Genomic DNA, 55,810 nt, shown 5'->3' with positions numbered 1-55,810 from the left:
GCACCGTGTGGGGCCGGCAGACCGCGGTGCGGATGCTGGAGGAGGCCGGACTCGTCGACGTCGAGGTCCGCGAGGTCCGGACCGACCCGTTCAACTACTTCTACGTCGCCCACAAGCCGGGCACGCCGCCCGGCTGATCCGAGCGATCCGGCTCACGCGGGTTGCCAGAGCTCGACGCGGTTGCCCTCGGGATCGGTCACCCAGCCGAACCGCCCCACGCCGTCCATCTCCTGCAGGTCGTCGACGACTTCCGCCCCGAGTCGGCGCAGCTGCGCCAGCATCGCGTCGAGGTCGCGCACGCGGAAGTTGATCATCGCCTGCTGGGTGCGGGCACCGAAGTAGTCGGTGTCGTGCGCGAAGGCGGCGAATACCGTCGGCCCGGCGTCGGGGAACCACAGGCCGTGCTCGTCGGCATCGATGCCGAGGGCCTCGCGGTACCAGGCGCCCAACGCCGCAGGGTCCGTCGCGCGCAGGAAGACGCCGCCGATGCCGATCACACGTTCCACGGGCACCATGGGACCACAGGCGACTGGTTCCGGGCCGTAGGCTCGGCACGACCCGTCACCGAAGCTGCCCAGGAGGCGTCGTGGCCCGCAGTACCCGCTCCCGGACGATCCTGGGCGCGATCGCCTCGACACCGGAGCGCGCCCACCAGCTGTTCCGGCGGCGGTTCCCGGTCGTGGCGGTCACCGGCATGACGGGCGTGGGCAAGACCCAGCTCGCCGACCGCCTCACGCGACGCGGCACGGACGGCGGCCCGGCCGAGGTCGGCTCAGCGGTGATGGAGCGACGTACCCGGCGCTCCCGCCGGCTCCACGGCTTCCGCTTCCTCGTCGTCCCGGGCGACAACGCGGCGACGCGGCTCGGGGCGCTCGACGAGGTCTTCCACGACGAGCCGGTCGACGGCGTGATCCACGTGGTCGCCCACGGCCACGCGACGCCTCGCCGGGCCGGCGGTACGTCGGGCGCCGCCTCCGCCACGCGTGAGGAGCAGCTCGCCGCCGAGCTCGAGGACTGGACGATCACGGCCCACCGGATCGCCTCGATGGCGGTGCGCCGCGACCGGCCGGTGTGGCTGGTGATCGCGGTGACCAAGGCCGACCTGTTCGCCGACGACATCGACGAGGCGATCCGCTACTACTCCCCCGGCAGCGGCACCCCGTTCGGCGACAAGGTCGACGAGCTGCGGGCGTTGGCGGGCGGGGCGCGGCTGTCCGTGGACGTGCTGCCCGTGTCGAGCCAGGGCGGCAGCCGCAACGCCGCGCTCAGCGAGAAGCAGGCGAACGCCCTGGTCGACGCGCTCGCGACCCGGCTGGCGCAGCTCAGCGGCCACGTCTGAACCCCTAGACTGGGGGCCACAGCCGGCGACCGGCTGCCGGACGAGGGAGCCGTACCCGGACTGCGACAAGACGGCCACGAAGGACGTGGTGGTCATGGCGTGGTTGGTGCTGGTCGTCTCCGGCGGGCTCGAGGCGATCTGGGCGACGGCCCTCTCCCGCAGCGAGGGCTTCTCGCGGCTCGCGCCGTCGCTGGTGTTCGCGGTCGCGGTCACGGCGAGCATGATCGGGCTCGGCTACGCGATGCGCACCCTGCCGGTCGGCACGGCGTACGCCGTCTGGGTCGGCATCGGGGCAGCGCTCACGGTCGTGATCGCGATGGTGAGCGGCGAGGAGCCGGTCAGTGCGCTGCGGATCCTGCTGATCCTCGGCCTGATCGGCTGCGTCATCGGCCTGAAGCTGGCCCACTGAGGCGATCAACCGTGCCGGTACGGCGCCACTGCGGCCACGAACTCCAGCTCGCCGACCGACGACCGCCGCAGTCGCGCCAGGGACGGGTCGCGCACCGCCCAGTCGGCGAGGCGGGCGGCCGCCAAGAAGGGCGCCGTGGCCAGGGAGGTCCGCAGCTCCGCCAAAGCGCGTCGGGCAGGATAGGCCGTGGGAGGTCGGTCATCGGTCCCGACCGGAGGGACGATGACCCGGTCGATCCACGATGACCAGTAGCACGCGAGGTTGTAGCGGACCCGGTAGGACACCGCTGAGACATCCATCCCGGCCACAAGGTCCCACGACGTCGTCGCAGCAACCGCTACCCGTTCGTCGTCGTCTCTCTGCGCCCACGCCAGCTCCAGCAGAGCTCCTGCCCTGAGCACGTAGGCCGCCGGCACCAGGGACTGGCCGAGGAAGTCGTTCGCCGATCCCTCGAGCGCTTCCAGCTCCGCGCCTGCAACCGCGACCAGCCCGGCATACGTCGCGGCCAGGCGGAGGAGCTCCAGGCGTTCCTCGTCATCGACGCCGCGGAAGTTGCGAGCGGGATCGATCGCGAGGTGCACCCTGGCTGCCGCCAGGGCGTAGTAGAGCCTCAGCCGGTCCACCGTGACCGGATGCTTCAGGGTCAGGGGCGCGTCACTCAAGGCGCATCACCATCTCGTCGAGGATCTGCACTGCCATCGCCGGGTCCGCGGTGACTGCGCGAGCCAGGGCCAGTGCGATTCGCGCCATCTCATCCGTGCCGTCGTTGGCGATCGCCGCCGAATAGCACGCGACTGCCACTCGATGATCACCCCGTTCCTGGGCCGCTGCTCCACCGCGGAGCCATCCGTACGCGGTCGGTGTGGCTCCGCTCGTCGGCTGCTCACGTCGCCGTGCTGCCACGAGCTGACTCCACCCCACCACACAGGGCACGAGGGCCAGCGTGTCCGCCTCGACCGGCTCGTCGCCGGCCGTCGGGACCTCGAAGGTCGTCGCCGCGACATGACGACCGTTGTCTGTGAACGACACCGAACAGGCCATGCGGCCGGGGCCCGGTACGTAGAAGGAACCGGTCAGCATCCAGCGGTCTCGAGGCAGCAGGCTGTCGAGGGCACGTGCGAAAGCCGCTGCCGGTGCCAGTGAGGCGTTGACCTTCTCCAGTTCGTCGATGACCGGCGCGAGTTCCTGGTAGGCGTCCACGATGTAGATGGAGTCCGCGCCGAGCAGGCTCTCCCCGAGGAAGAACAGCTCGCGGACCTGCGACTCGACCGCGGCGGTCACGTCAGGACCGTCCTTCGGTGGCCCGAACGGCTTCACGACCAGCTGGGCCGCGAGCCGTAGTCGGACCCGACGGGCGAAGAACTCGGACCTCAGCATGAGCAGGAACACCAGCAGGGCCAGCAGGAGGATGACACCACCGACGGTGGCGATCACCTTGAGCGGTTTCTCGACCCAGTCCGCCACCCACGTGTCGGCCTGGGCGGGAAGGCTCTCCTCGTCGGCGAGGTCCGCGAGCGACAATCCCGGGCAGTCCTTGCCCTTCTTCAGGTGCTCGGTCAGCACCTCCCGCGCCGCTGCGCGGGCGTCCTGGTCTGCCAGCGTTCGCACGATCTTGCAGGAGTCAGCCGGCGGCGCCGAGGCCAGCGACCGGATACCGCGAAAAGCGCAGACCGCGCCCGGTGTGACCTTGAGGACATCGAGATACGCCTGGACGGCGGCCTCGGTCTGACCCGCGGTGCGCAGCGCATTGGCCACTCGGCAATCGCCGGGAGCAGCCGCCGACGTCGGCGTGTCCGGGCCCAGCAGCACGGGCATCGCGAGGATGGATGCCGCTAGGGCCCGTGCCAACGCACGCCGGAGCATGCTCGGACGTTAGTGCTTCGCCGACCACCGCGTCCCGGCATCTCCGGCAAAATCTTCCGGCCAGCCGAGCGACCACGACGCGAGCACCCGGCAGTCGCCTTCGGCGTACCGGTGCAGCTCGAGGCGGTCGGCGACGGTGCGCACGGGCAGCAGGTCGCCGAGCGAGGCCCGGACCGAGGCGAGGCTCACCTCGGCCGAGAGCTGGTCGAGCGTGAGGTGCGGTACGACGTCCGCGAACGCCCCGGCGTACGGCGGGCAGGACGGGAACGCCTCCCACAAGGCAGCAGTCAGCGCCGCGAACGGCTCGAGCGGGTCCGGCGGCAGGTGCACGACGCCGTCGGGGAAGGCAGTGACCGCCGACAGCTCGTAGGCGAAGGCGTCGGCCGCCGCCGCGATCGACCCGACGACCGCCAGGTCCGCCGCGGTCGGCGAGGGCAGGAAGGGCGCCAGTGCGGTGATGTGGGCATGGGTGAAGGCGGGATCGCGCGAGACCCAGCGCGGCTCGTAGTGCTCCCACCGAGCCCGGACCCACGTCTCCAGCGCGGGCACGGGCACGACCAGCACGGTGTGGGACGCGGCTGGATGTGACACGGCGTGACGGTAGCGTTCGGGCCCATGAACGCCATCGCCGCACCCGGTCCCGCCGTCCGTTCCGCCGCCGCCGAGCGCCTCGCCGGGCTCGCGACGCCGGCCGGCGCGCTGGGTCGCCTCGGCGAGCTCGGCGTCTGGGTCGCGGCCGCGCAGGGCCAGTGCCCGCCCGCGCCCCTCGACAACGTGCGGCTGGTCATCTTCGCGGGCGACCACGGCGTGGCCCAGCACGGCGTCTCCGCCTATCCCCCGGCGATCACGCCCGCGATGGTGCGCACCTTCGTGCTCGGCAAGGCCGGCGTCTCGGCCCTCGCGGCGGCCCACGGGGTCCACGTCCGGGTGCTCGACATCGGCGTCGACGACGACCTCGAGGGTGTGCCCGACGACGTCCGGTCGCACAAGGTACGACGCGGCAGCGGCGCGCTCCACGTGGAGGACGCGCTGAGCGCCGAGGAGACCACCAGTGCCCTCGAGGCCGGCCGCGCGGTCGCCCGCGAGGAGATCGCCGCCGGCGCACAGCTGCTGCTGTCCGGCGACATGGGCATCGGCAACACCACCCCGGCCTCGGCGATGGTCGCCGCCGCGCTGGGCCTGCCCGCCGCCGAGGTCACGGGTCGCGGCACCGGCGTCGACGACGCCTCGCTCCTGCACAAGCAGGACGTCGTCCAGCAGGCCCTCGACCGCGCGGGTGACCGGCTCGCCGACCCGGTCCAGACCCTGCAGGCCGTCGGCAGTGCGGACCTCGCGGCGACCGTGGGCTACCTGCTCGAGGCCGCCGAGTCCGGCGTACCCGTGCTGCTGGACGGACTGATGTCCGTCGCCTGCGCGCTGACCGCGGAGCGGATCGCACCCGGCGCCGCCGCGTGGTTCGCGGCCGGCCACCGCTCGACCGAGCCCGCACAGTCGCTCGCGCTGGAGAAGCTCGGCCTGGAGCCGGTCCTCGACCTCGGCCTGCGCCTCGGCGAGGGCTCGGGCGCCGTCGCGGCCGTCCCGGTGCTCCGCTCGGCGGTCGCCCTGCTGCGCGACGTCGCGCTGCTCGCCGACCTGATGCCTCCCGCGTGAACGTCGCCTCGGTGGGCCGCAGCCTGCGGCTCTCGATCGGGATGCTGACCGCGCTGCGCGTCCCGCCGGTGCTGCAGGTCTCCCCCGGCCTGGCCACCGGTGCCCTGCTCCTCGCACCCCTCGCCGTGCTCCCGCTCGGCGCCGCGGTCGGCCTCGCCCTGTGGGCCGGCGGCCGCCTCGAGCTGCCCGCCGCAGCGGTCGCCTTCGTCGCCCTCGCGCTCCTCGCGACGGGCAGCCGCGCGCTGCACCTCGACGGGCTGTCCGACGTGGCCGACGGGCTCACGTCGTCGTACGACCGGGAGCGCTCGCTCGCCGTCATGAAGTCCGGTACGGCGGGCCCGGCCGGCGTCGCGGCCGTCGTGCTCGTGCTCGGCGCGCAGGCAGCGGCGCTGACGTGGTTCGTGCCGTGGGCCGGCGAGGTCCGCACCGCCGTCGTCGCGAGCGCCGCGGTGTGCGCCTCGCGCGCGGCACTCTGGATCACCTGCTCGGTGCTGGCTCCCCCGGCGCGCGAGGACGGGCTCGGCGTCACCTTCACCCGCCGGGTCCCGCTCGCGGTCACGGTGATCGGCTGGGGCGCCCTGGCGGCGCTCGCCGCGCTGGTCGACCCCGTGCGCGGACCGGTCACCGTCCTGGTCGCCGGGCTGGTCGTGGCCGGGCTGACCCGGCACGCCGTGCGACGGTTCGGAGGCGTCACCGGCGACGTGTTCGGCGCCTCGATCGAGGTCGCGCTGGCCGTCCTGCTGATCGGCCTCGCCGGAGCCTGAGGGCTAGAGCCTCAGCACCCGTCCGGCCACGACGAGGTGCACCTCGTCGCACGCCTCGGCCACCCGCTGGTTGACGGTGCCGAGCAGGTCGCGGAACAGGCGTCCCGACCGCTCCACCGGTACGACGCCGAGGCCGACCTCGTTCGTCACCAGCACCACCGGCACCTCCGCGGTCGCCACGGCCGCGACCGTCGCGTCCAGCTCGGCCAGGACGGCCGACTCCACCTGGTCGACCGGCGCCTCCCACAGCCCGGCCGCGTCGATCACCGCGGTGAGCCAGGTGCCGAGGCAGTCGACCAGCACCGGTCCGGACGCGGCCGCCAGCACGCGGGCGACGTCCTGCGTCTCCTCGGTCCGCCAGCTCGCCGGGCGGCGCACCCGGTGGGCGGCAATCCGCGCGGCCCAGTCGGCGTCGTCGTACGCGGGACCGGCGGCGACGTAGGTGACATCGGCCGCGGACGCGAGCAGGGACTCGGCGTGGCGGGACTTGCCGGACCGGACGCCGCCGGTGACGAGGACCTTCACGCGACCGTGAAGGCGACCTTGCGGGCCGCCACGTCGGCGGTGGTGAGCCGCGCCTTGACGTCCTCGCCGAGGGGCAGTGGTTGCGACGCCGAGACCGGCGCCTCGACGCCGACCTCGGCGAGGACCACGACGCCCTGCGCGGGGTCGTCCTCGCGGACGCTGGTCACGACACCGTCGAACTCCTCGCCCACCCGGTCGGCGAGCACCGCCGCCTCGACCAGGTCGAGGACCGCGCGACCGTACGCACTGGCGCGGCGGGCCGAGTCCTGCAGGGTCTTCGGCAGCCCGGGCAGCGCCTCTCGCACCCAGTCCGGCACCGGCGTACCGGCACAGATGGCGAGGCAGGTCTCGCCGGCGTACCGGTCTCCGAGGCGGCGCAGCGGCGCGGTGACGTGGGCGTACTCGGCGGCGATCGCGGAGTGCCGCGTCTGCTCGGGGAGCTGGCCGTCGAAGGCGGCGTACCCGCTGCCGCGCAGCAGGCGCGTGCACGCGACGACCATCGCCTGGTGCTGGGAGATCGTCGGGTCGAGCGAGCGGACGAGCTCGGGATACTCCCAGTCCGAGGGCCAGTCGACGCGCAGGCCCTTGGCCACGCGACGCAGACGCGCGACGTCGCGCGGGTCCGGCGGCGGGAGGGTGCGCAGCAGGCCGACCTTCGCGCCGACCATCAACGACGCGGCGCCGATGCCGGTCAGGAGGGAGATCTGGGCGTTCCACTGCTCGACCGGGAGCTGCTGGCGGAAGACCAGCCGGAAGCTCCCGTCGGACTCGTCGATCTCCTGCTCGGGCAGCGGCAGCGAGATCCCGCCGCGGTCGACCTCCTGCTGCTCCCGCAGCCGGCCGACCTCCCGGAGGAGCAGGAGCACCTCGCCCGCGGTGCCGTCGTCGAGCGCGGCCTGCGCGTCGACGTACGACCACCGGGCGGTCGAGCGGACCCGGGCTCGCTCGACGTGGACCTTCCCCAGCGCGCCGGCGGCGTCGACCTCGATGGTCCACAGCAGGGCGGGCCGGACCTGCTCCGGCAGCAACGACGCGGCAGCCTCGGACAGGGCGGGCGGGTGCAGCGGGATGCGGGTGCCGGCGCCGTAGAGCGTCTCGCCGCGGCGGTTGGCCTCGAGGTCGACCGGGTCGCCGGGCCGGACGAAGGCGGCCACGTCGGCGATCGCGTAGTGGACGACGAACCCACTGCCGGCCCGTTCGACGTGGACCGCCTGGTCGAGGTCCATCGAGCCGGCCGGGTCGATGGTGATGAACGGCAGGTCGGTGCGATCGAGCTCGGGGAGCACGACGTCCGCGGCCGCCTGCTCCGCCGCAGCCGTCACGTCGGCCGGGAACTCGCCCGGCAGCTCCAGCTCCTGGGCGATCGCCTGCAGCCCCGCCTGCAACGTCGGGGAGCTCGCGTTGACCCGGACCACGAGGTTGTTGGGCATGACCTCGACCCTATCCTTGCCCGGTGCTGATCCTGCTGCCGCCGAGCGAGGGCAAGTCCGACCCGAAGCGGGGCAAGCCGCTGGACCTCGCCGGGCTGTCGTCGCCCGAGCTGACCGCCGCCCGCACCGAGGTCCTCGACGCACTGGTCACCCTCTGCGCCGACGACGCCGACAAGGCCGCCGCCGTGCTCGGACTCTCCCCCGGCCAGGCCGACCTCGTGCTCCGCAACGCCGGCCTGCGGGGCGCGCCGACCGCCCGGGCCGACCGGATCTACACCGGCGTCCTCTACGACGCGCTCGACCTCGAGACCCTCTCCGCCGGCGCGAAGCGCCGTGCGACCAGCCGGCTCGGTGTGGCGTCCAGCCTCTTCGGGATCGTGCGGATGGGCGACCGGATCCCGTCGTACCGGCTCTCGGGGGACGTCACCCTCCCCGCCCTCGGCCCGGTCGCCGGCGTGTGGCGCGAGGCGCTGCCGTCGGTGATGACCGAGGCGATCGGGCGCGGGCTGTTCGTCGACCTGCGCTCCGGGATGTACGCGAGCTTCTGGCGCCCCGGGCCGGACCTGGCGAAGCGGACCGCGACCGTGCGCGTCCTGCACGAGCACAACGGCACCCGCAAGGTCGTCAGTCACTTCAACAAGGCCACCAAGGGCCGCATCGTGCGTGCCCTGCTCGAGGACGGCGCCGACCCGCGCACGCCCGCCGCACTCGCCGCGACGCTGGAGCGGCTCGGCTGGACCGTCGAGGTCGGTGAGCCGACGAGGAACGGCACCCAGCTCGACGTGGTGGTCGGCGAGCTCTGAGGTCGGTCAAATGAGTTTCACCGGCCGGCCGGTGAAACTCACGCTTGGACGACGAAGTTTCCTCGTCCAAGCGTGAGTTTCGTCGTCCAAGCTCGGGAGAAACACCGGCCGGCCGGTGAAACTCCCACCACCCGTCGCCAGCTACCAGCGGCCGGTGTCGCGGAGGGTACGGCGCCCCGGCGCCAGCGCGTTGAAGAAGCGCAGCGACCCGCGGCGCTCACCCGTGCGCGGGTCGGGCCAGAAGGCGATCACCGACACGGCTGCGGGCGCGAGCTCCATGCGGAAGAGCGCGTCCAGTGGCGCCTCCATCGCGTGGGCGACGAGGGTCTTGATGGGGGTCACGTGGCTGACCACGACGACCGTCCGGCCCTCGTGGGCGTCGAGGACGCGGTTCAGTCCGGCGAGGACGCGCTCGCGGACCTCGACGAAGGACTCGCCGCCCGGCGGCGGGACCGCCATGTCGGCGAACCACGCCTCCATCCGCTCCTTGTCGCGCTCGGCGACCTCGGTGAAGGTCAGCCCGTCCCACTCGCCGAACTCCATCTCGGCGAAGCCGGGCTCCTCCTCGACCGGCAGGCCGAGGGCGGCGGCGACGATGTCGGCCGTCTCGCGGGTACGACGCACGGGCGAGGCCACGACGACGTCGACGCTCTCCTTGAGCTCGGTCAGCCACTCGGCGACCTCGGCCGCCTGGGCGCGGCCCTCCTCGGACAGCGCCGGGTTGTCGCCGCCGAGCCCGCCGGAGAAGCGGCGACCGGTCGTGTGCGGGGTGACGCCGTGGCGGACCAGCACGATGGTGGTCGGCTGACCCGGCCCGCTGGCCGGCGACGAGGCCTCCTCGGCCGCCGACTCGGGCTCGTCGGGGATGCCGTCGCCGGGAGTCGCGACGGTGACGCCGGAGCGGGTGCCGTCGAGGGCCTCGTTGGCCAGCCGGTCGGCGTGGCCGTTGTCGGCGCGCGGCACCCACGTGTACGTCGTACCGGGGGGCGCGATCTCCGCGGCCTGCGCGGCCAGCACCTTCATGTCCGGGTGCTTGATCTTCCAGCGCCCGGACATCTGCTCGACGACGAGCTTGGAGTCCATCCGCACCTCGACGACCGCACCGGGCGCGTGCTCGACGGCGAGGGCGAGCCCGGCGACGAGACCGGAGTACTCCGCGACGTTGTTGGTCGCCACGCCGATCGTGCGGGCGTCCTCGGCGATCACCGCACCGGTCGCGGCGTCCCGGAGCACCGCGCCGTACGACGCCGGGCCGGGGTTCTGCCGCGAGGCGCCGTCGGCCTCGACGACGACCCGGGCAGGAGAGACCATCAGACGCCGCTCTCCGCGGTGCGCACCAGGATCCGCTGGCACTCCTCGTGCCGGACCACGGTCTCGGCCGGCGTCGCACGGACCTCGGCGAGCTCGCTGGGGTCGAGCGCCAGCTGGCAGCCGCCGCACTGGCGCGCGCGCAGCTCACCGACCGCGACGCCGCCCTTGCTGGCGCGCAGCTTGTCGTAGAGCGCGAGCAGGTCGGCCGGGATGTCGGCGACGATCGCCGCGCGGCCACCGGCCACCGACGCGATCTCGGCGTCGATCTCGGCGCCCTTCTCGTCGCGGGCGGAGGTCAGCTCGCCCAGGCGGGCGTCGAGGTCCTCGATCGCGGAGGTGAGCTCGGCCAGCGCGGACTGCGCCTCCTCGAGCTGCTCCATTACCTCGAGCTCCTCGTCCTCCAGGGTCGAGATACGGCGCTCGAGCGACTCGAGCTCGTGCTGCATCCGCTCGAGGGCCTTGGGGTCGGCGATGGCGCCGGAGTCCATCCGCTCCCGGTCCCGGGTACGACGCGCCTTCACCTGCTCCACATCGGCGTCGGCCTTCGCCTGGGCCACCGCGAGGTCGTCGACGACGATGCGCTGGTCGCGCAGCCGGCCGTCCACGTCGGCGCGCTTGCCGAGCAGGTCCTTGATCTCCGCGGCCTGCGGCGGGTTGGCCCGCACGTGCCGGAGCTGGTCGACCTGGGAGTCAAGCGCCTGGAGGTCGAGCAGGCGGAGCTGGGCGGCGGGATCGGCGTTCACAGGTGCATTGTCCAAGGATCGGTGACGATCGTGCTCATCCGGGTGTCCACCGCGTCGCCGAGGGCGTCCTTCAGCCGCCCCTCGAGGACCGGCAGCCAGGTCGACTCGGCCGCCCAGTGGGCGATGTCGACCAGCGCCGGGCCGCCCTTCTCGAGGAACTCCGAGGCGGGGTGGTGGCGCAGGTCGCTGGTGACGTAGGCATCGACGCCGAGGCCGGCGACCCGGTCGAGCAGGAAGTCGCCCGCTCCCCCGCAGACCGCCACTCGTCGTACCGGACGGGTCTCGTCGCCGGCCACCCGTACGCCGTGCGCGGTGGCCGGCAGCGCGGCCGCGACCTGCGCTGCGAACTCCCCGAGCGTCATCGGCGAGACGCTGCCGATCCGGCCGGTGCCGGTCGTGGCCAGGCCCGGGTCGGCGAGCTCGACGACGTCCCAGGCCGGCTCCTCGTAGGGGTGCGCCGCGAGCATCGCCCGGACGACGGCGGAGCGGACCGCACGGTCGAGGACGACCTCGACGCGCACCTCCTCGACCGTCTCCAGCTCGCCGACGGTGCCGACCATCGGGTTCGCACCCTCGAGGGGGCGGAACCTGCCCTCGCCGGGCGCGCTGGTGAACGAGGCGAACTCGTAGTCGCCGATCCGGCCGGCGCCGGCCTCGGCGATCGCGGCGCGGACCGGCGCCGCGGCGTCCGGGGGCACGAAGACGGTGAGCTTGTCGCGGGGCCCGATCGGCGCCGGGACGATCGGCTCGAGGTCGGTGAGGCCGAGCGCGTGGGCCAGCGCCTCCGAGACGCCGCCGACGGCCTGGTCGGCGTTGGTGTGCGCGGTCAGCAGCGCGCAGTCGGCCTTCGCGAGGGTGTGCAGCGTGCGGCCCTTGGGGCTGGTTGCGGGGAATCCGTTGACCGGCTTGAGGAACAGCGGGTGGTGCACGACGAGCAGGTCGGCCTTCCAGTCCGCGGCCTCCTCAGCGACGGCCGGGGTGGGGTCGACGGCGAGGAGCACCTTCCTCACCTGCTGGTCCGGGTCGCCGTGGACGAGCCCGACCGCGTCCCAGGAATCGGCGGTCGCGGGCGGGTACCAGCCGTGGATCAGGTCGACGACGTCCTTGAGGGCGGGCATGGCGGTCAGGCTACCGACAGCCGGGGTAGGCTGGCCCGGCCAGTCGACCTCCCCAGGGGGTCAGGGAACCCGGTGAGAGTCCGGGACTGACGCGCAGCGGTGTGGGTGACGGGCGGAGCACGACGTCACTGGGTCCTCCGGGACCTGGGAAGACGCTCCGACCCGGACGATCCCGAGTCCGAAGACCTGCTGGCCCTTGCGGAGACCACCGCGAGGTCGATGAGGGGCGATCGCGAGGAGCCCCGGCCTCGAAGGACCACCCTCGTGTCGCAGACGAGCCGCACCCGGCCGGACCGGTGCCCCGGCATCGTGCACCCCTGGCCCGCCGACGACGGCGGGCTGGTGCGGGTGCGCGTGCCCGGCGGGCAGGTGTCCCGCGCCGCCCTGACCGGCCTGGCGAGGGTCGCCGAGGAGTACGGCGACGGGCGGGTCCGCGTGACGGGCCGGGCCAACCTGCAGGTCCGCGCCATGCCGCTGACCGCCGGGGGTGTCCTGGCCGGTGACGCACTGGCCGCGCTGGAGGCGACCGGCCTGCTGCCCTCGCGTGCTCACGACCGGGTCCGCAACGTGCTGGCCTCCCCGCAGACCGGGCTCGCCGGCGGCCGTGCCGACCTGCGCCCGGTGCTCGCCGACCTCGACGCGCTGCTGCTCGGTGACGCCACGCTCGCCGGCCTGCCGGGACGCTTCCTGTTCACGCTCGACGACGGCCGCGGCGACCTCGCGGACAAGCACCTCGACCTCGGCCTCGTCGCACTCGACGCCACCACCGCCCAGCTCCGCGTCGGCGAGCACTGGGGCGACGTCGTGCCGCTCACTGCTGCGCCGGCCGCACTGGCCGCGCTCGCACGGGAGTTCCTGGCCGCCCGTGGCACCGGACCCGATGCTCCGTGGCACGTCCCCGAGCTCGGCGATCCGCTCGCCGCGCCCCGTCCCGCTTCCCCCGGTGCCGCCGTCGCGACCGGGCCGCTCCCCCTCGGCCCGGTCGCGGGCGGCACGCACGTCGCCTGCCCGGACGAGGGCCTGGATCTGGCGACCATCGCCGGCTGGACCGCCGCCACCGTCGTCGTCACACCGTGGCACGGCGTGCTCATCCCCGAGGAGAACTGATGACCGACCTGACCGCTCCGCCGCGTCGGTACGACTACATCGCCGACGGACCGGCGATCTACGTCGACTCCTTCGCCACCATCCGCCGCGAGTCCGACCTCTCCGGCGTCCCCGCCGAGGCCGAGAAGGTCGCCGTGCGGATGATCCACGGCAGTGGCCAGACCGACCTGGTCCGCGACCTCGTCGTGCACCCCGGCCTGGTGGCCGCGGCCCGCGGCGCCCTGTCGGCCGGGGCGCCGATCCTCTGCGACGCCCGGATGGTCGCGATGGGCATCACGGCCGGCCGTCTGCCGGCCGACAACCCGGTGCACTGCTTCCTCACCGACCCGCAGGTCCCGGCGCTCGCCGCCCGGTGGTCGACGACGCGCACCGCGGCGGCGGTCTCGCTCTGGGAGCCATTGCTCGAAGGGGCCGTGGTCGCGATCGGCAACGCCCCGACGGCGCTCTTCCACCTGCTCGAGATGATCCTCGACGGCGGCCCGCGGCCCGCGGCGATCGTCGGCTGCCCGGTCGGCTTCATCGGCGCCGCGGAGTCGAAGGACGCGCTCGCCTCGTTCGCCGACGACCACGGCATCGACATCCCGTTCGTCACCGTTCGCGGTCGTCGCGGCGGCTCCGCCATGGCGTCGTCCGCGGTCAACGCACTGGCACAGGAAGAGGAGTGAACCGCCCGATGGACAAGGCAGTCGGTCACTTCCACGTCGTCGGCATCGGCCCCGGCGACCCCGAGCTGATCACCCGCAAGGCCGAGCGGCTCATCGGTGCCGCCGGGGTGGTCGCCTTCCACGCCGGCGTCCGCAAGGAGTCGCACGCACGCCGTATCGCCGCCCACCTGATCCCGGCCGACGCCGTCGAGGAGGAGCTGCGCTACCCCGTCACGACGGGCAGCACCGACCACCCGGGCGGGTACGTCGGCGCGATGGCCGAGTTCTACGACGACTGCGAGGCGCGCCTGGCCGCCCACCTCGACGCCGGCCGCGACGTGGTCCTGCTCGCGGAGGGCGACCCGCTGTTCTACGGCTCGTCGATGTACCTCCTCGACAGGTTCCGGGACCGGTTCCCGGTCGAGGTCGTCCCCGGCGTGCCCGCCTTCACGGCCGCGACCGCGACCATCCCGGCGCCGCTCGTACGCCAGAACGACGTCCTGACCGTGCTTCCCGGCACCCTCCCCGAGCCCGAGCTGGCCCGCCGCCTCGCCGACACCGACGGCGCGATCATCATGAAGCTCGGCCGCACCTTCCCCGCCGTCCGCTCGGCGCTGGCACAGGCCGGGCGGCTCGAGGGCGCGATGTACGTCGAGCGCGCGTCGCAGCCCGAGGAGCGTTGGCTGCCGGTGGCCGAGGTCGACGCGGACTCGGTGCCGTACTTCTCGCTGATCGTGGTTCCCGGCGACTCCACGCAGCCCTCAACCGCGGCCCGGATGCGTGCCGATTGGTCACGAACCGCAGCTCAGGAGCCGGAATTGTTGCGGTTTGGGACCAAACCGCAACCCTCCGAGCTGCTCGTCATCGGTCTCGGCCCCGGCCCGGACGGCTGGCTCACCCCGGAGGCGTCGGCGGCACTGGCCGAGGTCGAGCACGTGGTCGGCTACGCGCCGTACGTCAACCGGGTGCCGCAGCGCCCCGGCCTCCAGCGGCACGCGTCGGGCAACACCGTCGAGGTGGACCGGGCGCGCTTCGCGCTCGACCTGGCCCTGCGCGGCGAGCGGGTCGCGGTCGTGTCCGGCGGCGACGCGGGCGTCTTCGGCATGGCGGCCGCGGTGTTCGAGGCGGCGGCCGACCCGGCACACCCCGAGCACGCCGCCGTACCGGTGCGGGTGCTGCCGGGCATCAGCGCGGTCCAGGCGGTCGCCGCCCGGGCCGGTGCGCCGATCGGCGCGGACTTCGCCGTGGTGAGCCTGTCGGACCGGCTCAAGCCGTGGGCCGTCGTCGAGCGGCGGCTCCGGGCGATCGCCGAGGCCGACCTGGTGCTCGGGATCTACAACCCGGCGTCCCGCTCGCGGCGCGAGCAGGTCGTCGAGACCCAGAAGATCCTGCTCGAGCACCGCTCCCCCGACACCGTCGTCGTCGTCGGCCGCGACGTCGGCCGTGACGAGGAGTCACTGACCGTCACCACGCTCGGCACCCTCGACACCGACAGCATCGACATGAAGTGCCTGCTGATCGTCGGCGCCTCCTCGACCCGCGTGGAGCCCAACGGGACCGTCTGGACACCGCGATGGGTGGACTGAGGATCACCGTCGTCGGCATCGGCGCCGACGGCCACCTCCCGCCCGCCTCGGCCGCGCTGGTCGCGGACGCCGAGGTGCTGCTCGGGGGTGAGCGGCACCTGGCACTCGTGCCGGACGTCCCCGGCCAGGACCGGCACGCGTGGCCGCGCCCGCTGACGTCGCTGGCCACCTTCCTCGGCGAGCACGAGGGGCGCCGGGTCGTGGCGCTCGCCTCGGGCGACCCCCTCGTCTCCGGGATCGGTACGACGCTGCTGCGCCTGCTCGGCCCCGACGCCGTGGACGTCGTCCCTGCCGTGTCGTCCGTGGCACTGGCCCGGGCACGGATGGGCTGGTCGGCCGAGGAGTCGACGGTCGTCACCCTGGTCGGCCGCGAGCTCGCCGCGCTGCGTCGCGAGCTCGCCGACGGCCGACGGCTGCTGGTGCTGTCGTCCGACGAGAGCACGCCCGCCGCCGTCGCGACCCTGCTCGACGAGGCCGGCTTCGGGACCAGCACGATGCACGTGCTCGGCAACCTGGGCGGCGCCGACGAGACGGTCGCGGTCTTCCCCTGCCCGGTCCCACGGCTGCACGTGATCGCGCTCGAGGTCGCGGGAACCGGGTTCGCCTCGTGGGCGCCGGGCCTGCCCGACGACGCCTTCGAGCACGACGGCCAGCTGACCAAGCGCGACGTCCGCGCCAGCGCCCTGTCCCGCCTGGCCCCCGCGCCGGGCCGGCTGCTGTGGGACGTCGGCGCCGGTGCCGGCTCGGTCGCGATCGAGTGGCTGCGCGCGCACCCGCTCACCGACGCGATCGCCGTCGAGGCCGACCCCGAGCGGGCCGCCCGGATCTCCCGGAACGCCGGCACCCTGGGCGTGTCACGGCTCGAGGTCGTCAACGACAAGGCGCCCGACGCCCTGACCGACCTGCCCCGGCCGGACGCCGTCTTCGTCGGTGGCGGCGCCACGGCCCCCGGACTGCTGGACCTCTGCCGCGAAGCACTCGCGCCCGGCGGGCGGCTGGTCGTGCACGGCGTGACCCTGGAGACCGAGCAGCTGCTGATCGGCGCCTTCCACGAGCACGGCGGCGAGCTGACCCGCCTGGCGGTCGAGCACGTCACGCCGCTGGGCGGCCGGTTCACCGGCTGGACGCCGGCCCGCGCCGTCACGCAGTGGACCTGGACGAAGGAGCGGGCATGACGGTGCACTTCGTGGGCGCCGGTCCCGGTGCCGCCGACCTGATCACGCTCCGCGCGGCCGCCCTCCTCGGCGCCGCGGACGTGGTGCTCTACCCCGGCACCTACATCGACACCGAGGTGCTCTCCCACTGCCGCGCCGACGCGCGGCTGGTCGACACCCAGGAGCTCGACCTCGACCGGATCACGGCCGTGATGGTCCAGGCCGACGCGGACGGACGCGACGTCGTACGCCTGACGTCCGGCGACCCCTCGCTCTACTCCGCCCTCCACGAGCAGGGCCGGCGGCTCGACGCGGCCGGTGTCGCCTGGGACGTCACGCCGGGCGTACCGGCCTATGCCGCGGCCGCCGCGATCGTCGGCCACGAGCTGACCGTGCCGCTCGTGGCGCAGTCGGTCGTGCTGACCCGCACCCAGGCGCGCTCGACCGCGATGCCGGAGACCGAGTCGCTCGCCGCCTTCGCCGCAACCGGAGCAACCCTGGTGCTGCACCTCGCGATCACCCGCACCGCCGCGCTGATGACCGAGCTCGCGCCGTTCTACGGCGCGGACTGCCCGGTCGCGGTGGTGTCCCGGGCCTCGCAGCCCGAGGAGCTGGTGCTGCGCGGCACCGTCGGCACCATCGCCACCCTCGTCGAGGATGCCGGGCTGAAGCAGGCCGCGGTGATCCTCGTCGGCCCCGCCCTCGCGCCCGACGGCTCGGCGTCCGACGCCGAGTCGTACCTCTACTCGCCCGAACGCGTGGCCCGGAAGGAGCGCCTCCGATGACCTCCATCGACCAACACTTCCCCTTCAGCGCCGTGGTCGGCGCCGACGGACCGGACGGGCCGGACCCGATGGCCCTCGCCCTGATCCTCACCACGATCGCCCCCGAGGTCGGCGGCGTGCTGGTGCGGGGCGAGAAGGGCACGGCCAAGTCGACGATCGTGCGCGCCCTCGCCGCCGTGCTGCCCCCGGTCGACGGCCGCCCCGTGCCCCTCGTCGAGCTGCCGATCGGAGCGACCGAGGACCGGGTGACCGGCTCGATCAACCTCGAGAGCGCACTGGCCGAGGGCAAGGCGGAGTACGAGCCCGGCCTGCTGGCCAAGGCCCACCGTGGGATCCTCTACGTCGACGAGGTCAACCTCCTCCACGACCACCTCGTCGACCTGCTCCTCGACGCGGCCGCGATGGGCCGGGCGACGGTTGAGCGCGACGGCGTCTCGATGACGCACGAGGCGCGCTTCGTGCTGGTCGGCACGATGAATCCCGAGGAGGGCGAGCTGCGCCCGCAGCTGCTCGACCGCTTCGGCCTGACCGTCGAGGTCGCCGCGCCGCGCGACCCGGCACTGCGGGCCGAGGTGGTCCGGCGTCGGATGGCCTACGACGCCGACCCGGCCGGCTTCGCCGAGCGCTACGCCGCGGCCGAGGCCGCCCTCCAGACCCGGATCGCCGCGGCCCGGGCGCTCCTCGCCTCGGTCCGGCTGACCGACGCCGGGCTGCTCAAGATCGCCGAGGTCTGCGCGACCTTCGACGTCGACGGCCTCCGCGCCGACATCGTCACCGCCCGCACCGCCGTCGCCCACGCCGCCTGGTCCGGCCGGTCGCAGGTCACCCTCGACGACATCCGGGTCGCGGCACGCCTGGCCCTGCCGCACCGGCGGCGGCGCAAGCCGTTCGACGCCCCGGGGCTCGACGAGGACCTGCTCGACCAGGTGCTCGGCGACGACCTGCCTCCCGAGCCGGACGGTCCCGAGCCGGACGGCCCCGAGCCGGACGGTCCGGAGCCGGACGGCGATCACCCCGAAGGACCTCACTCCGAGGATGACGCGCCGGCGGAGGGGGCCGAGGACAGCCTCGAACCGGGCGCTCCCGATCCAACGTCATCGTCCACGGGGGCCGGAGCCCACGGAGACAATGACGTCACGTCCGGCACCGGCGCGACGTACCGGACCCGGCTGCTCACCGTGCGCGGCATCGGCGCCGGCACGGCGGGCCGCCGCAGCCGCGCGCGCACCAGCAACGGCCGCCGGATCGGCGCGTCGAAGCCCGATCGACCGGGCAGCACCGGCGCGATCCACCTGACCGAGACCATCCGCGCAGCAGCGCCGCACCAGTTCGCCCGCGGCCGGCGCGACGGTCGGCTGGTCCTCCAGCAGGCCGACCTGCGGGTCGCGGTCCGCGAGGGCCGGGAGTCCAACCTGGTGCTCTTCTGCGTCGACGCGTCCGGCTCGATGGCCGCGCGCAAGCGGATGGAGCAGGTCAAGACGGCCGTGCTGAGCCTGCTGCTCGATGCCTACCAGCGCCGCGACAAGGTCGGCCTGGTCACCTTCCGCGGCGCCTGCGCCGAGGTGGCGCTGCCGCCGACCCACTCGGTCGACGCGGCTGCGCAGCGGCTCGAGGAGCTGCCGGCCGGTGGTCGGACGCCGCTCGCCGAGGGCCTGCTCGAGGCGGCACACCTGCTGTCCGTCGAGCAGACCCGCGACCCGCAGCGCCGTCCGCTGCTCGTCGTCGTGACGGACGGCCGCGCGACCTCCGGCGCCGACGCGGTGGCCCGCTCGCGCGCCGCCGCCGACCTGCTCGCCGCCGCCGGCATCACGTGCGTGGTCGTCGACTGCGAGGCCGGCCCGATGCGGATGGGCCTGGCCGCCACCCTCGCCGAGCACCTCGGTGCGGAGCACGTGCCGATCGGCGAGGTCAGCGCCGAGGCGCTCGTCGACGCCGCGAGGAGGGCCGCATGAGCACCCTGTCGGCCGAGCAGACGATCGGGCAGACGACCGGGCAGACGACCGGCCTGTACGACGTCATCGAGCGCCGCCGCGACGTGCGCGCCGAGTTCACCGGCTCCCCCGTGCCCGAGGACGTGCTGCTCCGGGTCCTCGGCGCCGCGCACCGCGCCCCGAGCGTCGGGATGAGCCAGCCGTGGGACTTCGTCGTCGTCCGGGACGCCGCGAAGCGGGCGGCCTTCCGCGACCACGTCGCGCACGAGCGCGACACCTTCGCCGCCTCGCTCCCGCCCGAGCGGCGCAGCACCTTCGACAGGATCAAGGTCGAGGGCATCTGCGAGTCGTCGATGGGCGTCGTCGTCACGCACAGCCAGTCCCGCGGCGGCCAGCACGTGCTCGGTCGCCACGCCATCGCCGACGCCGGGCTGTACTCGACGGTGCTCGCCATCCAGAACCTCTGGCTCGCCGCCACCGCCGAGGGCCTCGGCCTGGGCTGGGTGTCCTTCTACCGTGAGTCGTTCCTGCAGGACCTGCTCGGCATCCCGGAGGACGTGCGGCCCGTCGCATGGCTGTGCCTGGGCACCGTCAGCCACCTCGAGACCGTGCCCGACCTGGAGCGCCACGGCTGGCGCTCGCGGCGCCCGCTCGAGGACGCCATCCACGAAGACACCTGGCAGATGAAGGAGAGCGTCGATGCCTGAGGGCCAGCCGCTCGTCGTACCGAACGACGGGCTGACCACCCGCCAGCGCCGCAACCGGCCGCTGGTGATGGTGCACACCGGTGACGGCAAGGGGAAGTCGACGGCCGCCTTCGGGCTGGCGCTGCGCGGCTGGAACCAGGGCTGGGACATCGGGATCTTCCAGTTCGTGAAGTCGGCGAAGTGGCGCCTCGGCGAGCAGACCGCTTTCGAGATGCTGCCCCCGGGCAAGGGCAGCGTGGAGTGGCACAAGATGGGCTCCGGCTGGTCGTGGTCGCGCAAGGCGGGGTCCGAGGAGGACCACGCCGCCGACGCCGCCGAGGGCTGGGCCGAGATCAAGCGCCGGATCGCGGCGGAGCAGCACGACCTGTACCTGCTCGACGAGTTCACCTACCCGATCAACTGGGGCTGGGTGGACATCGACGACGTCGTGGAGACGCTGGCCAACCGGCCGGGCAACCAGCACGTCGTGATCACCGGCCGCCGCGCCGACCCGAAGCTGGTCGAGCTCGCCGACCTGGTCACCGAGATGACCAAGGTGAAGCACCCGATGGACGCCGGCCAGAAGGGCCAGAAGGGCATCGAGTGGTGACACCTCGTGACTGAGCTGCCTCGCGTCGTCGTCGCCGCCCCGGCCACCGGCCAGGGCAAGACCACCGTCGCCACCGGCCTGATGGCCGCACTGGCGGCGGCGGGGCACGCCGTGAGCGGCCACAAGGTCGGGCCCGACTACATCGATCCCGGCTACCACGCGCTCGCCTGCGGGCGCCCCGGCCGCAACCTCGACCCGCACCTCGTCGGCGAGTCCCTCGTCGCGCCGCTGCTGCTCCACGGAGCGCGGGGTACCGACGTGTCCGTGATCGAGGGCGTGATGGGCCTGTACGACGGCCGGATCGGCGGTGACGGCTTCTCGTCGACCGCGCACGTCGCGGCGCTGACCCGCACGCCCGTGGTGCTCGTCGTCGACATCTCCCGCTCGTCGCGGTCGATCGGTGCGGTCGTGCACGGCATGGTGACCTGGGACCCGAGCGTGACGGTCGCCGGCGTCATCCTGAACCAGGCCGGCTCCGCCCGGCACGCCGACGAGGTGCGCTCCTCGATCACGCTGCCGGTGCTCGGCGTCATCCCCCGCGACGCGTCGATCGCCACGCCCTCGCGGCACCTGGGCCTCGTGACCGCCGCCGAGCGGGGCGAGTCCGCCGCCGTGGTCGAGAGGCTGGCCGAGGTGGTCACCGAGCACGTCGACCTCGACGCGGTGCTCGCGATCGCGCGCTCCGCCGCTCCCCTGGACGCGGAGCCGTGGGCCCCGCCAGCGACCTCTTCCGTGTCGAGGAAGCGCGTCGCCGTCGCCGCAGGCCGCGCCTTCACCTTCCAGTACGCCGAGACCGCCGAGCTCCTCGCCGCCCACGGCTGCGACGTCGTCCCCTTCGACCCGGCGACCGATGCCGCCCTCCCCGACGGGACTGCCGGCCTGTACCTCGGCGGCGGCTTCCCCGAGGTCCACGCCGCCGACCTCGCCGCCAACACCCCGCTGCTGGCCGAGATCCGGGAGGCCGTGCGCGACGGGCTGCCGACGGTCGCGGAGTGCGCGGGGCTGCTGTACCTGTGCCGGAGCCTCGACGGCGTACCCATGGCGGGGGTGCTGGACGCCGACGCCGTGATGACCGGCCGGCTCACCCTGCGCTACCCGGTCGCGACCGGTGCCGCCGACACCCTGCTGACCCGCGTCGGCGAGCAGGTCACCGGCCACGAGTTCCACCGCACGACCGTCACCCCGGCGGTGGCGGGCACGCCCGCCTGGTCGGTCGAGGGCGAGGGCGTGGGCTTCGCGTCGGAGACCCTGCACGCGTCGTACCTCCACACGCACTGGGCGGGCCACCCGCAGCTCGCCGCGCGCTTCGCCGAGGCGGTGCACCGTGGATGACCCGCTGCGCCACCACGGCGACGTCGAGGCACGGGCGGCAGCGCTCGACTTCGCCGTCAACGTGTACGGCGGCCCGCGACCCGCGTGGCTCGACGCAGCTCTGCTGGCCTCCCTCGACGGGGTCGGCCGCTACCCCGACCCGACCCGCGCCCGGGAGGCCGTCGCCGCCCACCACCGGCGTCCGGTCGACGGCGTGCTGGTCACCGCCGGCGCCGCCGAGGCGTTCACCCTGGTCGCACGGCTGCGCCCGTGGCGGCGTCCGGTCGTCGTGCACCCCCAGTTCACCGAGCCCCACGCCGCGCTGGAGCAGGCCGGTCACCGCGTGACCCCGGTGGTGCTGCCCGAGCCGTTCACCCTGGATCCCGCCGCGGTCCCCGAGGACGCCGACCTCGTGGTGATCGGCAACCCGACCAACCCCACCGGCGTCCTGCACCCGGCCGACGAGGTCCGCGCGCTCCTGCGGCCGGGCCGCGTCGTGGTCGTCGACGAGGCGTTCATGGACTGCGTGCCCGGCGAGACGCAGTCGCTGGCCGGCGTACGGCTGCCGGGGCTGGTCGTCCTCCGCTCGCTCACCAAGCACTGGGGCATCCCCGGCATCCGCGCCGGGTACGTCGTCGGCGACGCCCTCGTCGTGGCCGGCCTGGCCCTCAACCAGACCCCGTGGTCGGTCGGCGCCACCGCCGCGGCCGCCGTCGTCGCCTGCACCTCCCCCGAGGCGGCCTCCGAGGCGCACCGCCGCGCGCTGGAGATCAGGGACTGGCGCGAGCACCTCGAGAAGGGCCTCGCCGACCTCGGCCTCCCCTTCCTCACCTCGGCCGCCTCGTTCGTGCTGGTGCGTGTCGGGCCCGGCGTGCACGACGCGCTGCGGGCCGGAGGGATCGCGCTGCGCCGGGCCGACACCTTCCCGGGCCTCGACGGGTCGTGGGTGCGGATCGCCGTCCGTCCGCCTGAGCTGACCGACCAGCTGCTGGCCGCCCTCGACGATCACCGACCCTCCGCGTGACCGCTCGTGCGACGATGGCGCCCGTGATGTGCCGACAGGCCCTGGCCGCGAGCGGGCTGTGCCTGGCCCTCGCCCTCGCCGGCTGTTCCGGCGACGAGGCTCCTGAGCAGGCGACGACCACGCCGACCGCCACGTCCTCGCCGTCGTCCTCACCGGCGTCCTCACCGTCGGAGGCAACCGTCGACGGCCACCGGGGCCGGTACTCCGGCCCCCTCACCGAGGTGGTGCGCCGCGACCCACCCGGCCTCCTGCTCGAGCCGCCGCCCGCCGACGCCGACCCGGACGCGTCCTGGACCGAGGCCCTGGCCGGCTGCTTCCACGGGGCGATCGCCTGCGTCGCGACCGGGAACGCCGAGGTGACGCTCGCCCTGGTCACCGGGCCCGGCGACGCGGTCATCAAGGGCCGCACCATCTTCGACAGGTCCCTCACCTACGTGGTGACCTGGGATCCCGCGCCCTGCTCCACGATCGCGGCCGAGCGCTGCCGCGTGGTCAACCTGCTCACGGCCGACGCGAAGGGCGCGCTGCCCGCAGGCACCCAGATCTACGCGTTCGAGCTGCCCGCCGACGACGACGCCGCCTGACCGGAATCCGTCCACGTCCGCGCGGCCCCTCCCCACGGGGCGACCCGATGCCCTAGGCTCGCCCTGCAGGCATGAGGAAGCCGGTGGGAATCCGGCACAGTCGCGCTACTGTGACACCGCCTCCGCGAGGAGTGGTGAAGTCAGGAACGAGTGCCTGCACACCTCACATCCATTGACCAGGGACGCAGAATCCCTGAGGAGGCATCATGTCGCAGACCACTGCTACCCCCACCGCGGTCGTCACCGTGCCCGTCGTCCCGCTGCTCAAGCTGGGCACCTGGGTCGTCTTCTTCGGCCTGCTGGCGATGCTCGCCATCTTCTTCGTGAGCGCCGACCAGGGCGCCCTCTCGCTCCCGGCGGGCAACGCCGTCCACGAGTGGGTCCACGACGCCCGGCACCTGCTGGGCTACCCCTGCCACTGAGCGCGGGTCCCCGTCGTGAGCACCGTTCCCGGGGAGAGCTCTGCCCTCAGCCCGGCTGCCTTCCTGATCCGTGGTCTCGCCGTCGGCCTCGTCGCCGGCCTGATCGCCTTCGTCGTCGCCTTCGCGCTCGGTGAGCCGCAGGTCGACGACGCCATCGGCCTCGAGGAGGCCGCTGCCGCCCACCTGACGCCCGACGAGGTCGCCGCCGAGGAGGCCGCGGCCGACGAGGACGGCATGGTCGAGATCTCCCGCGAGAACCAGAAGAGCTGGGGCCTGCTGACCGGCATGCTCGCCGTCGGCGCGGCCCTCGGCGGCCTGGCCTCACTGGCGGCCGCGGCCGTGCTGGGTCGCCTCGGCGGCCTGTCCGCGCGCGGCTCCACCGCACTGGTGGGCCTCCTGGGCTTCGTCGCGATCGCGCTCGTGCCGTTCGCGAAGTACCCCGCGACCCCGCCGGCGGTGGGCAGCGGCGACACCATCGGCGGTCGTACGGCGTCGTACTTCGGGCTGCTGCTGGTCTCCGTGCTCGCCGTCATCGCGGTCGTCGTGCTGGCCAACCGGCTGCTCGCCCGCCTCGACGGCTGGACCGCCGCGCTGATCGGCGCGGCCGCCTACCTCGTCGTCGTGACGGTCGCCGGCTACCTGCTGCCATCGGTCAACGAGCTCGGTGACTTCCCGGCGGACACGCTCTGGTACTTCCGCCGCGCCTCGCTGGTCACCCTCGCCTCGCTCTGGGCGGCGATCGGTGTCGGGCTGACGGTGCTGGTCGGCCGAATGTACGACCGGTTCGCCGCGGACGTCGCCCGCCGCGAGCTGGCCGCCAGCCTCTGAGCGCCGCCATGCTCCGGGCCCGGGCCGCCGGGCTGCTGCTCGGGTACGCCGCGGACCGGCTCCTCGCCGATCCGCGGCGGTTCCACCCCGTGGCCGGGTTCGGGCAGGTGGCAGCCGCCCTCGAGCGTCGTACCTGGCGCGACGAGAGGGGCGCGGGCGTCGTCCACGTCGCCGTCCTCGTCGGCGGCGCGGTCGTCGTCGGCGCCACCGCCCAGGCCGTCGTACGACGGCCGCTGCCGCAGGCGCTGCTGACCGCCGCCGCGACGTGGACCGTCCTCGGCGGCACCTCGCTGGACCGCGAGGCCGCGGCCGTGAGCCGGCTGCTGGCCGAGGACCGGCTCGTCGACGCCCGGGTCCAGCTGACCCACCTCGTCGGCCGCGACACGACGCAGCTCTCGCCGCAGGAGGTGACCCGGGCGACGCTCGAGTCGCTCGCCGAGAACACCTCCGACGCCGTGGTGGCGCCGCTCGTGTGGGGTGCGGTGGCCGGCGTACCGGGGCTGCTGGGGTACCGCGCCGCCAACACGCTCGACGCGATGGTCGGGCACCGGAGCGTCCGCTACGAGCGGTTCGGCTGGGCGGCAGCGCGCTTCGACGACCTGCTCAACCTGCCCGGTTCACGGCTCACGGCCGCCCTGGCCACCGCCCTCGGCCCGGACCGCGCCGGGGCGGCCCGCTCCTGGCGCAGGGACGCCGCCGGCCACCCCAGCCCCAACGCCGGCCCGGTCGAGGCGGCCTTCGCGGGCGCGCTCGGGATCCGGCTGGGCGGCACCAACGACTACGCCGGCCGGATCGAGCACCGGGCCGTGATGGGCGACGGACCGCTCCCCGACCGGTCCGACCTCGAGCAGGCTCGCCGGCTCGCGAACCGGGTCGGCATCGGCGCGGCGCTCGTCGCCGCGGGCATCGCCGTCGTGCGATCATCGCGACGATGATCAACCTGCTCCGCACCCCGCTCACCCAGACCCCGCGCGCCGCCGTCGCCCGCGTGGTCCGCACCGTCACCGGCGGCGACAGCCCGCTCGCCGGCCGGACGGTGCTGGTCACCGGCGCCAGCTCGGGCATCGGCGAGGCCACTGCGCACGCCGCCGCCCGCCGCGGCGCCACCGTGCTGCTCGCCGCCCGCCGCGAGCCCGAGCTGCTGCGCGTGCAGCAGGCCATCCGCGACGAGGGCGGTGACGCGGCGACGTACGTCGTCGACATGACCGACGGCGACTCCGTCGACGCACTCGTGGCGCGGCTGCTGGCCGAGCACGGCGCGGTCGACTACGTCGTCAACAACGCCGGCCACTCCATCCGGCGCTCGCTCGAGCTGACCCACGACCGCTTCCACGACTTCGAGCGGATGATGGCGGTCAACTACTTCGGTCCGGTGCGGCTGACGATGGGCCTGGTGCCGGCGATGCGGGCGCAGCAGTTCGGGCACGTCGTCAACATCGTGACGTGGGGCAACCAGATCCGGGCGCCGAAGTTCGCGCCCTACATCGCCTCCAAGACCGCGCTCGACGTGTTCGGCCGGATCCTGGGGCGCGAGCTGTTCTTCGACAACGTCACCTGCACCAACATGCGCGTCGCCATCGTGCGCACGCCGATGATCGGCCCGACGGCGGCCTACGACGGCCACGGCGAGACCGCCGAGCACTGCGCCGAGCGTGTCGTCCGGGCGCTCGAGGACCGGCCGGTCACCGTCGACGGCGCCTTCGGCACGTTCTACGCGGCCTTCAACGTCGTGGCGCCGCGGCTGTCGGACCTGGTGATGGCCCTCGGGCACCGTCGGGTGCCGGACTCGGCCGCCGCCCGTCGTACGACGCCGGAGACGGTCGAGCGCAGCTGATCCTGCATTCATCCGAACCCGACGTATCAGCCGCGGGGGTCACGGACTCCGAGGGATGTCAGCAACACCCCTCGGAAAGGAACTGACATGCGTGTCCCACCCCCCAGCGCACGCGGCCGGGTCGTCCCGGTCGGCCTGCTCTCCCTCGCCCTCAGCGCGGCCGCCACGGTCGCCGCCACCGGCAGCCCGGGCGTCAGCCCGCAGCACTACACCGACGAGCTCCCTCCCGGCGGCTCGGTCACCATCACCAAGACGGTGGAGACGCCGCCCATCCCGCCCAACCCCGACATCGTGTTCCTCGCCGACACCACGACGAGCATGAACCCGAGCATCTCCAACGTGCAGTCCAACGCCACGAGCATCGTCAGCCAGATCCTCGCGGCCCAGCCGACCGCGCAGTTCGCGGTCGCGGACTACAAGGACACCGACGACCCGAGCCACTTCATCCTGCGCCAGCAGCTCACCGGCAACACGGCCGACGTCATCGACGGCATCGGCCACTGGACGCCGACGTCCGGTGGCGGCAGCGACGCGGCCGAGGACTGGATCGGCGCGCTCGGCGCCGTGCCGACCACGATCGACTTCCGCGACAACGGCTCGCCGATCGTGGTGATGTTCGGCGACTCGAGCAGCCACGACCCGTCGGCGGGCTACTCGCTCGGCTCGGCCACCGCCGCGCTCGAGGCGGCCGGCGTGCGGGTGATCGCGATCGCCGTACCGAGCACCGACGAGTACCTCTGGGACGGCCTCGACTCCGAGGGCCAGGCGTCGTACGTCACCTCGCACACGGGCGGCACGCTGACCAACGCCAACCCGGACCAGGTGTCGAACGTGATCCTCAGCCAGCTGCAGAACCTGCCGGCCGAGGTGACGCACGACGTCAGCTGCGACGCCGGCGTCTCCGCCTCGCTGACGGCCACCTCGCCCACCACCGTCACCAGTGGCGGGACCGTCACCTACGACGAGACGATCACGCTGACCGGCGACGCCCCGCAGGGCGACACCGTGTCGTGCACCGTCTCGTTCAAGGTCAACGGCGAGGTGCCCGGCCCCGAGTTCGTCCAGACCGTCGACATCGCCGTCGAGGACGTCACTCCCCCGGTCGTCACGGTCGAGAGCAAGACAGTGGAGGCCACCAGCCCCGCCGGCGCCGTCGTGTCGTACGACGCCAGCGCGGTCGACAACGTCGACGGCCCGCTCACCCCGACCTGCGTCCCGCCGTCGGGCTCGCAGTTCCCGCTGGGCGTCACGCCCGTCGACTGCGAGGCCACCGACGCCGCCGGCAACACCGGCCACGGCGCCGGCACCATCGAGGTCGTCGACACCACCCCGCCGGTGGTCGCCTGCCCCGAGTCCACCAACCCGGGCGGCAGCGTGCCGAAGGCGGGCGGCACCCGCCCGAACCCGCAGGGCCAGAACCAGGACGGCTTCTACCGGCTCGACGCGACCGACGTCGTCGACACCGACCCGGACGTCTACCTGCGCGACGCCGGCAGCGGCCACGTCTGGGGTCCGTTCGCCAGCGGCCAGCGGATCAAGTACACCCAGGCGAAGTCCGGCCCGAGGGAGCAGGCGCTGGGCGACAGCGACATCCTGCACCTGACCGGCACCGGTGACGCCGAGCTGTACGCCGCCGACTTCTCCGGAAACGTCAGCGCACCCGTGGCCTGCCGGGTCCCGGCGCCGCCGATGTAGTCAGCGCCCCTTCGTCGTCGGGCCGGTCACGTCGTGGCCGGCCCGATGATGGCGTCCGCATTGCGCCCGACCCACCGCAGCATCGGGACCATCACCTCGGCGAGCTCCTCGCCCAGCGGGGTCAGGCTGTAGTCGACCCGCGGGGGCATCACCGGCTGCTGCTCGCGGTGCACGAGCCCGTCGGCCTCGAGGGTCTTGAGCGTCTGGGCGAGCATCTTCTCGCTGATCCCCTGCGCCCGCCGGCGCAGGTCGCTCCAGCGCTGCGGCCCGTCGGTGAGCGAGACCAGGACGAGCACGCCCCACTTGCTGGTGACGTGGTCGAGCAGCACCCGGCTGGAGCAGGCCGCCGGGAAGATGCCGCCGGGGAACTGCTCGAAGATGCTCGGCGCGGTCGAGGTACTTTCCGTCACGGAAGTACCTTACTGCAAAGTGCGTACTAACCGAAGGGAAGCAACTCCCCGGACCGTCCGTTGAACAGGTCGACAAGCACGATCCCACCACCTGCGGAAGGTCCCCACCATGTCCCTCGTCATCACCGGTGCCACCGGCCAGCTCGGCCGCCTCGTCGTCTCCTCCCTCCTCGCGAAGGGCGTCCCCGCCGACCAGGTGGTCGCCCTCGGTCGCGACGACGAGCGGCTCGCGGAGCTCGGCGCCCTCGGCGTCACGACCCGCAAGGTCGACTACGCCGACGCCGCCGGCCTCGCCGACGCCCTCACGGGTGCCGACCGCGTGCTGCTGATCTCCGGCAGCGAGGTCGGGCAGCGCCTCCCCCAGCACCAGAACGTCATCGACGCCGCGAAGGCGGCCGGCGTGCAGCTGCTCGCCTACACGAGCATCCCGCAGGCCGACACCTCCGGCATCGCGCTCGCCGCCGAGCACCGTGCCACCGAGGAGGCGATCACCGCCTCCGGCCTGCCGCACACCTACCTGCGCAACAGCTGGTACATCGAGAACTACAGCGGCCAGCTCGCGACCTACACCGAGCACGGCACCGTCCTCGGTGCGGCCGGCGACGGACAGGTCTCGGCCGCGACCCGCGCCGACTTCGCCGAGGCAGCCGCCGCGGCGCTGCTGCTCGAGCAGCCGAAGGAGGTCTACGAGCTGGGCGGCCCCGCGTTCTCGCTGAAGCAGCTCGCCGCGACGGTCAGCGAGGTGACCGGCACCGACGTCACCTACACCGACGTACCGGCCGAGGAGCTGACCAAGGTCCTCGTCGGTGCCGGCCTGCCGGAGGCGTACGCGGGGATCCTCGCCGACGCCGACCTGGGCCTGGGCCGCGGCGAGCTGTACGCCGACCCGGCCGACCTCGAGCAGCTGCTCGGCCGTCCGGCCACCTCCCTCGAGGACGGGCTGCGCGCGGCACGGTGACCCGTCTGCTCCTCGTCGGTCGTGGGCACCTCGGTGCCATGGCGATCGACGAGGAGCACACCCGGCCCGACGGCACCGACGACCTGACCGTCGAGGCGCTCGGCAACATCTCGGAGGCACTCGAGGCGGTCGAGATCGCCCGCGGCCACCTCTACACCTTCCACCGGCTCAGCGGCACCGCCGACCTGACGCTCGGCAAGGGGGTCGACCAGCTCCGGGAGGCTGGCCACACCGAGCTCGCGGACCGCATCGAGCGCGAGCTCGTCGGCCGCAACGTGCTCCAGGGCCGGTGGACCTTCCAGATCATGGAGGAGTACGACGACGGCTACTACGCCGACTTCAAGCGGCTCGAGGGCGCGGCCCGCGAGGAGCTCGTCGAGGGCAAGCGGCACCTCTACGAGGCCGAGATGAAGGAGGACCGGCGCACCCACGGGCGGGCCGGCCACGAGCGCACTCCCTAGGACACTGCCCGCAACCAGGCGACCACGGCGTCGACGTCGCGCACCGTGTCGACGCCGTCCGGCGCCGGCGCCCGTCGTACGACGACCACGGGGATGCCGAGCTCGGCGGCCACCTCCATCTTGGGCCAGGTGAGCTCGCCGCCGGAGTCCTTGGTCACCAGCACGTCGCGGTCGGCCATCACGGCGCGCTCCCCGTCGAGCGTGTAGGGCCCGCGGGAGGTGAGGATCTCCCAGGCGCGCGGCACCTCGAGGTCCGGTACGTCGACCACCCGGGCCAGCACCTCCCGCTCCTCGAGCGCCGGGACGAAGCGCGCCAGCTCCTGGCGGCCGACGGTCAGGAAGGGCCGGCTGCCGAGCTCGCCCGCGACGGTCGCCGCCTGCTCGTGGGTGGCCACCCAGATCCACGACGGCGTGGCGCGGTCCGCCCACCCGGGCCGCTCCAGCCGGAGCAGGGGCACACCGGCCGCAGCGCAGGCCGCGGCCGCATTGCGCGAGATGCCCGCGGCGAAGGGGTGGGTCGCGTCGACCACCACGTCGAAGTCGGCGAGCGCCGCCTGCAGGCCGGGCACTCCCCCGAAGCCGCCGATCCGCACGTCGCCGACGGGCAGCCGCGGACGCACGACGCGGCCGGCGAGCGAGGAGACGACGGGGACGCCGTCGTCGACCAGCCGGGCCGCGAGGGCGCGTGCCTCGCCGGTCCCGCCCAGGAGCAGCACCCGCGGGCCGGTCACCGGGCCAGCTCCAGCAGCGCGTCGAGGTCGAGGTGCTCCTCGACCAGGTCGCCGAGCAGGTCGAGCCGTGCCGCCCGGGCCGCCGGGAAGGACGCCGCGGAGGTGATCCCCAGCGCGGACTCCAGGTAGGTGGCGCGGGTCGCGTCGTCCTCGAGGCTGCCGTGCACCATGGTCCCGCTCACGTTCCCCTCGACCGTCGCGCCGGTGATCCGGCCGTGGTGGATCTCGTAGCCGGCGGGCTCGTGCAGCACCAACCGCTTCTCCGCACCGAAGCGCGTCGTCAGGTCGAGCAGGCCGAGCCCGTCGACCGCCGCGCCCGGGGTGCCCTCGATCCCGTCAGGGTCCTCGATCCGCGCGCCCAGCATCTGGCAGCCACCGCAGATCCCCAGCACCGGCCGCCCTTCCCTGGCGTGGCGGACGACCGCGGCGTCGAGCCCGCGCTCCCGCAGCCAGGCGAGGTCGGCCAGCGTCGCCCGGGTGCCGGGCAGCACGACCAGGTCGGCATCGGCGAGCCGCGCCGGGTCCGACACGAACTCGACGTCCAGCCCCGGCTCCAGCCCGAGCGCGTCGACGTCGGTGAAGTTGCTGATGCGCGGCAGCCGCACGACCGCGACCTTCCGCACGCCCGCGCCGACCTCGGCTCGTCGGCCCGCGAGGTCGAGCGCGTCCTCGGAGTCCAGCCAGAGGTCCGGGTGCCACGGCAGCACGCCGTACGTCGGCCGGCCGGTGCGCTGCTCGAGGTCGAGCAGGCCCGGTCGCAGCAGGTCGACGTCGCCGCGGAACTTGTTGACGACGTACCCCTTGACCAGCGCCTGGTCGGCGTCGTCCAGCAGCATGAGCGTCCCGTACGCCGCCGCGAACCACCCGCCGCGGTCGATGTCGCCGACCACGATCGTCGGCACGTCCCCGTGGCGCGCGAGGCCCATGTTGACGTAGTCGGTCGCCCGCAGGTTGATCTCGGCGGGGCTCCCCGCGCCTTCGGCGACCACCAGGTCGAAGCGCCCGCGCAGGTCGTCGAACGCCTCGAAGGCCGTGGCGGCCAGCCGCGCCCGCCCGTCGTGCCAGTTGCGTGCCGACACCTCGCCGTCCGGGCGGCCCATCAGCACCACGTGGCTGCGCCGGTCGCTGCCGGGCTTGAGCAGCACCGGGTTCATCGCGACCTCGGGCTCCACACCGGCCGCGACCGCCTGCACCCACTGCGCACGCCCGATCTCGCCCGGCTCGCCGTCAGGACCGCGCACGACCATCGAGTTGTTGGACATGTTCTGCGCCTTGTACGGCGCCACCCGGATCCCCCGCCGCGCGAAGGCCCGGCACAGCCCGGTCGTCACCACGCTCTTCCCCGCGTCGGAGGTCATCCCCGCCACCAGGAGGGCCCCGCTCATCGGGGGCTCCGGCGCAGCAGGGATCCCCGCCTAGGCGGGGATCCCTGCGGTTGCTGACGGTTGCAACCGTCACCAACCGCAGGAAGAGGCCACCAACCCCCCGCACTCATCCGCGCTTCCCCCGGAAGACGTGCCGCTCCAGCGACTTCGGGACAGGTCCACCCTCGCGCACCCACTCCGCCACCGCCTCGGTCGACTCCTCGGACAGCACGCCACCGAGCCAGAAGTCCTTCGGCCGCCGCCCGCCGGGGTTCCACGTGAAGTCCCGGACCAGTACGACGTTCGACCGGTCGCACTCGTCGAGGCAGTCGACCACCCGGACCCGCACCCGCGGTCCGCGCCGCCCGGCCGGGTCGTCGAGCGCCTCGATCTCGTCCCGCTGCGCCCGGTGGTCCACCGAGGGGTGCTTCTTCGCCGTGCCGCAGCAGCAGTCGCGGCACAGCAGCACGTCCCGCTCAGGCAGTGCCATCGGGCCGACCTTCCACGTCGGCGGGGGCGCGCAGCAGGAACAGGTCCATCACCCAGCCGGCCTCGGCCTTCGTCGCCGTCCGCGCCTCGGCGATCTCGCCCACCACCGATCCGACCCGGCCGGACACGAGCCGCTCGCCCACGCCGCCGAGGTTCGCACCCCACCACACGTGCCAGTCCGAGAAGCCGTCGAGGTCGACGCCCGCGGTGAGCATCACCACGACGTTCCGCTGCCCGGCAGCCACGTCGGCCCGCAACCGGCGGGCCGTCGTGACGTGGACCGGCTGCCCGACGTCGTGCAGCACGATGCCGTGCCGCGCGGCGAGCACCTGCGGCGCGCTGATGCCGGGGAGGACGTCGAAGTCCGCGCCCAGCTCGCGCACGATGCGGATCGTGCCGTCGTACAGGGACGGGTCGCCCCAGACGAGGAACGCGCACGTCCCCTCTCGCGACGCCAGCACGGAGCGGTAGGCGGCCAGTCGGGCGGCGTACCAGTTCCCGACGGCGCCCTCGTAGGCCGCGCGGTCCAGGCCCGGCGAGCGGTCCCGCTCGGGATCCCGTACGACGACCAGCTCGAGCCCGTGCGCGTCGGCCACCGCCTGCCGCACCGCGAGCAGCGGGTCGTCCTCGCCCTTCTGCACCGCGAGCGCGTAGTCGCACCCCGCCAGCGCCGCGGCAGCCTCCGGCGTGACGTGCTGCGGCCCCATCCCGAAGCCGACGACCCGGACGGTGCCGGTCACTTGTCCTCCAGGTCGCCCTCGACCTCGAGGTAGGCGGCCTGCAGGGCAGCCAGCACCTCCGGGTCAGGCGACTCCCAGAGCCCGCGGTCCTTGGCCTCGTGCAGCCGCTCGACGATGCTGCGCAGCGCCCACGGGTTCGACTTGCGCAGGAACTCCTGGTTGGTCTCGTCCAGCACGTAGGACCGGGCGAGCGACTCGTACATCCAGTCGTGCACCACGCCGGCGGTCGCGTCGAAGCCGAACAGGTAGTCGACCGTCGCGGCCAGCTCGAAGGCGCCCTTGTAGCCGTGGCGCTGCATCGCGCCGATCCAGCGCGGGTTCACGACCCGGGCGCGGAAGACACGGTTGGTCTCCTCCTGCAGCGTCCGCGTGCGGACCGCGTCGGGCGTCGTGGAGTCGCCGACGTACGCCTTGGGCGCAGAACCGGTCAGCGCGCGGATCGTGGCGACCATCCCGCCGTGGTACTGGAAGTAGTCGTCGCTGTCGGCGATGTCGTGCTCGCGGGTGTCGATGTTCTTGGCCGCGACCTTGATCCGGCGGTAGTTGGCGCGCATGTCGTCCGCCGCCGGTACGCCGTCGAGGTCGCGCCCGTACGCGAAGCCACCCCAGGCCGTGTACACCTCGGCGAGGTCCGCGTCGTCGCGCCAGCTGCCCGACTCGACGGCCTGCAGGATGCCGGCGCCGTAGGAGCCCGGCTTGGAGCCGAAGATCCGCGTCGTCGCACGTCGGGCGTCCCCGTGCTCCGCGACGTCCGCGGCAGCGTGCGCGCGGACGAAGTTCTGGTCCGCCGGCTCGTCGAGCTCGGCGACCATCCGCACCGCGTCGTCGAGCATGGCGACGACGTGCGGGAAGGCGTCGCGGAAGAAGCCCGAGATCCGCACCGTCACGTCGATGCGCGGGCGCCCCAGCTCCGCCAGCGGTACGACGGTCAGTGCGTGCACCCGCTTGGAGGCCTCGTCCCACTCCGGCCGCACACCGAGCAGGGCGAGCACCTCGGCGATGTCGTCGCCCGAGGTGCGCATGGCCGACGTCCCCCACACGGAGAGGCCGACCGACTCGGGGTAGGAGCCCTCCTCCGAGAGGTAGCGCTCGATCAGCGAGTCCGCCATCGCCTGGCCGGTCTGCCACGCCAGTCGCGACGGGACGGCGCGCGGGTCGACGGTGTAGAAGTTGCGACCGGTCGGCAGCACGTTGACCAGGCCGCGCAGGGGCGAGCCCGACGGCCCGGCCGGCACGTAGCCGCCCGCCAGCGCGTGCAGCGTGTGGTCGAGCTCGTCGCTCGTGCGGGCCAGCCGCGGGACCACCTCGGTGGCCGCGAACGCCAGCACCTTGCGGACCTCCGGTGAGGAGTGCAGGTCGTCGACCCGGCCCAGGTCCCACGACGCCTTCTCCATCGCCTCGACCAGCTCGCGCGCCTCGGCCTCGACCCGGTCGACCTCGGCGGTCGGTGCGTCCGGTGCCAGGCCGAGTGCGGCGCGCAGGCCGGGGACGGCGTGCGACGTACCGCCCCACACCTGCGCAGCGCGCAGGATCGCGAGCACCAGGTTGACCCGTGCCTCCCCCTCGGGCGCCTGTCCGAGCACGTGCAGGCCGTCGCGGATCTGGACGTCCTTGATCTCGCAGAGCCAGCCGTCGACGTGCAGCAGGAAATCGTCGAAGTCGTCGTCCTCCGGCTTCTCGTCGAGGCCGAGGTCGCGGTGCAGCTCGGCGGCGTGCATCAGCTGCCAGATCTCGCCCCGGATCGCGGCCAGCTTGGCCGGGTCCATCGCGGAGATCTTGTCGTACTCCTCGAGCAGGCCCTCCAGGCGCGCGATGTCGCCGTACGCCTCGGCGCGGGCCATCGGCGGGATGAGGTGGTCGATGATCGTCGCGTGCGCGCGGCGCTTGGCCTGCGCGCCCTCCCCCGGGTCGTTGACGAGGAACGGGTAGATCAGCGGCATGCTGCCGATCGCGGCGTCGGTCGCGCAGGACGCCGACAGTGCGGCGTTCTTGCCCGGCAACCACTCCATCGAGCCGTGCTTGCCGAGGTGGACGACCGCGTGGGCGCCGAAGCCGTGCTGCACCCAGCGGTACGCCGCCAGGTAGTGGTGCGACGGCGCGAGGTCCGGGTCGTGGTAGATCGCGACCGGGTTCTCGCCGAAGCCGCGGGGCGGCTGGATCATCACGACCACGTTGCCGGCCTGCAGCGTCGCGAGCACGATCTCGTCGCGGTCGTTGACGAACAACCGTCCCGGCGCCGGACCCCACGCCTCGACCATCGCGTCACGCAGGTCGTCGGGCAGGTCGGCGGTCCAGGCGGCGTAGTCGTCGGCGGAGATGCGGACGTGGGCGTCGGTCAGCTGTCCCGAGGTCAGCCACTCCTCGTCCTGCCCGCCGGCGGCGATCAGTGCGTGGATCAGGGTGTCCCCGGCGACCGTGTCGTCCTCGAGGTCCAGCACGCCGAAGCCGTCGCCGACGTCGTACCCGGCGTCGCGCAGCCGGCGCAGCATCCGGACCGCGGAGACCGGGGTGTCGAGACCGACGGCGTTGCCGATCCGCGAGTGCTTCGTCGGGTACGCCGACAGCATCAGCGCGATCCGCTTCTCCGCGTTCGGCACCTTCCGCAGCCGCGCGTAGTTGACCGCGAGACCCGCGACCCGCGCTGCCCGCTCCTCGTCGGCGACGTACGACGGCAGCCCGGCCTCGTCGATCTCCTTGAACGAGAACGGGGCGGTGCTGATCCGGCCGTCGAACTCCGGGATCGCGACCTGGTTGGCGTAGTCGAGCGGCGTGACGCCGTCGTCCGACTCCTCCCACTCGTCGCGGCTGCTGGTGAGGCAGAGGCCCTGCAGGACCGGGATGTCGAGGGCGGCGATCCGCTCCACGTCCCAGGTCTCGTCGTCCCCGCCGGCACTCACGGCCGCGGGGGTCGAGCCTCCGGCGGCGAGCACGGTGACCACGAGCGCGTCGAGCTCGCCCAGCGCCGTGAACAGCTCGTCGGGAGCCGAGCGCAGCGAGCCCGCGAACACCGGTACGCCGACGGCGTCGCCCGTCGCGTCGATCGCGTCGCAGAGCGCGTGCACGAACGCGGTGTTCCCGCTGGCGTGGTGGGCGCGGTAGAAGAGCACCCCGACCTGCACCCGGTCCCCCGCCACCTGGTCGCGCTCGAGGGTCCCCCACGCCGGGATCTCCTCCGGCGCCTCGAAGCCCTCGCCCGTCAACAGGACCGTGTCGGACAGGAAGGCGTGCAGCTGGCCGAGGTTCCGCGGACCGCCCTCGGCGAGGTAGCGGTGCGCCTCGGCGGCGATCCCGACCGGAACGGTCGAGGCCTCCATCAGCTCGGCGCTCGGCGTCTGCTCGCCACCGAGCACCACCAGCGGGCGACCGGTCCCGCGCAGCGCGGCCAGCTCGGCGTCGTACTGCTGCGGCGAGCCGAGCAGCCGGATCACCACGAGGTCGGCGCCCTCGCCGAGGGAGACGAGCCCCGACAGGTCGGTGCGGGACGGGTTCGACCACGTGTAGTCCGCGCCGCTCGCGCGGGCCGACAACAGGTCGGTGTCGGACGTGGACAGCAGAGCGATGCGCATCGGCGGCACTCCTCCTCGGGGTTCGCGCCCCTCATCGGCAGGTGTCGTCCGTGCGCAGTGTCTGGCTGCCCTGCCCGTCGTGGCAGGGGTCACAGTGGCGGAACCGCCCCGGTCTCACACCGGGTTCCTGCCTCACGGACCTGTGGGGCCCCACCCTACGGTTAGGGGATGCAGGCACAGGCGAGTGGTCTCCAGGTCTCGGTGCACGGACACCCCAATGCCGACACCCTGCTGCTCTGGCACCCGGCGGTGCGCACCGACCCCGACGGCGTGGCGGCCCTCGCCAGCCGGATCGCGACGCGCAGCAGCGTGCGGGTCGTCGTACCGGTGTGGGAGGACGGGCGCGACCTGCTCCGCTCGGTCCGCTACGCCCGCGAGTCGTCGGTGCACCCGCCCGACGCGCTCTCGGTCGTCGGGTACGCCGACGCGGGCATCGCCGCCCTGAGCCTGGCCCTCCACCAGCGACGCCTCGGGATCGGCCTGACCCGGGTCACCTGCGTCGACGGCGGTGCGGACGTGCTGGACCCGATCAGCGGCCAGCCGCTCCCGGAGCCGGCCGCGGCTCCGGTGGAGACCGCGGTCGACGTCGTCGAGGCGGACGGGGACTGGGCCGCCACCACCGTGAGGGCGTGGCAGGCCGCCGGGTGGGCGGCCGACCTCGTGCCCGCTGCCCAGTTCAGCTGGCGGATCAGCTGACACCTGGCCGCGTGAGTCAGGCGGCCGGGTGCCGCAGCAGGTGGGCCTTGACGATCTTGAGGTCGTCCTCGACGGCACCGAGTCGGTGGTCGACGGAGTCCAGCCGGACCCCCAGCACCTCGGCGAGGTGGTCGTACTTGGCGTCGCCCCGCTGTTCGACGCCGTCGATCTTGGTGTCGAGCCGGTCACCCAGTGCGTCGATCTTCGCGTCCAGCCGCTGCTCGAGCCCGTCGATCCTCGCGTCCAGCCGCTGCTCGAGCCCGTCGATCCTCGCGTCCAGCCGCTGCTCGAGTCCGTCGATTTTCGCGTCCAGCCGCTGCTCGACAGCGTCGAAGCGGCCGTCGACGGCGAGGAACCTGGCGTCCACCGCATCGAACCGCGCGTCCACCGCATCGAACCGTGCGTCCACCGCATCGAACCGTGCGTCCACCGCATCGAACCGCGCGTTCATCGCCGACACCGTGTAGCGCGCGATCACCCCGAAGGCAGCGAACATGATCGCGCTGAACACCCCGAGCAGGGTCCAGATCTGCGGGTCGTTCACGATCGCCACCCCTTCAGTCTGCAACGGACGGGGCGATCCTGCCACCGGGGCCGACGCCCGTCGACCGAGCGACGGGTGCCTGTGGAGAACTGCTCAGTTCACCTGGCGGGTGAGCCCCTCCCAGTAGGGCGCCCGCAGCTTGAACTTCTGCAGCTTGCCCGTCGCCGTGCGCGCCAGCTCGTCGCGGAACTCCACCGACGTCGGGGACTTGTAGCCCGCGAGCCGGTCCTTGCACCACTTGATCAGCTCGGCCTCCATCTCGGCGCCGGCCTTGTCGGCAGCGTCGGCAGTGAGCACGACGAGCGCCTTGATGGTCTCGCCCCACTTCTCGCTCGGCACGCCGATCACGGCGACCTCCGCGACCGCCGGGTGTGAGAAGAGCGTGTCCTCGACCTCGATCGAGGTGACGTTCTCGCCGCCGGTGATGATCACGTCCTTCTTGCGGTCGGCGATCGTGAGGTAGCCGTCGTCGCCGAGGTAGCCGCCGTCGCCGGTGCGGAACCAGCCGTCGACCAGGGCGGCCGCGGTCTCCTCCGGCTTGTCCCAGTAGCCCTCGAGCACCACGTTCGACCGGGCCAGCACCTCGCCCGCGCCCTCCTCGGACTCGTCGATGTGCAGCGTGACGCCGATCGCGGGCGCACCCGCCCGGGTCAGCTTCGTCGCCCGCTCCTCCGGCGACAGGTCGTCCCACTCGGCGCGGGTCCGGTTGAAGGTCAGCAGCGGCGAGGTCTCGGTGAGGCCGTAGATCTGGATGAACTCCCAGCCCAGCTCCTCCTGGACCCGGATCACCGTCTTCGTCGGCGGCGGCGCACCGGCCATGATGATCCGCACCTTGTCGCGGCCCGGGATCTCGCCCTCCCACGTCTGCGCGGCCTCGAGCACCGCCGCGGCGACGGCGGGCGCCGCGCACATCACGGTGACGCCGTGGTCGCGGACCCGGCGCAGGATCTCGGCCCCGTCGACCTTGCGCAGCACGATGTGCTGGGCACCGACGCCGGTCATCGCGAAGGGCATGCCCCAGCCGTTGGCGTGGAACATCGGCAGCGTGTGGAGGTAGACGTCGCGGTCGCCGATCTGGGCATGCAGGCCGAAGGTCAGCGCATTGGTCCAGATGTTGCGATGGGTGATCTGCACGCCCTTGGGGCGCGCCGTCGTGCCGGAGGTGTAGTTGATCGTCGCCGTGGCCGCCTCGTCGTGCTCCCACGCCTTCGGCTCCGCGCCCGGTGCGGCGTACAGCGCGTCGTCGTCGCCGATGAGGAACTTGTGCTCGCAGGTCACGCCCGCGAGGTGCTCCTCGATCTCCGGGTCGACGTAGAGCACCCGCGAGCCGGACTGGTCGACGATGTACTGGACCTCCTCGGCGCTGAGCCGGAAATTGATCGGCACCAGCACGCGACCCCAGCCGCTCACACCGAAGAAGGACGTCAGCAGGCGGCTGCTGTTGTGGCTGACGATCGCCACCCGCTCCCCCACGCCGATCCCGAGCTCGTCCAGGCGGGCCGCCTGGCGCCGCGCCAGCTCCCCGACCTGGGTGTACGTGAGCTCGCCCTGGCTCGCCGCCGGCTGGGTGGGCTCGTCCACGACACCGACACGCTCGCCGTACACCTGGACGGCGCGGTCGAGGAAGTCATTGACGCTGAACGGCACGAACACGGGGCGGTCCTCCTGGCTCGGGATGGTGACGCACACCACCCTAGGCCCGGCGCGGCCGCTCCGACCCCCTCGAAAGGGGACTAGGGTATGTCTGCCCACGCACCGGCGCCTTGCCATCGCACGCACCGGACGACTTCAGCATCCACCGAGCATTGCCAGACATGCCCTAGCGTGCCGCCATGTACCTCGAGCTCGTCAGCGACCGGCACCGCCACCGTCTGCGCCGGGTCCTGCTCGCCTGGCTGGCGACCTTCGCCACCTGCGGCTACCTCTTCCCGTGGGCGGTCGCCACGACCCGGGGCAAGGCGAACGCCGACGCCATCGGCTTCCTCAACCTGGCCCTCGGCTGGACCGTGGTCGGCTGGGTCGTCGCGCTCGGCCTCGCCTGCGGGCGGCACGGGATCGCGGGGCTACGGGTCGTCGACTGACGACGCACGGGCCGTCGGTGGTGGGCGCAGAGGGGATCGAACCCCCGACCACTTCGTTGTAAGCGAAGGGCTCTACCGCTGAGCTATACGCCCCAGAAGCCGGGCCAGCCTACCGAAGCGGCGCGCCGGTGCCCGCATCGGCAGCGGGCAAAAATGAGTTGAACCGCCGGCGTCTCGGGTCACCAGCGGTTCAACGAGTAGAACTCTAGCGGCCACCTCGGGGCCAACCAAGGCCTTGCCGCGATTTGGTTGAAAAATGATCCAAATGGACTAGGCCGGGCCGCCGAGCGAACTATCGATCACCCGCGGCGTGCAGCGCGACGAGCAGGTCGTCGAGGCTGCGGGCCTCCGGCTTGGGGTGATGGACGGCCCAGGTCAGGCGGCCCTCCTTGTCGACGACGTACGACGAGCGCTCGGGGCAACCGGCCCGCTCGTCGAGCACGCCGTAGGCCCGCGCGACCTCGCCGTGCGGCCAGAAGTCACTGAGCAGCGCGAAGTTCAGGCCGTCGGAGTCGCTGAACGCCCGCAACGCGTAGACCGGGTCGCAGGAGAGGGCGAGCACCTCGGTGTCGAAGGTCAGGAACTCGTCGAGGCGGGCCCGGATGCCACCCATCTCGCCGGTGCAGACGCCGCTGAACGCGTACGGGTAGAAGACCAGCGCGACCGCCTTCTTCCCCCGGTACGACGACAGCGAGATGTCCTGCCCGAACTGGTCGCGCAGCGTGAAGTCGGGAGCCAGTCCCCCGAGGGCGATGCCCGTCGCCGTACCCGTGCCGGTCGCGTCCGGTCGAGCGTCGGACTTCACGCGTCGGGCTCGAGCGCGGCGAGCTCGCGCTTGAGCACCTTGCCCGTGGCGTTGCGGGGCAGCTCGTCGAGGAAGACGATCTCACGCGGCACCTTGTAGCGGGCCAGGTTGATCTTCACGAGGTCCTTGAGCTCCTCGGAGCTGACCGGCTCGGCGTCGGGGACCCGCACGACGAAGGCGCGCAGCCGCTTGCCGAACTCGGGGTCGTCGACCCCGATCGCGGCGACCTCGGCGACCCGCTCGTGGGTGGCGAGGCAGTCCTCGACCTCCTTGGGGAAGACGTTCTCGCCGCCGGAGACGATCATCTCGTCGTCGCGGCCCTCGACGTACAGGCGCCCGTCGGCGTCGAAGCGTCCGACGTCGCCGGAGGACATCAGGCCGTCGATCATCTCCTTGCCGCCACCGCCGGTGTAGCCCTCGATCTGCAGCGAGTTGCCCACGAAGATCCGGCCGGACTGCCCCGTCGGCACCTCGCGGCCGTCGGCGTCGAGGATCCGGACGACGGTCTGGTGCGGCAGGCGGCCGGCGCAGCCGGGCGCCTCGCGCAGGTCCTTCGGGTCGGCGATCGAGGCCCAGGCGACCTCGGTCGAGCCGTAGATCGAGTAGAGGTTGTCGCCGTAGCGGTCCATCCACTGCGTCGGCAGGTCGCCGGGCAGCGCGGATCCGGACGAGGCGACCGCCTTGAGGTGCGGCAGCGGGTACTTCTCGAGCGTCCCCTCCGGCAGCGCGAGGATGCGCTGCAGCATGACCGGGATGACGGCGAAGGAGTCGCACTTCTCGTCGTGGAGGACCTTCAGCGCGCCCTCGGGGTCGAACTTGCGGGTCAGCACGAGCGTGGTGCCGAGCATCATCGCGAGCTGGTAGTGGGCGAAGCCCCACGTGTGGAAGAGCGGCGCCGCGACGTGGCACTTCCAGCCGCTCTTGAGCGGCATCCGCGACAGCAGCGAGATCGCCGCCGGCAGGCCGCCCTGCGGACGGGGCGCACCCTTCGGCGTACCGGTCGTGCCGGACGTCAGGATGATCGTGCGGCCCTTCCGGTCCGGTGCCTTGAGGTCGCCGGTGCGGTCCGCGGCCGTGGCCGCGTCGATGATGCCGTCGAGGCTGTCGGGACCGGCCTCGCCGTCGGTCCAGCCGAGCACCCGGTCGGCGATGTCGGCGCCGGCCAGCAGGTCCGTGAACTCCTCGTCGTGGACGACGACCCGCGGCTTCTCGCGCGCGATCACGTCGGCCAGCTGCGGGCCGGCGAAGGCGGTGTTCAGGTAGAGGACGTCGGCGCCGAGCTTGCTGATAGCGATCGACGCCTCGATGAAGCCGCGGTGGTTGCGGCACATGACGGCGACACCGTCACCGGTCTTCACGCCCCGCTCGCGCAGGCCGTGCGCGAGCGCGTTGGTGCGCGCCTGCAGCTCGGCGAAGGTCAGCGAGCCGCGCTCGTCGATGATCGCGGTGGCCTGCGGCATCCGCAGCGCGATGGTCTTGAACCCGCCGGCCGGAGTCGTGCTCCACTGGACCAGCGCCTGGACCATGCCGCCCACGACGAGCGGCGAGTACGGCCGCACGATGCCCGACTCGGTCAGGATCCTCAGGCTCGTACCGGCGTCCTTGACCCGGTTCGCGATCGTCCCCATGCCTCTATTCAATCCTCACTCGACTCGGCACCAACTACTGCACGTCACGATGCGGGCACGCTGGCTGCGTTGCCGCCACTCGAAAGACGCCCAGTCTGTCATCGTGCCGGACGCCTTGCCATCGCACCCACCTCGTGACGTTCGCTACGTCGCTGCCGAGACGAGTGAGGATCAGCCGACCGACTTCGGCGCGACCAACCGGGTCGCCGCCCAGTCCTTGCTGACCGTCGCCGCCGACGTCTGCGCCAGGCCGGCGATCGGGGCGGCCTCCGCGATGTCGGCCGCGTCGACCGCGCCGGGGCGACCGATCTTCGGCGTCAGCAGCCAGATCACGCCGCCACCGACCAGGTCGGTCAGCGAGTCGACGAGTCCGTCGACGAGGTCACCGTCGTCGTCGCGCCACCACAGCAGCACGGCGTCGACCACGTTGCCGTAGTCGCCGTCGACCATGTCACCGTCGATGGTGTCCTCGATGGCGACCCGGAGGTCGTCGTCGGTGTCGTTGTCCCAGCCGAGTTCCTGGACCACCAACCCGGGTTTGAGACCCATCCGCTCGGCGGGTCCGGTCGGGGTCGTGCCGCCAGGGGCGGTCGAAGTCACGGTGCATCCTCCAGGGTGCTCGGGGTACGACGAAGCTCCCGTCGGGCGGGAGTCGGACCCTAGTCCAGCGGAGCAGGGGTGTCGGGCGCAACCCTCGGGCACCAGTCGACCCCTGCGAAGGCCTACTTGCGGGTAGATTCCCCGGTTGGTTCCCGGGTGGAAGTATGGCCACGTGACCTCCGACACCCCCGATGCCACAGCCCCCGGCCCCACCCCGGCCGTCCGTCCCGCCTCGGTCATCCACGAGGGCCTTCCGACGCAGCTCCCGGACATCGATCCGGAGGAGACCCAGGACTGGATCGACTCCTTCACGGCGCTGGTCGACGAGCGCGGCCGTGAGCGCGCGCGCTACGTCATGCTGCGCCTGCTGGAGAGTGCGCGGCAGAAGCAGGTCGGCGTGCCGGCCCTGCGCAGCACCGACTACATCAACACCATCCCGCCGGAGCGCGAGCCGTGGTTCCCCGGCGACGAGGACGTCGAGCGCCGCATCCGTGCCTTCATCCGGTGGAACGCCGCGGTCACCGTCTCCTCCGCGAACCGCAAGGGGCTCGAGGTCGGCGGTCACATCGCGACCTACCAGTCGTCCGCGAGCCTCTACGAGGTCGGCTTCAACCACTTCTTCCGTGGCAAGGACCACCCGGGCGGCGGCGACCAGCTGTTCATCCAGGGCCACGCCTCGCCGGGCATCTACGCCCGCGCCTTCCTCGAGGGTCGCCTCACCGAGGAGCAGCTCTTCCGGTTCCGCCAGGAGGTCCAGCACGGCCGCGGGGCCGGGCTGCCGTCGTACCCGCACCCGCGGTTGATGCCGGACTTCTGGGAGTTCCCGACGGTCTCGATGGGCCTGACCGGCATCAACTCGATCTACCAGGCGCGGTTCAACCGCTACCTGCAGAACCGCGGCGTCAAGGACACCAGCCAGCAGCACGTCTGGGCCTTCCTCGGCGACGGCGAGATGGCCGAGCCCGAGTCGCTCGGCGCGATCCGGATCGCCGCGCGGGAGGAGCTCGACAACCTCACCTGGGTCATCAACTGCAACCTGCAGCAGCTCGACGGCCCGGTCACCGGCAACGGCAAGATCATCCAGGAGCTCGAGGCCAACTTCCGGGGTGCCGGCTGGAACGTCATCAAGGTCGTGTGGGGCCGCGAGTGGGACGCCCTGCTGGCCAAGGACGTCGACGGCGTCCTGGTCAACCAGATGAACTCCACGCCCGACGGTGCCTTCCAGACCTTCTCGGTCGAGTCCGGCGCCTACAACCGTGAGCACTTCTTCGGTCCGGACCCGCGCCTGCGCGCGATGGTCGAGCACATGACCGACCGGCAGATCGAGAAGCTGCCGCGCGGCGGCCACGACTACCGCAAGGTGTACGCCGCCTTCGACGCCGCCACGAAGCACGTCGGCCAACCGACCGTGATCCTCGCCCACACCGTCAAGGGCTGGACGATCGACGCCCTCGAGGGCAAGAACGCCACCCACCAGATGAAGAAGCTCACCAAGGACGACCTCAAGAAGTTCCGCGACCGGCTCTACCTGCCGATCAGCGACCGGGACCTCGAGACCGCCTACGAGGCCACCGGCACCGCGCCCTTCTTCCACCCCGGCGCGGACTCCCCCGAGATCGAGTACATGATGGAGCGGCGCCGCCAGCTCGGCGGTTCGCTCCCCCAGCGCGTCGACCGCTCGACGATGCTGACGCTGCCCGGCGACGCGACGTACGCCGAGCTCAAGAAGGGCGGCGGCAGCCACAAGGTCGCCACCACCATGGCCGCCGTCCGGCTGCTGCGGGACTGGATGAAGGACCCGGGCATCGGAGCGCGGATCGTGCCCATCGCGCCCGACGAGTACCGCACGTTCGGCATGGACTCGATGTTCCCGTCCGCGAAGGTCTACGACCCGGCGGGCCAGACCTACGAGTCCGTCGACCGCAACATGCTGCTGCAGTACAAGATGTCGCCGCAGGGCCAGATGCTCCACGAGGGCATCTCCGAGGCCGGCGCGATGGCGTCGGCGATCGCTGCCGGTTCGTCGTACACGACCCACGGCGAGCCGATGATCCCGTTCTACATCTTCTACTCGATGTTCGGCTTCCAGCGCACCGGCGACTCGATCTGGGCGATGGCCGACCAGCTCGCCCGCGGCTTCCTCGTCGGCGCCACCGCCGGCCGCACGACGCTGACCGGTGAGGGCCTGCAGCACGCCGACGGGCACTCCCCGCTGATCGCGGCCACCAACCCCGCCGTCGTGCACTACGACCCGGCCTTCGGCTACGAGGTCGGCCACATCATGCGCTCGGGCCTGGAGCGGATGTACGGCGCCAGCGAGACGCACCCGCGCGGCGAGGACGTGATCTTCTACATCACCGTCTACAACGAGCCGGTCGACCAGCCCGCCGAGCCGGAAGGCCTCGACGTGGCCGGCCTGCTCAAGGGCATGCACCGGGTCACGGCCCCCGGCAGCCACGCGGAGGGGCCGCGGGTCCGCCTGCTGGCCTCCGGCGTCGCGTTCCCGTGGATCACCGAGGCCGCGCGGATCCTCGCCGAGGACTGGGGCGTCCAGGCCGAGACCTGGTCGGTCACGTCGTGGAACGAGCTGGCCCGCGACGGCATCGCGGCCGGCAAGTGGAACCTCCTCCACCCCGACGAGGCCCACCACACGCCGTACGTCACCGAGGCGCTCGGCGACAGCCCGGCGCCGGTCGTCGCGGTCTCCGACTACATGACCGCGGTCCCGCTGCAGATCGCGCCGTGGGTGCCCGCCGACTACCACGTCCTCGGCGCCGACGGCTTCGGCTTCGCCGACACCCGTCCCGCCGCTCGCCGCTACTTCCAGGTCGACGCCCCGTCGGTCGTCGTGCAGGCGCTCGCCGCGCTCGCCGATGCCGGCGAGATCGACCCCGGCCGGGTCAAGGACGCGCTCGAGAAGTACCGCATCGACGACCCGACCGCGGTGGCGGGCGTGCTGCAGGAGGGCGGCGACGCCTGAGGGCACGCCCCGGAGTGCTCAGGAGGTGCTCAGGCGGTCGTGGCCGCGGCCACCGGCGACACGGGACCGGTGGCCCCGGCCTTGAGCATCCGCCGGAACCGTGCCCGGTTGTACGTCGCCGGCTCGGTCGTGCTCACAAAGTCGTCGAGGATCCGCACGAACTCCTCGGGGTGGTTCTTGTGCGGGAAGTGGCCGGCGTCCGGCATCACCTCCACGCGCACCTCCGGCGCGAGCGCGGCGGCGTTGCTGGCGTGGCGCACCGGGATGACCTTGTCGTCCCGGCCCCACACGACCGCCATGGGCATCGCGTCGCTGAGGTAGGCGCGGTCCGACATGGTGACGATCTGGCCGCGCCAGTCGATGACCGCCCGGACCAGGTGGCGGATGGCGAAGCGGGTGCGGCGGTCCTTCCACGACTCGATGATGGCGGCGACCTCGCCGAGGTCGCGGGTGTACTTGCGCAGCGGGCCCACGTCGCCGTACTCGGAGGCGGTGCGGAGCGCGAAGGTCTCGAGGTGGCGCACGCCCGGCAGGGTGAGCACGCCCATGACCCGGAACCAGCCGGGCACCTGGATCAGCTTGATCAGCGGCGTCACCTCGGCACCGAGGCCGCCGGTCGCGACGAGCATCACCCGCTGGGTGCGCTCGGGGAACTGGTAGGCGAACTGCATCGCCACGCCGCCGCCGAAGCTGTGGCCCACGACGGTCACCTTGTCGATGCCGAGCACGGTCAGCAGGTCGCGCATCGCGTTGGCGTAGCCACCGAGCGTGTAGTCGGCCCGCGGCTTGTCGGAGACGCCGTGGCCGAGCAGGTCGGGTGCGATCACGGTGTACTTCTTCGCCAGCTCGTCGATCACGGGCGACCACGTGGTGTGGTCGCAGGCGAGACCGTGCAGGAGCAGCAGGGCCGGGCCGCTGCCCTTGACCACGAAGGCGCGCTTCTTGCCGTGGAGCGTGACGTACTGCACGTCATCGCCCGCCGGGTCGGTCTTCTCGGCCATCGCGTCCCCCTCGCCGACGAGCTAGCAGGTGCTTGCTCCTGCTAGCAGGTGATGGACGATTCAATCACGGCGCGCCCGCCCGCGACACCCGACCGCCCGAATCGGTGCCCTCTGAAGCGGGTGGCGCGTCTCGCCCTAGGCTGGTCCCATGTCCCCCACCGGCTCGGCCGCCCGGAAGAGCGCGACCCGGCAGCTCCGTGCGGCGACCGGCTCGCTGAGCACCGCCGCGGTGGGCCGCATGGAGGCAGACCTGTCGTGGTTCCGCGAGCTCGGCGCCGAGGAACGCTCCTGGGTCGGGATGATCGTCCAGGCCGGCGTGAAGGCCTTCGTCGACTGGTTCGCCGAGGGCGGCGGGGTCGAGCCGGACGACGACGCGCTGGTCGTCGAGGTCTTCGGCGCCGCACCCCGCGCGATGGCCGGAGTGGTCGACCTCCACCAGACCGTCGAGCTGATCAAGCTGACGATCGACGAGGTGGAGCGCAACATCCAGCTGCTCCTGGACGCCGACGTCATGGACGAGGTGCACGCAGCGGTGCTGCGCTACGGCCGCGAGGTCGCCTTCGCGACGGCCGAGGTCTACGCCCGCGCCGCGGAGGTCCGCGGCCGGTGGGACGCCCGGCTCGAGGCGCTCGTCGTCGACGCGGTGCTGCGGGCCGAGACCGACGAATCGGTCCTCTCCCGGGCGAGCGCTGTCGGCTGGGCCGCCCGTGGCGAGGTCGCCGTCGTCGTCGGCAACGCGGCCTCCGAGTCGGCCGGCACCCACAGCGGTGTCTTCGACGAGGTACGACGGGTCGCCCAGCAGCGTGGCCTGGACGCCCTCTGCGCGGTCCAGGGGCACCTGCTGGTCGTGATCCTCGGCGGCGTCACCGAGCCCGAGAAGGACGCCGGGCCGCTGGTCAACCTGTTCGGAGAGGGCGCGGTCGTGGTCGGCCCGGTTGCCGGCGACCTCTCCCAAGCCCACATCTCCGCCAGCGTCGCCCTGGGCGCGCTCCGCGCCGCGGTGGGCTGGCCCGACGCACCTCGCCCGGTGTCGGCCCACGACCTGCTCCCCGAGCGGATCCTGGCCGGCGACGACGACGCCCGCCGCGAGGCCGTCGACCAGCTCTACCGCCCGCTCGCGGAGTCCCGTGGCGAGCTCGTCGAGACCCTCGTCGCCTACTTCGCCAACGGCGCCGGCATCGAGGCCACCGCGCGTGCCCTGTTCGTGCACGCCAACACGGTCCGCTACCGTCTCGGCCAGATCGGCGACCTGACCGGTCTGACCCCGTCGGTCCCCCGTGACGCGCTGGTCCTGCAGCTCGCGCTCGTGCTGGGTCGCCAAGCCGGCATCTGACGCCGGCTTGTAGGACTCCCACAAAGCCACCGGGTCAGATTCGTCGGCGGCTGATGCGCGCTCACCGGGTGCCTCCCGGCAGTCTGGACGTGTGCTCGTGATCGTGGCCCCCGGACAAGGGGCACAGACCCCCGGTTTCCTCTCGCCCTGGCTGGAGGACGCCGATGCGGCCGCCCGCCTCGAGTGGCTCTCGGCCGTTGCCGGCCTGGACCTGGTCCACTACGGCACCGAGGCCGACGAGGCCACCATCCGCGACACCAGGATCGCCCAGCCGCTCCTCGTGGGCGCGGCGCTGGTCGCGGCGCAGCAGCTCGGCCCGCAGCAGGCCGGCGCGGTCTCCGGCCACAGCGTCGGCGAGCTCGCCGCTGCCGTCCTGGCCGGTGTGCTGAGCCCCGAGCAGGCGATGGTGCTGGTCCGCGAGCGTGGCCGGGCGATGGCCGACGCCGCGGCGGTCACCCCGACCGGCATGACGGCTTCTCTCGGAGGCGACCGCGACGAGGTCCTCGCCGCGATCGAGGCCCAGGGCCTCACCCCGGCCAACGACAACGGCCCCGGCCAGATCGTCGCCGCCGGCACGCTCGAGCAGCTCGAGGCCTTCGCCGCGAACCCGCCCAAGGGTGCCCGGCTCCGCCCGCTCTCCGTGGCCGGCGCGTTCCACTCCTCGCACATGGCGCCGGCCGTCGAGCACGTCACCGGCCTCGCCCGCTCGGTGGCCACCGCTGACGCGCAGACGCCCTTCCTCACCAACTCCGACGGCACCGCGCTGACCGACGGAGGCGAGGTGCTGACCCGCATCGTCGGCCAGATCGCCCGCCCGGTCCGCTGGGACCTCTGCCTCGACACGATGGTCGACCTCGGCGTGACCGGCTTCCTCGAGCTGCCGCCGTCCGGGACCCTCACCGGCATCGCCAAGCGCTTCTTCCGCGACCGTGGCGTGAGCGTCGAGACCTTCGCGCTCAACAGCCCGGAGCAGCTCGACGAGGCCCGCGAGTTCTGCGCCCGTCACGCGCAGCAGGTCGTGCCGGCATGAGCGGCATCCGCACCGAGCAGGGCGCGGCCCACGCGCGCATCCTCGGCATCGGCTCCTACCGGCCCGCACGCATCGTCCCCAACTCCGAGATCGTGGACGCGATCGACTCCAGCGACGAGTGGATCCAGCAGCGCTCGGGCATCAGGACCCGCCGGTTCGCCGACGACACCGAGACCGTTGTCTCGATGGCCGTCGCCGCCTCCCGTACGGCGCTCGAGCGCGCCGGCGTCGACGCGCAGCAGATCGACGCGGTCGTCGTCGCGACGGTGAGCCACCTGCTGCAGACGCCGTCCGCCGCCACCGCCATCGCGCACGCGCTCGGCACGGCCCAGCCGGCCGCCTTCGACATCTCCGCCGCCTGCGCGGGCTTCTGCCACGGCGTCGCGCTGGCCAACGACATGGTCCGCGGCGGCAGTGCCCGCCACGTGCTGGTCATCGGCGTCGAGAAGCTCTCCGACATCACCGACCCGACCGACCGGGGCACCGCGTTCATCTTCGCCGACGGCGCCGGCGCGGTGGTCGTGGGACCCTCGGACGAGCCCGGCATCGGCCCGGTCGTGTGGGGCTCCGACGGCGAGCACTACGACCACATCCGCACCCCCGACGTCCGCGAGATCATCGCCGACGGCGAGGGCATGCCCTACCTGTCGATGAAGGGCAGCGAGGTGTTCCGCTGGGCGTCGTACGCGATGGCCAAGGTCGCCCAGCAGGCCCTGGACCGCGCCGGCGTGACGGTCGACCAGCTCGACTGCTTCGTCCCGCACCAGGCCAACAACCGGATCACCGACGCGATGGCGCGCACGCTGCGCCTTCCCGACACGGTGAAGATCGCGCGCGACATCATCGACGCCGGCAACACCTCCGCGGCCTCGGTCCCGATGGCCCTCGACCGCATGATCGCCGAGGGCGACGCGAAGTCCGGTGACCTCGCGCTGCTGATCGCCTTCGGCGCCGGCCTGGCGTACGCCGCCCAGGTCGTCACCGTCCCCTGAGTTTCCGACCAACTGAGTTCCACCCACCACCCATGGAGAAGAAGATGAGCACCGAAGAGATCCGCGCCGCCCTCGCCGACATCGTCAACGAGGTCGCCGGCATCCCCGCCGAGAACGTCCAGCTCGACAAGTCCTTCAGCGAGGACCTCGACGTCGACTCCCTGTCGATGGTCGAGGTCGTCGTCGAGGCCGAGGAGAAGTTCGGCGTCACCATCCCCGACGACGAGGTCAAGAACCTCAAGACCGTCGGCGACGCCGTCGCCTACATCGAGCGCAACAGCGCCGCCTGATCCGGACGGAGACCTTCAGCCATGTCACGCACCCGTGTCGTCGTCACCGGCCTGGGCACCACCAGCCCGCTCGGCGGCGACGTCGCCAGCACCTGGGAGGGCCTGCTCGCCGGTCGGTCCGGGGTTCGTCACCTCGGCGACGTGGCTGAAGGCCTCCCCGTGAAGATCGGCGGCGTCGCCGCCGTCGACCCCACCGAGGTCCTCGACCGCGTCGTCGCCCGCCGCCTCGACCGGTCCTCACAGCTCGCGCTCGTCGCGGCCCTCGAGGCCTGGGCCGACTCCGGCCTCGACGCCGTGAAGGATGCCGGCAACCTCGAGAGCGAGCGTTTCGGCGTCGCCTTCGCGTCCGGCATCGGCGGCGTCCAGACGCTGCTGTCCAACCACGAGATCCTGCTCGAGAAGGGTCCGCGCCGGGTCTCCCCCATCGCCGTCCCCATGCTGATGGCCAACGCGCCCGCCGCCACCATCAGCCTCAAGCTCGGCGCCCGCGGCCCGGTCAACACGCCGGTCTCGGCCTGTGCCTCCGGCAACGAGGCGATCTCGCTGGCCGCCGACCAGATCCGGCTCGGCCGGGTCGACGTCGCCATCGCCGGCGGCACCGAGGCCGCGATCCACCCGCTGCCCATCGCCGCGTTCGCGAACATGATGGCGCTCTCCAAGAACGACGGGGACCCCACCACGGTCTCCCGCCCGTTCGACACCGCCCGCGACGGCTTCGTCCTCGGTGAGGGCGCCGGCGCGCTGGTGCTGGAGTCCTACGAGCACGCCAAGGCCCGTGGCGCCCGGATCTACGCCGAGGTCCTCGGCACCGGCATCACCGCCGACGCGCACGACATCGCGCAGCCCGACCCCGAGGGTCGCGGCGGCACGCGCGCGCTCAAGCTCGCGGTCCAGGACGCCGGCATCTCCGCCGCGGACGTCGCGCACGTCAACGCCCACGCGACGTCGACCCCGCAGGGTGACGTCGCCGAGTCGCTGATGCTGCACGCTGTGCTCGGCGCCCAGGCCGGCAACCTGGTCGTCTCGGCCACCAAGTCGATGACCGGTCACCTCCTCGGTGGCGCCGGTGCCCTCGAGGGGGTCGCCACGGTCCTCGCGGTCCACCACCGGGTCGCCCCGCCGACGATCAACCTCGACAACCAGGACCCTCGCGTCGAGCTCGACGTCGCCACCAAGGTGCGCGACCTGCCCCTGGGCGACATCGCAGCGATCAACAACTCCTTCGGGTTCGGCGGCGCGAACGTCGCCGTCATCTTCGGGTCGGCCAGCTGACCCGAGGCGACCTGACCTCCCTCAGGACGCAGCGTCCTGATCCTCCCTCAGGACGCACAAGAGGCCCCGGCGCATCGCGCCGGGGCCTCTTGCCTTGGTTCCAGGGGCAGGTCACACGACCTGGTGCAGCCAGCGCACGGGGGCGCCCTCGCCGGCGTGCCGGAAGGTCTCCAGCTCGTCGTCCCAGGGCTTGCCGAGCAGCTTGTCGATCTCGATCTCCAGGGTGACCTCGCCGAGTGCGGAACGCACCACGGCGGCCTTGAGCCGGTCCTCGGGAATCACGATGTCCCCGTGGATGCCGGTCACGGCGTGGAAGACACCGAGGTCGGGGGTGTACGAGAAGCGCGCACCCTCGGTCCCGGACGTCGGCTCCTCGGTCACCTCGAACCGGAGGTGGTTCCAGCCGCGCAGCGCGGAGGCCATCTCGGCCGCCGCACCCACCTTGCCGGACCACGAGAACTCGCAACGGTAGCTGCCCGACTGCGCGGGCTGCGGCGTCCAGTGAGGGTTCACGGGAACGCCGAGGACGCCGCCCACCGCCCACTCGATGTGAGGGCACAGCGCGGACGGCGCAGAGTGGACGTAGAACACGCCCCTGGTTGCACTCATGCTTCCGGTCACCACGAACTCCTCGACTTCTCCCTACCTCCGGCGCGAGATACGCCTTCCCCAGCGGTCTCCCCGGAAGTGGGTCGTCATCGGACAAGTGGCCAACGGTCGCGTGAGCGACAGATGTGTGGTTGTGGTGACCATTGTGGCCCATGGGACACGCCGACACCAGCGTCCGGCGCGTGTGTCCTCGACTACGTCGAGAGGCCCTCCTCGGCGCCCAGCGCGACCAGGGTCTCCATCACCTGCTGCGCGATGCCGAGGCCACCGAGGTGGCTCTCGCCGTCGATCGTCGTCATCGTGGCGTTCGGGAGCCGGTCCACGCAGTGCTGGCCGTGCCGGAAGGGCACGATGTGGTCGTCGTCCCCGTGCCACCACCGCACCGGCACCCGGACGTCCTCGAGGCCGAACCCCCACTCACGGGTGAACAGGATCAGGTCCGACAGCGGCGCCGACGTCTGGAAGCGGCTGCCGTTGAGCAGGTCATCGAGGAACATCGCCTTGAACTCCGGGCGGCCGAGCAGGTTCTTGTCCCCCGGCGGCTGGACGGCGGCGTACAGGTCGAGCGCCGGGCCCGCGAGCGGCTTCACGGTACGGATCGCGCCGGTCAGCGCCACCCCGAGCGGCACCCGCGTCGCCGCGAGCAGCGGGGCCGCGTGCACCGCCAGCTGGATGATCCCTCCCTCGGCGGCATCCGGCCCGCGGGTCGGTGCCACGCCTCCGAGCACGCCGACGCCCTGCACCCGGTCCGGCATCGCCGCACCGGCGGCGAGCGCGTAGGGACCGCCGCCCGACAGGCCGATCACCCGCAGCTCGTCGATCGCGAGGGCGTCGAGCAGCAACGCCAGGTCCTCGGTCCAGTCGAGCACGTTCGGGTACAGGTGCGGCGTCGACGACCCGATGCCTGGGCGGTCGATGCCGATGATCCGCAGGCCCGCGTCCTCGGCGTACTGCCGGGCGTCGACGGGGATCTGACGTCGTGCGCCCGGCGTGCCGTGCATCCACACCAGCGCCGGTCCCCGCCGCGAGCCGTACTCCGCGAAGCTCAGCCGACGGCCGTCACGGACCGCGACGCTCCCCTCGAGCGTGGGCCGCTTCGGCTGCTCGGGGATCCTCACTGCGGGGAAAGTCATGCGCAGGAGTGTGACAGGTGCGCGGCAGCGGCGTACCGGTGTCCTAAGGTTCGACCATGACCGAGGGGGGAGCCGCGTCCAACGCCGGCCAGGGGCCGGGCCGACGCAGGGCGGAGAAGCCGTCACGCCGTGCCGGGGGCAACCTGGGAGGCGTCCCGCGCCTGCCGTTGCCGCGCATCTCGCTCCAGACCCGCTCAGGCCGCCTGACGGTCGGAGGCCTCGCCGCGCTGCTGCTCCTCGCCTGGTTCGTCTGGTACGCCATGACGCCCGAGAAGCTGCCCACCACCGAGAAGACGGTCAGCGCCAGCGGGGTGGTCGACACTCCCCTGTACGTCGGCATGTTCGCCCCGCCGGACGGCTTCGACCGCACCCTGCGGATCTCCGGCGTCAAGGTCCACGCGACGACCAGCGCCGACATCGAGGTGACACCGCTGCTGTGCCGTCGCGGCACCGTCGGCGTGACCAGCAAGCCCGACGAGTTCTGCTCCGACCTGGTGAACCCCGAGGGCGAGCGGATGACCACCGGCGACTCGATCGTCCTCAAGCTGGAGTCGGCGGAGCCCGCCATCGCGGTCGTCGACCAGATCAAGGTCGCCTACCGCGAGGACGTCCGCTGGGACACCCAGCCGGCCGGCGCGCAGCAGGCCATCGTCACGTTCGCGGGCCGCCCCGAGATCGAGGACGGCACCGCGACGCAGTGACGTCGCTCAGGCGTCCTTCGAGCGGTCGATGACCTTCTCGAGCGCCTCGGCGCGCTCGGCGGCGTCGGTGAGCTCCTCGGCGTCGATGGCGTTGGTCTTGTGGAACCACGCCAGCGCGTCGTTGAGCCGCCCCGCCGCCTCGAGCGTGTCGGCGTAGGCGTAGCGCAGGCGCACGACCCACGCCTCCCGGCTCTTGCTGTTGATGTGCGCGACCTCGAGGGTGCGCAGCGCGGCGTCCATCTGGCCCAGGTCACGTCGGGCGCCCGCCTCGACGATGGTCATCTCGGCCTTCGCAGCGAACGAGAAGTTCGCGACCGACGGGCTCTTCGCCAGCTCGAGCGCGCGGGTCGGGTTGCCCAGCGCACGGTGGCAGTCCGCCATGATCGGCAGGTACGCCGTGGCGCCGTTCATCCGCTTCGCGGCACGCAGCTCCGCCAACGCCTCGGCATAGTGCCCCGCGGCGTAGGCCGCCTCGCCCGCCGCCTCGCGCACCACGGCGATCCGCGATGCGCGTGCCTTTGCCGCGAGCGTGTGCTGGTAGGCCGTCTCCGGATCCTCGTCGACGAGCTGACCGGCTGCCGCCAGGTGACGGGCGACGCGCAGCGACAGCTTCTCCGGAAGGCTGCGCAGCTGCGCGCGGATCGAGTTGTCGAGCTCGGTACCCGTGATCTCGTCCGGCAGCGGCGGGCCGTCGTAGACCGACTGCTCGACCGTGCGCTCACGACGTTCGGGCGCCGGACCGCCGGTACGCCGGGAACCGGCGCCCTCGGGCTTGCCCCGGCCCCGACCGCCACGCTCGCTCGCCGGCCTCCGGTCGCCGTCCTTGCGGTCGTACGACTTGCGCTCGCCGTCCTTGGACCGGTCGAAGGGCTTGCGCTCGCCATCCTTCGATCGGTCGAAGGGCTTGCGGTCGCCGTCCTTGCGCTCGAAGGGCTTGCGATCACGACCAGAGCCAGTGCTGGCGCTGCGCGGCTTGCCGCCGTCGCCGCGCGACGTGCTGCCCTTGCGGGGGCCGCCCTGGCCCTGTCGGGGTGCGCCCGACCGCCCGCCGTCGTCTCGGCGTCCTCGCTGCTCTGCCACGTGCCTGCACCTGTTTCGTCTGGTCGCTATTGAAGTAGAAGTGTGTCGGGAAAACACAGTAGAGGCCACCCTTGAGGGTGGCCTCTACTGGAATGATTGTCCGGCGGCGTCCTACTCTCCCACATCCTCTCGGTTGCAGTACCATCGGCGCTGGCAGGCT

At 72.9% G+C, this 55,810-nt stretch carries 55 protein-coding genes, 1 tRNA gene, 1 pseudogene and 4 riboswitches (1 of these 61 cut by a window edge); of the genes and pseudogenes, 32 read left to right on the top strand and 25 right to left on the bottom strand.

Annotated features, from left to right (window positions below):
• Positions 1-137, top strand: partial view of a class I SAM-dependent methyltransferase gene (locus tag ASE20_RS03370; RefSeq protein WP_056893141.1) — the end only. 958 nt of this gene lie to the left of the window's left edge; the window shows 137 of its 1,095 coding nt (coding positions 959-1,095); the start codon falls outside the window, past its left edge; it ends in the stop codon at positions 135-137.
• 15 nt (positions 138-152) lie between these two features.
• Here ASE20_RS03370 and ASE20_RS03365 read toward each other — a convergent pair whose 3' ends face one another.
• Positions 153-506, bottom strand: a complete 354-nt coding sequence (locus ASE20_RS03365; RefSeq protein WP_056893819.1) for a VOC family protein — start codon at positions 504-506, stop codon at positions 153-155.
• Between the two features lie 80 nt (positions 507-586).
• Between ASE20_RS03365 and ASE20_RS03360 the strand changes: the two genes are divergently transcribed.
• Entirely contained in the window at positions 587-1,339 is a 753-nt protein-coding gene (locus ASE20_RS03360) for a hypothetical protein (RefSeq protein ID WP_056893140.1), read from the top strand.
• Between the two features lie 16 nt (positions 1,340-1,355).
• A riboswitch (guanidine-III (ykkC-III) riboswitch) is annotated at positions 1,356-1,420 on the top strand.
• Positions 1,421-1,433: 13 nt separating this feature from the next.
• The gene (locus tag ASE20_RS03355; RefSeq protein ID WP_056893818.1) at positions 1,434-1,748 is read left to right on the top strand and encodes a DMT family transporter; all 315 of its coding nucleotides are present in this window, start codon (positions 1,434-1,436) and stop codon (positions 1,746-1,748) included.
• Positions 1,749-1,753: 5 nt separating this feature from the next.
• Here the strand turns inward: ASE20_RS03355 and ASE20_RS03350 are convergent, their stop codons facing one another.
• The 3 genes from ASE20_RS03350 to ASE20_RS03340 are packed head-to-tail and all read right to left on the bottom strand — an operon-like array spanning position 1,754 to position 4,202.
• The gene (locus ASE20_RS03350) at positions 1,754-2,410 is read right to left on the bottom strand and encodes a hypothetical protein (protein ID WP_056893139.1); all 657 of its coding nucleotides are present in this window, start codon (positions 2,408-2,410) and stop codon (positions 1,754-1,756) included.
• A complete protein-coding gene (locus ASE20_RS03345) occupies positions 2,403-3,563 on the bottom strand; it encodes a hypothetical protein (RefSeq protein ID WP_157538632.1) in 1,161 nt (386 codons plus the stop codon). The genes ASE20_RS03350 and ASE20_RS03345 overlap by 8 nt, the downstream gene beginning before the upstream one ends.
• Positions 3,564-3,620: 57 nt before the next feature.
• The gene (locus ASE20_RS03340) at positions 3,621-4,202 is read right to left on the bottom strand and encodes a 2'-5' RNA ligase family protein (RefSeq protein WP_056893137.1); all 582 of its coding nucleotides are present in this window, start codon (positions 4,200-4,202) and stop codon (positions 3,621-3,623) included.
• Between the two features lie 24 nt (positions 4,203-4,226).
• On the opposite strand from ASE20_RS03340, the gene cobT reads away from it, so the two are divergent.
• Together cobT and ASE20_RS03330 are read left to right on the top strand one after the other, a co-directional pair.
• Positions 4,227-5,261, top strand: coding sequence for a nicotinate-nucleotide--dimethylbenzimidazole phosphoribosyltransferase (cobT, locus tag ASE20_RS03335; protein WP_056893136.1), 1,035 nt, complete (start codon positions 4,227-4,229; stop codon positions 5,259-5,261).
• On the top strand, positions 5,258-6,025 hold the full coding sequence (locus tag ASE20_RS03330; RefSeq protein WP_225869201.1) for an adenosylcobinamide-GDP ribazoletransferase: 768 nt from the start codon (positions 5,258-5,260) through the stop codon (positions 6,023-6,025). Before cobT ends, ASE20_RS03330 begins: the two co-directional genes overlap by 4 nt.
• A 3-nt stretch (positions 6,026-6,028) precedes the next feature.
• On the opposite strand, the gene cobU is transcribed toward ASE20_RS03330, so the two are convergent.
• Together cobU and ASE20_RS03320 are read right to left on the bottom strand one after the other, a co-directional pair.
• Entirely contained in the window at positions 6,029-6,550 is a 522-nt protein-coding gene (cobU, locus tag ASE20_RS03325; RefSeq protein ID WP_056893135.1) for a bifunctional adenosylcobinamide kinase/adenosylcobinamide-phosphate guanylyltransferase, read from the bottom strand.
• Positions 6,547-7,980 carry an RNB domain-containing ribonuclease gene (locus ASE20_RS03320; RefSeq protein ID WP_056893134.1) on the bottom strand — a complete coding sequence of 478 codons (1,434 nt, stop codon included), beginning with the start codon at positions 7,978-7,980 and terminating at the stop codon, positions 6,547-6,549. The genes cobU and ASE20_RS03320 overlap by 4 nt, the downstream gene beginning before the upstream one ends.
• Before the next feature lie 23 nt (positions 7,981-8,003).
• On the opposite strand from ASE20_RS03320, the gene yaaA reads away from it, so the two are divergent.
• Complete coding sequence (yaaA, locus tag ASE20_RS03315) at positions 8,004-8,783, top strand: peroxide stress protein YaaA (RefSeq protein WP_056893133.1); 780 nt, start codon at positions 8,004-8,006, stop codon at positions 8,781-8,783.
• A 141-nt stretch (positions 8,784-8,924) separates the two neighbouring features.
• Here the strand turns inward: yaaA and ASE20_RS03310 are convergent, their stop codons facing one another.
• From ASE20_RS03310 to ASE20_RS03300, 3 genes are read right to left on the bottom strand one after another with little or no spacing between them, the layout of a single operon-like run.
• Complete coding sequence (locus ASE20_RS03310) at positions 8,925-10,094, bottom strand: bifunctional RNase H/acid phosphatase (RefSeq protein ID WP_056893132.1); 1,170 nt, start codon at positions 10,092-10,094, stop codon at positions 8,925-8,927.
• Positions 10,094-10,837: a zinc ribbon domain-containing protein gene (locus ASE20_RS03305; RefSeq protein WP_056893131.1), complete on the bottom strand. Its 744-nt coding sequence runs from the start codon at positions 10,835-10,837 to the stop codon at positions 10,094-10,096. Before ASE20_RS03305 ends, ASE20_RS03310 begins: the two co-directional genes overlap by 1 nt.
• Positions 10,834-11,955, bottom strand: coding sequence for a Nif3-like dinuclear metal center hexameric protein (locus ASE20_RS03300; RefSeq protein WP_056893130.1), 1,122 nt, complete (start codon positions 11,953-11,955; stop codon positions 10,834-10,836). The genes ASE20_RS03305 and ASE20_RS03300 overlap by 4 nt, the downstream gene beginning before the upstream one ends.
• Before the next feature lie 23 nt (positions 11,956-11,978).
• Positions 11,979-12,164: riboswitch (cobalamin riboswitch) on the top strand.
• 55 nt (positions 12,165-12,219) lie between these two features.
• On the opposite strand from ASE20_RS03300, the gene ASE20_RS03295 reads away from it, so the two are divergent.
• The 15 genes and pseudogenes from ASE20_RS03295 to ASE20_RS03225 all read left to right on the top strand — a co-directional run bounded on the left by ASE20_RS03295 (position 12,220) and on the right by ASE20_RS03225 (position 28,156).
• A complete protein-coding gene (locus ASE20_RS03295) occupies positions 12,220-13,062 on the top strand; it encodes a nitrite reductase (protein ID WP_056893129.1) in 843 nt (280 codons plus the stop codon).
• Positions 13,062-13,727: a precorrin-8X methylmutase gene (locus tag ASE20_RS03290; RefSeq protein WP_056893128.1), complete on the top strand. Its 666-nt coding sequence runs from the start codon at positions 13,062-13,064 to the stop codon at positions 13,725-13,727. The genes ASE20_RS03295 and ASE20_RS03290 overlap by 1 nt, the downstream gene beginning before the upstream one ends.
• Positions 13,728-13,735: 8 nt before the next feature.
• Positions 13,736-15,292, top strand: a complete 1,557-nt coding sequence (gene cobJ / locus ASE20_RS03285) for a precorrin-3B C(17)-methyltransferase (RefSeq protein WP_056893816.1) — start codon at positions 13,736-13,738, stop codon at positions 15,290-15,292.
• Positions 15,280-16,467: a precorrin-6y C5,15-methyltransferase (decarboxylating) subunit CbiE gene (cbiE, locus tag ASE20_RS03280; RefSeq protein ID WP_056893127.1), complete on the top strand. Its 1,188-nt coding sequence runs from the start codon at positions 15,280-15,282 to the stop codon at positions 16,465-16,467. The genes cobJ and cbiE overlap by 13 nt, the downstream gene beginning before the upstream one ends.
• Positions 16,464-17,231, top strand: a complete 768-nt coding sequence (locus tag ASE20_RS03275; protein WP_056893126.1) for a cobalt-precorrin-4/precorrin-4 C(11)-methyltransferase — start codon at positions 16,464-16,466, stop codon at positions 17,229-17,231. The genes cbiE and ASE20_RS03275 overlap by 4 nt, the downstream gene beginning before the upstream one ends.
• A complete protein-coding gene (locus ASE20_RS03270; protein WP_056893125.1) occupies positions 17,228-19,183 on the top strand; it encodes a VWA domain-containing protein in 1,956 nt (651 codons plus the stop codon). Before ASE20_RS03275 ends, ASE20_RS03270 begins: the two co-directional genes overlap by 4 nt.
• On the top strand, positions 19,180-19,869 hold the full coding sequence (bluB, locus tag ASE20_RS03265) for a 5,6-dimethylbenzimidazole synthase (RefSeq protein WP_056893124.1): 690 nt from the start codon (positions 19,180-19,182) through the stop codon (positions 19,867-19,869). The genes ASE20_RS03270 and bluB overlap by 4 nt, the downstream gene beginning before the upstream one ends.
• Positions 19,862-20,458: a cob(I)yrinic acid a,c-diamide adenosyltransferase gene (gene cobO / locus ASE20_RS03260; protein ID WP_056893123.1), complete on the top strand. Its 597-nt coding sequence runs from the start codon at positions 19,862-19,864 to the stop codon at positions 20,456-20,458. Before bluB ends, cobO begins: the two co-directional genes overlap by 8 nt.
• Positions 20,459-20,464: 6 nt before the next feature.
• Positions 20,465-22,793, top strand: a pseudogene (locus ASE20_RS25980) (cobyrinate a,c-diamide synthase).
• Positions 22,790-23,377, top strand: coding sequence for a hypothetical protein (locus tag ASE20_RS03250; RefSeq protein ID WP_157538631.1), 588 nt, complete (start codon positions 22,790-22,792; stop codon positions 23,375-23,377). Before ASE20_RS25980 ends, ASE20_RS03250 begins: the two are co-directional and overlap by 4 nt.
• A 50-nt stretch (positions 23,378-23,427) precedes the next feature.
• Positions 23,428-23,550, top strand: a riboswitch (cobalamin riboswitch).
• A gap of 33 nt (positions 23,551-23,583) precedes the next feature.
• Positions 23,584-23,799 carry a CbtB-domain containing protein gene (locus tag ASE20_RS03245; RefSeq protein ID WP_036544490.1) on the top strand — a complete coding sequence of 72 codons (216 nt, stop codon included), beginning with the start codon at positions 23,584-23,586 and terminating at the stop codon, positions 23,797-23,799.
• Between the two features lie 15 nt (positions 23,800-23,814).
• A complete protein-coding gene (locus tag ASE20_RS03240) occupies positions 23,815-24,627 on the top strand; it encodes a CbtA family protein (protein WP_056893121.1) in 813 nt (270 codons plus the stop codon).
• 8 nt (positions 24,628-24,635) lie between these two features.
• Positions 24,636-25,562: a cobalamin biosynthesis protein gene (locus ASE20_RS03235; RefSeq protein WP_056893120.1), complete on the top strand. Its 927-nt coding sequence runs from the start codon at positions 24,636-24,638 to the stop codon at positions 25,560-25,562.
• Positions 25,559-26,461, top strand: coding sequence for an SDR family NAD(P)-dependent oxidoreductase (locus ASE20_RS03230; protein WP_056893119.1), 903 nt, complete (start codon positions 25,559-25,561; stop codon positions 26,459-26,461). Before ASE20_RS03235 ends, ASE20_RS03230 begins: the two co-directional genes overlap by 4 nt.
• Before the next feature lie 87 nt (positions 26,462-26,548).
• Positions 26,549-28,156 carry an HYR domain-containing protein gene (locus tag ASE20_RS03225; RefSeq protein ID WP_056893118.1) on the top strand — a complete coding sequence of 536 codons (1,608 nt, stop codon included), beginning with the start codon at positions 26,549-26,551 and terminating at the stop codon, positions 28,154-28,156.
• Between the two features lie 26 nt (positions 28,157-28,182).
• Here ASE20_RS03225 and ASE20_RS03220 read toward each other — a convergent pair whose 3' ends face one another.
• The gene (locus ASE20_RS03220) at positions 28,183-28,566 is read right to left on the bottom strand and encodes a winged helix-turn-helix transcriptional regulator (protein WP_082612116.1); all 384 of its coding nucleotides are present in this window, start codon (positions 28,564-28,566) and stop codon (positions 28,183-28,185) included.
• 109 nt (positions 28,567-28,675) lie between these two features.
• Here ASE20_RS03220 and ASE20_RS03215 point away from each other — a divergent pair, with 109 nt between their 5' ends.
• Both ASE20_RS03215 and ASE20_RS03210 read left to right on the top strand, forming a co-directional pair.
• Positions 28,676-29,524, top strand: a complete 849-nt coding sequence (locus ASE20_RS03215; protein ID WP_056893117.1) for an SDR family oxidoreductase — start codon at positions 28,676-28,678, stop codon at positions 29,522-29,524.
• Positions 29,521-29,985 (top strand): hypothetical protein, encoded by a 465-nt coding sequence (locus tag ASE20_RS03210; protein ID WP_225869198.1) that lies wholly within the window; start codon positions 29,521-29,523, stop codon positions 29,983-29,985. Before ASE20_RS03215 ends, ASE20_RS03210 begins: the two co-directional genes overlap by 4 nt.
• Here ASE20_RS03210 and ASE20_RS03205 read toward each other — a convergent pair.
• The 5 genes from ASE20_RS03205 to cobN all read right to left on the bottom strand — a co-directional run bounded on the left by ASE20_RS03205 (position 29,982) and on the right by cobN (position 36,875).
• A complete protein-coding gene (locus ASE20_RS03205) occupies positions 29,982-30,716 on the bottom strand; it encodes a cobalt-precorrin-6A reductase (protein WP_056893116.1) in 735 nt (244 codons plus the stop codon). The genes ASE20_RS03210 and ASE20_RS03205 overlap by 4 nt on opposite strands.
• Positions 30,713-32,101: a cobyric acid synthase gene (locus tag ASE20_RS03200; protein ID WP_056893115.1), complete on the bottom strand. Its 1,389-nt coding sequence runs from the start codon at positions 32,099-32,101 to the stop codon at positions 30,713-30,715. Before ASE20_RS03200 ends, ASE20_RS03205 begins: the two co-directional genes overlap by 4 nt.
• A gap of 106 nt (positions 32,102-32,207) precedes the next feature.
• Positions 32,208-32,570, bottom strand: coding sequence for a hypothetical protein (locus tag ASE20_RS03195; RefSeq protein WP_056893114.1), 363 nt, complete (start codon positions 32,568-32,570; stop codon positions 32,208-32,210).
• Positions 32,557-33,309 (bottom strand): precorrin 6A synthase, encoded by a 753-nt coding sequence (locus ASE20_RS03190; RefSeq protein WP_157538630.1) that lies wholly within the window; start codon positions 33,307-33,309, stop codon positions 32,557-32,559. Before ASE20_RS03190 ends, ASE20_RS03195 begins: the two co-directional genes overlap by 14 nt.
• Positions 33,306-36,875, bottom strand: a complete 3,570-nt coding sequence (gene cobN, locus ASE20_RS03185) for a cobaltochelatase subunit CobN (RefSeq protein ID WP_056893113.1) — start codon at positions 36,873-36,875, stop codon at positions 33,306-33,308. Before cobN ends, ASE20_RS03190 begins: the two co-directional genes overlap by 4 nt.
• A gap of 34 nt (positions 36,876-36,909) precedes the next feature.
• Positions 36,910-37,050, bottom strand: a riboswitch (cobalamin riboswitch).
• On the opposite strand from cobN, the gene ASE20_RS03180 reads away from it, so the two are divergent.
• Positions 37,044-37,571, top strand: coding sequence for a hypothetical protein (locus ASE20_RS03180; RefSeq protein ID WP_056893112.1), 528 nt, complete (start codon positions 37,044-37,046; stop codon positions 37,569-37,571). It overlaps the preceding riboswitch by 7 nt.
• Before the next feature lie 16 nt (positions 37,572-37,587).
• Here the strand turns inward: ASE20_RS03180 and ASE20_RS03175 are convergent, their stop codons facing one another.
• Both ASE20_RS03175 and ASE20_RS03170 read right to left on the bottom strand, forming a co-directional pair.
• The gene (locus ASE20_RS03175) at positions 37,588-38,124 is read right to left on the bottom strand and encodes a DUF4164 family protein (protein WP_056893111.1); all 537 of its coding nucleotides are present in this window, start codon (positions 38,122-38,124) and stop codon (positions 37,588-37,590) included.
• 84 nt (positions 38,125-38,208) lie between these two features.
• Positions 38,209-39,768 carry an AMP-binding protein gene (locus ASE20_RS03170; protein WP_056893812.1) on the bottom strand — a complete coding sequence of 520 codons (1,560 nt, stop codon included), beginning with the start codon at positions 39,766-39,768 and terminating at the stop codon, positions 38,209-38,211.
• Between the two features lie 179 nt (positions 39,769-39,947).
• Between ASE20_RS03170 and ASE20_RS03165 the strand changes: the two genes are divergently transcribed.
• Entirely contained in the window at positions 39,948-40,196 is a 249-nt protein-coding gene (locus ASE20_RS03165; protein WP_056893110.1) for a superinfection immunity protein, read from the top strand.
• Positions 40,197-40,214: 18 nt separating this feature from the next.
• On the opposite strand, the gene ASE20_RS03160 is transcribed toward ASE20_RS03165, so the two are convergent.
• The 4 genes from ASE20_RS03160 to ASE20_RS03145 form a co-directional block, all read right to left on the bottom strand.
• Positions 40,215-40,289, bottom strand: a tRNA-Val gene (locus ASE20_RS03160).
• A gap of 199 nt (positions 40,290-40,488) precedes the next feature.
• Positions 40,489-41,001 carry a peroxiredoxin gene (locus tag ASE20_RS03155; protein WP_200952703.1) on the bottom strand — a complete coding sequence of 171 codons (513 nt, stop codon included), beginning with the start codon at positions 40,999-41,001 and terminating at the stop codon, positions 40,489-40,491.
• Complete coding sequence (locus tag ASE20_RS03150) at positions 40,998-42,629, bottom strand: AMP-binding protein (protein ID WP_056893109.1); 1,632 nt, start codon at positions 42,627-42,629, stop codon at positions 40,998-41,000. Before ASE20_RS03150 ends, ASE20_RS03155 begins: the two co-directional genes overlap by 4 nt.
• A 171-nt stretch (positions 42,630-42,800) precedes the next feature.
• A complete protein-coding gene (locus tag ASE20_RS03145; RefSeq protein WP_412778604.1) occupies positions 42,801-43,229 on the bottom strand; it encodes a DUF3052 domain-containing protein in 429 nt (142 codons plus the stop codon).
• Positions 43,230-43,401: 172 nt separating this feature from the next.
• Between ASE20_RS03145 and aceE the strand changes: the two genes are divergently transcribed.
• The gene (gene aceE, locus ASE20_RS03140) at positions 43,402-46,209 is read left to right on the top strand and encodes a pyruvate dehydrogenase (acetyl-transferring), homodimeric type (protein ID WP_082612115.1); all 2,808 of its coding nucleotides are present in this window, start codon (positions 43,402-43,404) and stop codon (positions 46,207-46,209) included.
• A gap of 29 nt (positions 46,210-46,238) precedes the next feature.
• On the opposite strand, the gene ASE20_RS03135 is transcribed toward aceE, so the two are convergent.
• Positions 46,239-47,210 (bottom strand): alpha/beta fold hydrolase, encoded by a 972-nt coding sequence (locus ASE20_RS03135; protein WP_056893107.1) that lies wholly within the window; start codon positions 47,208-47,210, stop codon positions 46,239-46,241.
• 148 nt (positions 47,211-47,358) lie between these two features.
• On the opposite strand from ASE20_RS03135, the gene ASE20_RS03130 reads away from it, so the two are divergent.
• From ASE20_RS03130 to ASE20_RS03110, 5 genes are all read left to right on the top strand, one after another.
• Entirely contained in the window at positions 47,359-48,543 is a 1,185-nt protein-coding gene (locus tag ASE20_RS03130) for a PucR family transcriptional regulator (RefSeq protein WP_056893106.1), read from the top strand.
• A 91-nt stretch (positions 48,544-48,634) separates the two neighbouring features.
• Positions 48,635-49,573 (top strand): ACP S-malonyltransferase, encoded by a 939-nt coding sequence (locus ASE20_RS03125; RefSeq protein WP_056893105.1) that lies wholly within the window; start codon positions 48,635-48,637, stop codon positions 49,571-49,573.
• Positions 49,570-50,565, top strand: a complete 996-nt coding sequence (locus ASE20_RS03120) for a beta-ketoacyl-ACP synthase III (RefSeq protein WP_056893104.1) — start codon at positions 49,570-49,572, stop codon at positions 50,563-50,565. The genes ASE20_RS03125 and ASE20_RS03120 overlap by 4 nt, the downstream gene beginning before the upstream one ends.
• 44 nt (positions 50,566-50,609) lie before the next feature.
• A complete protein-coding gene (locus ASE20_RS03115) occupies positions 50,610-50,855 on the top strand; it encodes an acyl carrier protein (protein ID WP_056893809.1) in 246 nt (81 codons plus the stop codon).
• Positions 50,856-50,876: 21 nt separating this feature from the next.
• Positions 50,877-52,127: a beta-ketoacyl-[acyl-carrier-protein] synthase family protein gene (locus tag ASE20_RS03110; protein ID WP_056893103.1), complete on the top strand. Its 1,251-nt coding sequence runs from the start codon at positions 50,877-50,879 to the stop codon at positions 52,125-52,127.
• A gap of 111 nt (positions 52,128-52,238) precedes the next feature.
• Here the strand turns inward: ASE20_RS03110 and ASE20_RS03105 are convergent, their stop codons facing one another.
• On the bottom strand, positions 52,239-52,736 hold the full coding sequence (locus ASE20_RS03105; RefSeq protein ID WP_056893808.1) for a DUF3145 domain-containing protein: 498 nt from the start codon (positions 52,734-52,736) through the stop codon (positions 52,239-52,241).
• A 194-nt stretch (positions 52,737-52,930) separates the two neighbouring features.
• Positions 52,931-53,869, bottom strand: coding sequence for an alpha/beta fold hydrolase (locus ASE20_RS03100; protein ID WP_056893102.1), 939 nt, complete (start codon positions 53,867-53,869; stop codon positions 52,931-52,933).
• A gap of 56 nt (positions 53,870-53,925) precedes the next feature.
• On the opposite strand from ASE20_RS03100, the gene ASE20_RS03095 reads away from it, so the two are divergent.
• Positions 53,926-54,570 (top strand): hypothetical protein, encoded by a 645-nt coding sequence (locus ASE20_RS03095; protein WP_056893101.1) that lies wholly within the window; start codon positions 53,926-53,928, stop codon positions 54,568-54,570.
• A 6-nt stretch (positions 54,571-54,576) separates the two neighbouring features.
• Here ASE20_RS03095 and ASE20_RS25410 read toward each other — a convergent pair whose 3' ends face one another.
• Complete coding sequence (locus ASE20_RS25410) at positions 54,577-55,650, bottom strand: hypothetical protein (protein ID WP_056893100.1); 1,074 nt, start codon at positions 55,648-55,650, stop codon at positions 54,577-54,579.
• Positions 55,651-55,810 lie beyond the last annotated feature (160 nt).

The organism is Nocardioides sp. Root240 (assembly GCF_001428825.1).
Lineage (GTDB): Bacteria > Actinomycetota > Actinomycetes > Propionibacteriales > Nocardioidaceae > Nocardioides.
Note: the sequence above shows the minus strand (reverse complement) of the source record. Positions and strands in the feature narration are given on the sequence as shown.

Bases quoted from the DNA above. Each gene is read 5' to 3' on its own strand.
- ASE20_RS03355 (WP_056893818.1), top strand. From the start codon at position 1,434: ATGGCGTGGTTGGTGCTGGTCGTCTCCGGCGGGCTCGAGGCGATCTGG.
- ASE20_RS03345 (WP_157538632.1), bottom strand. From the start codon at position 3,563: ATGCCCGTGCTGCTGGGCCCGGACACGCCGACGTCGGCGGCTGCTCCC.
- cobT (WP_056893136.1), top strand. From the start codon at position 4,227: ATGAACGCCATCGCCGCACCCGGTCCCGCCGTCCGTTCCGCCGCCGCC.
- ASE20_RS03320 (WP_056893134.1), bottom strand. From the start codon at position 7,980: ATGCCCAACAACCTCGTGGTCCGGGTCAACGCGAGCTCCCCGACGTTG.
- ASE20_RS03310 (WP_056893132.1), bottom strand. From the start codon at position 10,094: ATGGTCTCTCCTGCCCGGGTCGTCGTCGAGGCCGACGGCGCCTCGCGG.
- ASE20_RS03300 (WP_056893130.1), bottom strand. From the start codon at position 11,955: ATGCCCGCCCTCAAGGACGTCGTCGACCTGATCCACGGCTGGTACCCG.
- ASE20_RS03290 (WP_056893128.1), top strand. From the start codon at position 13,062: ATGACCGACCTGACCGCTCCGCCGCGTCGGTACGACTACATCGCCGAC.
- cobJ (WP_056893816.1), top strand. From the start codon at position 13,736: ATGGACAAGGCAGTCGGTCACTTCCACGTCGTCGGCATCGGCCCCGGC.
- cbiE (WP_056893127.1), top strand. From the start codon at position 15,280: ATGGGTGGACTGAGGATCACCGTCGTCGGCATCGGCGCCGACGGCCAC.
- ASE20_RS03275 (WP_056893126.1), top strand. From the start codon at position 16,464: ATGACGGTGCACTTCGTGGGCGCCGGTCCCGGTGCCGCCGACCTGATC.
- ASE20_RS03270 (WP_056893125.1), top strand. From the start codon at position 17,228: ATGACCTCCATCGACCAACACTTCCCCTTCAGCGCCGTGGTCGGCGCC.
- bluB (WP_056893124.1), top strand. From the start codon at position 19,180: ATGAGCACCCTGTCGGCCGAGCAGACGATCGGGCAGACGACCGGGCAG.
- cobO (WP_056893123.1), top strand. From the start codon at position 19,862: ATGCCTGAGGGCCAGCCGCTCGTCGTACCGAACGACGGGCTGACCACC.
- ASE20_RS03245 (WP_036544490.1), top strand. From the start codon at position 23,584: ATGTCGCAGACCACTGCTACCCCCACCGCGGTCGTCACCGTGCCCGTC.
- ASE20_RS03235 (WP_056893120.1), top strand. From the start codon at position 24,636: ATGCTCCGGGCCCGGGCCGCCGGGCTGCTGCTCGGGTACGCCGCGGAC.
- ASE20_RS03230 (WP_056893119.1), top strand. From the start codon at position 25,559: ATGATCAACCTGCTCCGCACCCCGCTCACCCAGACCCCGCGCGCCGCC.
- ASE20_RS03225 (WP_056893118.1), top strand. From the start codon at position 26,549: ATGCGTGTCCCACCCCCCAGCGCACGCGGCCGGGTCGTCCCGGTCGGC.
- ASE20_RS03215 (WP_056893117.1), top strand. From the start codon at position 28,676: ATGTCCCTCGTCATCACCGGTGCCACCGGCCAGCTCGGCCGCCTCGTC.
- ASE20_RS03200 (WP_056893115.1), bottom strand. From the start codon at position 32,101: ATGAGCGGGGCCCTCCTGGTGGCGGGGATGACCTCCGACGCGGGGAAG.
- ASE20_RS03195 (WP_056893114.1), bottom strand. From the start codon at position 32,570: ATGGCACTGCCTGAGCGGGACGTGCTGCTGTGCCGCGACTGCTGCTGC.
- cobN (WP_056893113.1), bottom strand. From the start codon at position 36,875: ATGCGCATCGCTCTGCTGTCCACGTCCGACACCGACCTGTTGTCGGCC.
- ASE20_RS03180 (WP_056893112.1), top strand. From the start codon at position 37,044: ATGCAGGCACAGGCGAGTGGTCTCCAGGTCTCGGTGCACGGACACCCC.
- ASE20_RS03165 (WP_056893110.1), top strand. From the start codon at position 39,948: ATGTACCTCGAGCTCGTCAGCGACCGGCACCGCCACCGTCTGCGCCGG.
- ASE20_RS03150 (WP_056893109.1), bottom strand. From the start codon at position 42,629: ATGGGGACGATCGCGAACCGGGTCAAGGACGCCGGTACGAGCCTGAGG.
- ASE20_RS03135 (WP_056893107.1), bottom strand. From the start codon at position 47,210: ATGGCCGAGAAGACCGACCCGGCGGGCGATGACGTGCAGTACGTCACG.
- ASE20_RS03130 (WP_056893106.1), top strand. From the start codon at position 47,359: ATGTCCCCCACCGGCTCGGCCGCCCGGAAGAGCGCGACCCGGCAGCTC.
- ASE20_RS03120 (WP_056893104.1), top strand. From the start codon at position 49,570: ATGAGCGGCATCCGCACCGAGCAGGGCGCGGCCCACGCGCGCATCCTC.
- ASE20_RS03115 (WP_056893809.1), top strand. From the start codon at position 50,610: ATGAGCACCGAAGAGATCCGCGCCGCCCTCGCCGACATCGTCAACGAG.
- ASE20_RS03110 (WP_056893103.1), top strand. From the start codon at position 50,877: ATGTCACGCACCCGTGTCGTCGTCACCGGCCTGGGCACCACCAGCCCG.
- ASE20_RS03105 (WP_056893808.1), bottom strand. From the start codon at position 52,736: ATGAGTGCAACCAGGGGCGTGTTCTACGTCCACTCTGCGCCGTCCGCG.
- ASE20_RS03100 (WP_056893102.1), bottom strand. From the start codon at position 53,869: ATGACTTTCCCCGCAGTGAGGATCCCCGAGCAGCCGAAGCGGCCCACG.
- ASE20_RS03095 (WP_056893101.1), top strand. From the start codon at position 53,926: ATGACCGAGGGGGGAGCCGCGTCCAACGCCGGCCAGGGGCCGGGCCGA.